The organism is Methylobacter marinus A45, from assembly GCF_000383855.1.
Classification (GTDB): domain Bacteria; phylum Pseudomonadota; class Gammaproteobacteria; order Methylococcales; family Methylomonadaceae; genus Methylobacter; species Methylobacter marinus.
Genome location: NZ_KB912877.1, coordinates 3,966,165 through 4,022,904, shown reverse-complemented (window position 1 = coordinate 4,022,904; position 56,740 = coordinate 3,966,165). Strand labels below are relative to the sequence as shown.

At 49.6% G+C, this 56,740-nt stretch carries 40 protein-coding genes and 1 pseudogene (1 of these 41 running past the window's edge); 20 read left to right on the top strand and 21 right to left on the bottom strand.

Going from position 1 to position 56,740, the window contains the following annotated elements; genetic code table 11:
- From METMA_RS25120 to METMA_RS25110, 10 genes and pseudogenes are all read right to left on the bottom strand, one after another.
- A pseudogene (locus tag METMA_RS25120) lies at positions 1-1,071 on the bottom strand (V-type ATP synthase subunit I); the annotation flags it as partial.
- Entirely contained in the window at positions 1,071-1,664 is a 594-nt protein-coding gene (locus METMA_RS0118950; protein WP_020160688.1) for a V-type ATP synthase subunit D, read from the bottom strand. The pseudogene METMA_RS25120 and the gene METMA_RS0118950, both read right to left, overlap by 1 nt.
- The gene (locus METMA_RS0118945; RefSeq protein WP_020160687.1) at positions 1,642-3,000 is read right to left on the bottom strand and encodes a V-type ATP synthase subunit B; all 1,359 of its coding nucleotides are present in this window, start codon (positions 2,998-3,000) and stop codon (positions 1,642-1,644) included. Before METMA_RS0118945 ends, METMA_RS0118950 begins: the two co-directional genes overlap by 23 nt.
- Positions 3,001-3,355: 355 nt before the next feature.
- Positions 3,356-4,468 carry a sensor domain-containing diguanylate cyclase gene (locus tag METMA_RS25115; protein ID WP_020160685.1) on the bottom strand — a complete coding sequence of 371 codons (1,113 nt, stop codon included), beginning with the start codon at positions 4,466-4,468 and terminating at the stop codon, positions 3,356-3,358.
- A gap of 165 nt (positions 4,469-4,633) precedes the next feature.
- Positions 4,634-13,348: a GH36-type glycosyl hydrolase domain-containing protein gene (locus METMA_RS0118930; RefSeq protein WP_198014545.1), complete on the bottom strand. Its 8,715-nt coding sequence runs from the start codon at positions 13,346-13,348 to the stop codon at positions 4,634-4,636.
- Between the two features lie 522 nt (positions 13,349-13,870).
- Complete coding sequence (locus tag METMA_RS27190) at positions 13,871-14,020, bottom strand: lmo0937 family membrane protein (RefSeq protein WP_152565177.1); 150 nt, start codon at positions 14,018-14,020, stop codon at positions 13,871-13,873.
- A 189-nt stretch (positions 14,021-14,209) separates the two neighbouring features.
- Positions 14,210-15,328 carry a DUF1207 domain-containing protein gene (locus tag METMA_RS0118920; RefSeq protein WP_020160682.1) on the bottom strand — a complete coding sequence of 373 codons (1,119 nt, stop codon included), beginning with the start codon at positions 15,326-15,328 and terminating at the stop codon, positions 14,210-14,212.
- Between the two features lie 13 nt (positions 15,329-15,341).
- A complete protein-coding gene (locus METMA_RS0118915; protein ID WP_020160681.1) occupies positions 15,342-15,809 on the bottom strand; it encodes a BON domain-containing protein in 468 nt (155 codons plus the stop codon).
- A 504-nt stretch (positions 15,810-16,313) separates the two neighbouring features.
- On the bottom strand, positions 16,314-16,514 hold the full coding sequence (locus METMA_RS0118910; protein ID WP_020160680.1) for a CsbD family protein: 201 nt from the start codon (positions 16,512-16,514) through the stop codon (positions 16,314-16,316).
- Between the two features lie 465 nt (positions 16,515-16,979).
- The gene (locus tag METMA_RS25110; protein WP_156830561.1) at positions 16,980-17,594 is read right to left on the bottom strand and encodes a FlgO family outer membrane protein; all 615 of its coding nucleotides are present in this window, start codon (positions 17,592-17,594) and stop codon (positions 16,980-16,982) included.
- A 1,046-nt stretch (positions 17,595-18,640) separates the two neighbouring features.
- Between METMA_RS25110 and METMA_RS0118895 the strand changes: the two genes are divergently transcribed.
- Together METMA_RS0118895 and METMA_RS0118890 are read left to right on the top strand one after the other, a co-directional pair.
- The gene (locus METMA_RS0118895) at positions 18,641-19,390 is read left to right on the top strand and encodes a PEP-CTERM/exosortase system-associated acyltransferase (protein WP_020160677.1); all 750 of its coding nucleotides are present in this window, start codon (positions 18,641-18,643) and stop codon (positions 19,388-19,390) included.
- 139 nt (positions 19,391-19,529) lie between these two features.
- Positions 19,530-21,227, top strand: coding sequence for a tetratricopeptide repeat protein (locus METMA_RS0118890; protein ID WP_020160676.1), 1,698 nt, complete (start codon positions 19,530-19,532; stop codon positions 21,225-21,227).
- Positions 21,228-21,301: 74 nt separating this feature from the next.
- Here METMA_RS0118890 and METMA_RS0118885 read toward each other — a convergent pair whose 3' ends face one another.
- Complete coding sequence (locus tag METMA_RS0118885) at positions 21,302-21,580, bottom strand: hypothetical protein (RefSeq protein ID WP_020160675.1); 279 nt, start codon at positions 21,578-21,580, stop codon at positions 21,302-21,304.
- A gap of 33 nt (positions 21,581-21,613) precedes the next feature.
- A complete protein-coding gene (pepA, locus tag METMA_RS0118880; RefSeq protein ID WP_020160674.1) occupies positions 21,614-22,396 on the bottom strand; it encodes a flocculation-associated PEP-CTERM protein PepA in 783 nt (260 codons plus the stop codon).
- 257 nt (positions 22,397-22,653) lie between these two features.
- Between pepA and METMA_RS0118875 the strand changes: the two genes are divergently transcribed.
- Positions 22,654-23,328 (top strand): class I SAM-dependent methyltransferase, encoded by a 675-nt coding sequence (locus tag METMA_RS0118875; RefSeq protein WP_020160673.1) that lies wholly within the window; start codon positions 22,654-22,656, stop codon positions 23,326-23,328.
- Between the two features lie 461 nt (positions 23,329-23,789).
- On the opposite strand, the gene METMA_RS0118870 is transcribed toward METMA_RS0118875, so the two are convergent.
- Positions 23,790-24,671, bottom strand: coding sequence for a ThiF family adenylyltransferase (locus tag METMA_RS0118870; protein WP_020160672.1), 882 nt, complete (start codon positions 24,669-24,671; stop codon positions 23,790-23,792).
- A 1,242-nt stretch (positions 24,672-25,913) separates the two neighbouring features.
- Positions 25,914-26,657: a PEP-CTERM/exosortase system-associated acyltransferase gene (locus METMA_RS0118865; protein ID WP_020160671.1), complete on the bottom strand. Its 744-nt coding sequence runs from the start codon at positions 26,655-26,657 to the stop codon at positions 25,914-25,916.
- Positions 26,658-27,038: 381 nt separating this feature from the next.
- Between METMA_RS0118865 and prsK the strand changes: the two genes are divergently transcribed.
- Together prsK and prsR are read left to right on the top strand one after the other, a co-directional pair.
- Positions 27,039-29,135 carry an XrtA/PEP-CTERM system histidine kinase PrsK gene (prsK, locus tag METMA_RS0118860; RefSeq protein WP_232216388.1) on the top strand — a complete coding sequence of 699 codons (2,097 nt, stop codon included), beginning with the start codon at positions 27,039-27,041 and terminating at the stop codon, positions 29,133-29,135.
- 371 nt (positions 29,136-29,506) lie between these two features.
- Complete coding sequence (prsR, locus tag METMA_RS0118855) at positions 29,507-30,862, top strand: PEP-CTERM-box response regulator transcription factor (protein ID WP_027147457.1); 1,356 nt, start codon at positions 29,507-29,509, stop codon at positions 30,860-30,862.
- Positions 30,863-30,928: 66 nt separating this feature from the next.
- On the opposite strand, the gene METMA_RS27185 is transcribed toward prsR, so the two are convergent.
- Positions 30,929-31,246 carry a hypothetical protein gene (locus tag METMA_RS27185; protein ID WP_020160668.1) on the bottom strand — a complete coding sequence of 106 codons (318 nt, stop codon included), beginning with the start codon at positions 31,244-31,246 and terminating at the stop codon, positions 30,929-30,931.
- A gap of 75 nt (positions 31,247-31,321) precedes the next feature.
- On the opposite strand from METMA_RS27185, the gene METMA_RS0118845 reads away from it, so the two are divergent.
- The 3 genes from METMA_RS0118845 to METMA_RS0118835 are packed head-to-tail and all read left to right on the top strand — an operon-like array spanning position 31,322 to position 33,994.
- Positions 31,322-32,197, top strand: coding sequence for an exosortase/archaeosortase family protein (locus tag METMA_RS0118845; protein WP_084254156.1), 876 nt, complete (start codon positions 31,322-31,324; stop codon positions 32,195-32,197).
- Positions 32,194-32,829: a hypothetical protein gene (locus tag METMA_RS0118840; RefSeq protein WP_020160666.1), complete on the top strand. Its 636-nt coding sequence runs from the start codon at positions 32,194-32,196 to the stop codon at positions 32,827-32,829. The genes METMA_RS0118845 and METMA_RS0118840 overlap by 4 nt, the downstream gene beginning before the upstream one ends.
- Positions 32,819-33,994: an acyltransferase family protein gene (locus tag METMA_RS0118835; RefSeq protein WP_156830560.1), complete on the top strand. Its 1,176-nt coding sequence runs from the start codon at positions 32,819-32,821 to the stop codon at positions 33,992-33,994. Before METMA_RS0118840 ends, METMA_RS0118835 begins: the two co-directional genes overlap by 11 nt.
- 53 nt (positions 33,995-34,047) lie before the next feature.
- Here METMA_RS0118835 and METMA_RS0118830 read toward each other — a convergent pair whose 3' ends face one another.
- The 5 genes from METMA_RS0118830 to METMA_RS0118810 all read right to left on the bottom strand — a co-directional run bounded on the left by METMA_RS0118830 (position 34,048) and on the right by METMA_RS0118810 (position 41,485).
- Entirely contained in the window at positions 34,048-35,520 is a 1,473-nt protein-coding gene (locus METMA_RS0118830) for a sulfatase-like hydrolase/transferase (RefSeq protein ID WP_232216387.1), read from the bottom strand.
- A 786-nt stretch (positions 35,521-36,306) separates the two neighbouring features.
- Complete coding sequence (locus METMA_RS0118825) at positions 36,307-37,695, bottom strand: TIGR03013 family XrtA/PEP-CTERM system glycosyltransferase (protein ID WP_020160663.1); 1,389 nt, start codon at positions 37,693-37,695, stop codon at positions 36,307-36,309.
- A 553-nt stretch (positions 37,696-38,248) separates the two neighbouring features.
- Positions 38,249-39,043 carry a S1 family peptidase gene (locus METMA_RS0118820; RefSeq protein ID WP_020160662.1) on the bottom strand — a complete coding sequence of 265 codons (795 nt, stop codon included), beginning with the start codon at positions 39,041-39,043 and terminating at the stop codon, positions 38,249-38,251.
- 89 nt (positions 39,044-39,132) lie between these two features.
- Positions 39,133-40,515, bottom strand: coding sequence for a VanZ family protein (locus tag METMA_RS25105; protein ID WP_051114371.1), 1,383 nt, complete (start codon positions 40,513-40,515; stop codon positions 39,133-39,135).
- Between the two features lie 28 nt (positions 40,516-40,543).
- Complete coding sequence (locus METMA_RS0118810; RefSeq protein WP_020160660.1) at positions 40,544-41,485, bottom strand: glycosyltransferase; 942 nt, start codon at positions 41,483-41,485, stop codon at positions 40,544-40,546.
- Positions 41,486-41,752: 267 nt separating this feature from the next.
- On the opposite strand from METMA_RS0118810, the gene METMA_RS0118805 reads away from it, so the two are divergent.
- From METMA_RS0118805 to METMA_RS0118780, 6 genes are all read left to right on the top strand, one after another.
- Complete coding sequence (locus METMA_RS0118805) at positions 41,753-42,973, top strand: glycosyltransferase family 4 protein (RefSeq protein ID WP_020160659.1); 1,221 nt, start codon at positions 41,753-41,755, stop codon at positions 42,971-42,973.
- Positions 42,974-42,983: 10 nt separating this feature from the next.
- Complete coding sequence (locus METMA_RS0118800) at positions 42,984-43,802, top strand: ABC transporter permease (protein ID WP_020160658.1); 819 nt, start codon at positions 42,984-42,986, stop codon at positions 43,800-43,802.
- Positions 43,803-44,121: 319 nt separating this feature from the next.
- Positions 44,122-45,402, top strand: a complete 1,281-nt coding sequence (locus tag METMA_RS0118795) for an ABC transporter ATP-binding protein (protein WP_036249495.1) — start codon at positions 44,122-44,124, stop codon at positions 45,400-45,402.
- Positions 45,359-46,180 (top strand): class I SAM-dependent methyltransferase, encoded by an 822-nt coding sequence (locus tag METMA_RS0118790; protein WP_027147454.1) that lies wholly within the window; start codon positions 45,359-45,361, stop codon positions 46,178-46,180. The genes METMA_RS0118795 and METMA_RS0118790 overlap by 44 nt, the downstream gene beginning before the upstream one ends.
- 6 nt (positions 46,181-46,186) lie before the next feature.
- A complete protein-coding gene (locus METMA_RS0118785; RefSeq protein ID WP_020160655.1) occupies positions 46,187-47,395 on the top strand; it encodes a glycosyltransferase family 4 protein in 1,209 nt (402 codons plus the stop codon).
- An 11-nt stretch (positions 47,396-47,406) separates the two neighbouring features.
- Positions 47,407-48,603: a glycoside hydrolase family 99-like domain-containing protein gene (locus METMA_RS0118780; RefSeq protein WP_020160654.1), complete on the top strand. Its 1,197-nt coding sequence runs from the start codon at positions 47,407-47,409 to the stop codon at positions 48,601-48,603.
- Here METMA_RS0118780 and METMA_RS0118775 read toward each other — a convergent pair.
- A complete protein-coding gene (locus METMA_RS0118775; RefSeq protein ID WP_020160653.1) occupies positions 48,593-48,844 on the bottom strand; it encodes a hypothetical protein in 252 nt (83 codons plus the stop codon). The two genes, METMA_RS0118780 and METMA_RS0118775, sit on opposite strands and share 11 nt — an antisense overlap.
- Before the next feature lie 420 nt (positions 48,845-49,264).
- On the opposite strand from METMA_RS0118775, the gene METMA_RS0118770 reads away from it, so the two are divergent.
- From METMA_RS0118770 to METMA_RS0118745, 6 genes are all read left to right on the top strand, one after another.
- The gene (locus METMA_RS0118770; RefSeq protein WP_020160652.1) at positions 49,265-50,407 is read left to right on the top strand and encodes a glycosyltransferase; all 1,143 of its coding nucleotides are present in this window, start codon (positions 49,265-49,267) and stop codon (positions 50,405-50,407) included.
- Between the two features lie 327 nt (positions 50,408-50,734).
- On the top strand, positions 50,735-51,748 hold the full coding sequence (locus tag METMA_RS25100) for a glycosyltransferase family 2 protein (RefSeq protein WP_020160651.1): 1,014 nt from the start codon (positions 50,735-50,737) through the stop codon (positions 51,746-51,748).
- Between the two features lie 5 nt (positions 51,749-51,753).
- Positions 51,754-53,793, top strand: a complete 2,040-nt coding sequence (locus tag METMA_RS25930) for a glycosyltransferase family 2 protein (RefSeq protein ID WP_156830558.1) — start codon at positions 51,754-51,756, stop codon at positions 53,791-53,793.
- A 360-nt stretch (positions 53,794-54,153) separates the two neighbouring features.
- On the top strand, positions 54,154-55,476 hold the full coding sequence (locus METMA_RS0118755; RefSeq protein WP_020160649.1) for a glycosyltransferase: 1,323 nt from the start codon (positions 54,154-54,156) through the stop codon (positions 55,474-55,476).
- Between the two features lie 209 nt (positions 55,477-55,685).
- Positions 55,686-56,492 (top strand): polysaccharide deacetylase family protein, encoded by an 807-nt coding sequence (locus METMA_RS0118750; protein ID WP_020160648.1) that lies wholly within the window; start codon positions 55,686-55,688, stop codon positions 56,490-56,492.
- Positions 56,489-56,740, top strand: partial view of a glycosyltransferase family 2 protein gene (locus METMA_RS0118745; protein WP_020160647.1) — the 5' portion only. 681 nt of this gene lie beyond the right edge of the window; 252 of the gene's 933 nt are visible here — the first part of the coding sequence; the start codon lies at positions 56,489-56,491; its stop codon lies off the right edge, out of view. Before METMA_RS0118750 ends, METMA_RS0118745 begins: the two co-directional genes overlap by 4 nt.

Here is a 56,740-nt window from a genome sequence, read left to right as displayed (position 1 = left end):
CATGCGCAGGCGCAAGCCCTTTCTCGACTGCCCCAAAGCCCGCCATTTGCCGGCCAGCAACAGCATGAACAACGCCGCGTACCCGGCATCGGACAGGATCATGGCAAAAAACAGCGCGAACGAGAAAAACACGGCCACGGACGGGTCCCAGCCAAAATAGCCCGGCGTTTGGTAAAAATGTACGATGTCCTCGCCGCTTGCCAGTTCTTCGGGATTTTTCAATAGCGTCGGCGGCGTATCGCCCGCCTCGGGGTCTGAGATCATCAACGCCAACCGCTGCTGCTTGGCAAACCGTTCAAAAACGGCGAGCTGCTCCTCGGGAGCCCAGGCCTGAATCATGAAAAGAGCATCACTATCGAGCGTGAGCGAATGGGCCAGCCATAATTCGCACCGGTTCGCGGTCTCGGCAAGATTGGCTTCAAGCAATGCTATCCAGCGCGTCAGGGATTCTCTTTCGGCCTGCAGATCCTGGAGTGTCAGTTCGATCTGGTTGAGTTCGTCTTTTAACCGGGACAACGGCACCTTGCCGGTATGCGTTCTGGCCACGGGCATGCTTGAGGCCGGCGGCTCCTGCCCGGCAATCACGACCACATAGCTGTATAAATTATCCTTGTGCACCACCTGCCAGGTCAGATCAACGGTCCACATCTGTTTCATGAGGCGCTCCGGTACGATATAAAACCAGAGATTCAGCCCTCGCAGTCCGTCTTCAGGCAGCCTGAAATCGCCCCAGGGTTCGATTTCCTTGATCCGTTTCTGCAACGCATCACGCTTATCGGACAGCGTTCGCATACCGCTTTGGATAGTCAGCACCGCATTGATCACGCCATCCAGATCAAAATCCTTTGTATTGTGCACCTGACGGCGTTTATTGGCGCAACGCTTTAAATACTTCAGCGCCTTGCCGGCGTTTTCGGCCTGTCTTGACTGCGCAAGTTCGGCCGGCGTCAAACCGTCCTCCTTGAGCGGGATAAGATGAGTGCCGCCCAGCTGCTGCAGCTTTTCCAGAACAGTCGATTTTTCGCTGATCAATCCGCAGAAAGTCAGTTTTTTTAACTTGACGATGGCCATTAGTGCTGACGTTTTTGCTTGGTGATTTTGGCTCTGACGACGCCGGCCCGTTCCGTATCGGACAAGGAAATCCGTATTCTTTTTATATTTTGCTCCGCCTTGGGAATCAAGACCTTATCAAACAGATTAACGCGTTGAGTGACTTTTTTAACGGCGGTGTCCAGCGTATCCAGACGTCGCCGGCCGATCTGATATTTGACCTTGAGCTCCATCATGCGTTTTAGCTGAATAACCGCCGCATCCACCCAATGCGGCTTGGCATAGGTGGAATAGGGTTGGACATGGATATCGATATGCTCAAGCACCGGCACATGAATGCCGACGATATTCTCCTCGCCGACCTTGATGGAGGAGACCGTGACCAGGCCCTGCAAACCGACCTGGGTCTCGGCGAGCATGGGCAGTTCCCGGAGCACAAACTCACGGCACTGCCGTATCATCCGCTCGGTTTCGGCCAGGCTTGCCGCCGCCCTGTAGCGTTCGGCCAGCAACTGCCGACGCTTTAGATCCAGCGATGGCAGGTACTGCCTATAGCGCTTGAGCTGCGCGCTTTCCTTGTGCAGCGCGGTTTTACTGAGCGACAGCCTGGCCATGCCTATCCTTCGGGAAATATTTATCGATCAACCCCTGCTTCATCAACAGCTGGTCTTCGGTAAAACACTCGGCCAGGGTCTGCCAGCTCAGATCCAGCGCCTCTTCCAGCGTCATGGAGACATTGATATCCATGAACCGCTCGCGGAACAGCTTGCCGAACTTCAGCAACTTCTCATCAAAAGACGACAGATCGAACGCCATGGCCTGTTTCTGCTCGGCTTCGTTGGCGGCCGAATAAAAACGGATCATTGTATTCATGATTTGAGCATGGTCCTCGCGGGTAACTTTGCCGATCACATGCTGTTTCAGCCGCGAAAGCGAACCGAACGGATCAAGCATGGCGTTGTGCAGATAAAACTGGCCCTCGGTAATATAGCCGGTATTGTCCGGCACCGGGTGCGTCACATCGTCGCCCGGCATGGTTGTCACGGTCAGTATCGTCACCGTACCCGCGCCCTTGTAATCGCAGGCTTTTTCATAACGCCGGGCCAGTTGCGAATAGAGATCGCCGGTGTAGCCGCGGTTGGACGGCACATGTTCCATCGACACGCCGACTTCTTTCAGGGCATCGGCATAGGCGGTCATATCGGTCATCAGCACCAGCACGCGTTTGCCCTCTTCCACCGCGAAGCGTTCGGCGACGGCCAAGGCCATGTCCGGCACCAGCAGGCGCTCGACGATAGGATCGGAAGCCATGTTGCAATACATGACCGTGCGGGCGAAAACACCGGCCTGTTCAAACCGGGTCTTGAAAAAATGGTAATCGTCGAAAATCAGCCCCAACCCCGCGAACACAACGATATCGGCATCGGCCTGTATGCCGATGCGCGCCAGAAACGGGTTGAAAGGTTCGCCCGAGATGGAAAAAATAGGGATTTTCTGGCTTTCAACCAGACAATTGAATAAATCGATCATCGGCACGTTGGTGCGCATCATTTTGGAAGCCAGCACGCGCTTCATCGGATTGACCGAAGGCCCGCCGATGCCGACTTTAGGGTCCGGCTCCAGCTGGGAGCCGCCGTCCATGGGTTTGCCCGTGCCGGTAAAAATACGCCCCAGAATGTTCGGTGAATATGTCACCCGCATCGCATGTCCCAGAAAACGCACGGAAGCCGCCGTGGAAATGCCCTGTGTGCCTGAAAATACCTGCAAGGATACCCGATTGCCGTCGATCTTGATGACCTGGGCCAGGGATTGGGTGCCGTTATTATCCTCAATCAGGGCCAGATCGCCAAAGCGTGTACTGATATCTTGTTTTTCCGTAGCGGCATGCACGGTAATAATATTGCCGACAATGGCAATAATATTATGATGTCTGACCATGCGTTCAATCACGGGTAACTCCAAAGCTAAGGGCAATGACAGGATTATACCGCAAGCGCGAACGGCTTGGTTTACTGTTAAGGAACGTGAATTTTATAATTCCCGCAAATGACTTGTCTTTCCGTCCCTCTTCGGCGTTGCCTACAGGGATGTAGGCAAGGGGCGTGAGCAGGAGCGGAAGCTTTGCGCAAACAGTTACATGGCTTGCCATGCGCCTGTTTGCGCGCCTCGGCAACTGCTCCATGCGTCGCCTAAAGCGCCTACTGTTGGTGCTCTACCTCCTGCATCCATGCAGTCGTTGAACAGGAACAGAAATCCTGCCTCATTTGCGGGTCTTATTTCATTCCCATTCCTAAGCGGCGTTAGGTCAGGTATTGGAACCGACGGCCATGAACTTGCCTTTCCGCACGCGGTTCCTGCCCTGGCGCTTGGCCTTGTACAGGGCCGAATCGGCCGATTTGATCAGGCGGCCGGCGATATCGCCGGCCGCGGCGGGCACATCCGGCACATAGGTAGACAAGCCGATGGAGACGGTGGCGGGAATTGACAGGTCATTAAATTCAATCACCAGCGCCTGGATCGCTTTACGGATGCGCTCGGCGATGTCCATAGCCCTGGCCTCAGTGGTCTCCGACAATAACACGACAAATTCCTCGCCTCCGTAACGGACCAGTACGTCATTATTGCGCAATTGATTTTTTATCGTATTGGCGACCAGATATAAAACCAGATCGCCGGCCTGATGCCCATGCTGGTCATTAACCATTTTAAAGAAATCGATATCCAGAAACAGGCAGGATATCGAGCTTTTGTTGCGCTGGCAGCGATCTATTTCCTCGATGATTCGCAGTTCAAGAAAGCGTCTGTTATTGACACCGGTCAACGTATCGATGTAGCTGGTGCGCTTTATTGTTTCGAAGTTCAGATTGTTTTCCAGGCAGACGCCGACGACTGAAACCAGATGCTCGACAAAATCCGTCGCCATGGTATCGGCAAACCGGTCCGCATGGTAACTGCCCAGATTCAGCGTCCCGAGATATTTCCCCCGGCGCTTTAACGGCGTGATGGCGACACTGGCCGGCTCTTTCTGGCCATGGCTAAACAAACCGGCGCAAATTTTCCGGTCATAGAGGCCAATATAGGGGCGAATGACAAAACCGAACAGTTTTGTCAGCAGTTCTTTGTTATCGAGCAGGATCAGGCCTTTTTTTGACCGGCTGGCGTAACCATCCTCGTCCAGAATAGCGGCGATTTCGCCTTTCTCGTCGATCAGGCACAGGCTGACCGCGTCAAGATCAAAATAAACCCTGGCGTCCTCAAGCAAGTGGTCGATCACATCCGCCAGCGTATTCAGGTTCAACAAGCCCATTTCGAAGGCCTGAAACTTGCGCAAAGTGGCGCTGTTTTGTTGAACACGTCCAATCATGCCGTCCAGATGGCTCTGCAGCACTAATAAATCGGTTGCTAAATCTTGTTCCAATCTTATTGCTCTACTATTCCCCAAATCCAAAGTCTGGCAGGATCCCGCGATAATCCATGCCTCGACGCAGGCGAGTTTACCCGTCTTTATAATCGGACGCTATATTTTAGCTGAATGAAAGCGCCCGTTGCACTGGCCTGGGCGAAAATGAGCGGTTGCCGCGGCTTAATCGGCGCCCACCTCAACGTCAACCTGGTGGGACCGGCGATCATCCGCTACGGGTATGATGCCGGGCTCTTTGACCTCAATGCCATCGACCAGGATACGAACCACACGCCCAGGCTTTTCACCGACGCGCTTGATGATGATGTGATATAGCGTTTCGCCGTAGCGGTAGTGAATCTTGTACGACTGCCAGTGGTCAGGCATGCACGGGGCAATATACAGTTTATCCACTTGCAGTTGCAAACCCAGCAGGGTTTCCAGAGACAGCCGGTACAGCCATCCGGCGGCGCCTGTGTACCAGGTCCAGCCGCCGCGGCCGGTATGCGGCGGCGCACCGTAAATATCGGCCGCGATAACGTACGGCTCGACCTTGTACAGTTCTCTTTGTTGCGCCTCGCTGGTGCGATTAATGGGATTGAGCATGTCAAATAACTCCCAGGCCCGCTCTTTGTCACCCATCAGCGCGAAAGCCGTTGCCGTCCAGATCGCCGCATGCGTGTATTGGCCGCCGTTCTCGCGCACGCCGGGTACATAGCCTTTGATATAACCGGGCTCAAGAGCGGATTTGTCGAAAGGCGGCGTCAGCAGCTGGACTATCCGCCTATCCCTCCGGACCAGCCGCTGATCAACCGCCTCCATCGCCTGACGGGCGCGTTCCGGGTTGCCGCCGCCCGAGATAATGGCCCAGCTCTGGCTGATCGAATCGATTTGGCACTCATCATTGCCGGCCGAACCCAGCGGCGTGCCGTCATCAAAATAAGCTCTGCGGTACCAGCCGCCGTCCCAGGCATTGGCTTCAATGTTCAAGAGCAGTTGCTGCGCCTGCGCTGTGCAAATGTCGGCAAAGGCCTCATCAGACCGGTTACGGGCCAGATCGGCGAAGAGCCTGAGATTGTCATACAGGAACCAGGCCAGCCAGACGCTCTCGCCCTTGCCTTCGCGTCCGATCAGATTCATACCGTCGTTCCAGTCGCCGCAACCGATCAGCGGCAGGTCATGCGCGCCGAAGCGCAAGCCGTATTTAATGGACCGCACGCAATGTTCGTAAAGACTGACTCCTTCGGACGAATACAACGGCTGATCATAATAAGCTTCTTCTTCCGGCCCCAGTTCCCGGCCCTCCAGAAAATGCACGATTTCGTCGAGCACGCCCGTATCGCCGGTCACGGCGACATACCGGCATGTCGCATAAGGCAGCCATAAATAATCATCGGAGAAATGCGTCCGCACGCCCTGGCCGCACGGCGGATGCCACCAGTGCTGCACGTCGCCCTTGCTGAACTGGCGCCCTGCGCAACGGATCAACTGCTCGCGCGCCAGCCACGGCGTCGCATGGATCAAGGCCATCGTATCCTGTAACTGATCGCGAAAACCATAAGCGCCGCCCGACTGGTAATAGCCGCTGCGCCCCCAGAGCCGGCAGGACAGCACCTGGTAGATCAGCCAGCCGTTGGTCATCACATCCAGCGCGCGGTCCGGCGTTTCGATATAGACCGAGCCCAGCGTCCGGTTCCAATAAGCCCACACGGCTTCCAGCGCCTGCCGCGCGCCGGCCGGCGCGGCGAAACGCTGAATCAGATGCTGCGCTTCCTCGACATCGCGGCCGGCCCCCACCACAAACACGATGTCACGCTCCTGCCCGTCTTCCAGTTCGATATGGGACTGAATGGCGGCGCAAGGATCAAGCCCCGCTCCGGTCTTGCCTGACAGATGCGTGCGGTACAACGCCGCCGGCCTGGCCAGCGAACCGTTACGACCGATGAATTCCATGCGATTGCCGGTTATCGTGCGCACCGGCTCGCTGATCTGCACGAACATAATCCGGTTTGCGCATTCGCGGCCATAGGCATTGCGCGCGAACAGCGCACCGGTTTGCAGGTCGGGTTCGGTGACAATATGCATCTGATTGGCGTGCCGCCATTCGCCCATGACCAGCTCCCAATAACCGGTCAATGACAGGCGGCGGGCACGCCCCGAAGCATTGCGCAACTTGACGGCAACAAATTTCACCGGCGCATCCATCGCCACATAGGTTGACAGTTCCGAGTAAATGCCCGTCTCAAAGTGTTCGAATACGCTGTAGCCGAAACCATGCCGGCAAATGTAGCCTGATCGGCCGCGCGCCGGCAACGGTGTCGGCGACCAGAATTCGCCGGTTTCCTCGTCGCGAACATACACCGTTTCGCCGCTGATATCGCTGAGCGGATCATTGTGAAACGGCGTCAGCCGGAATTCATGGGCGTTTTCAACCCAGGTATAGGCGCCCCCGCTTTCGCTGACCACGGTCCCGATATGAGGGCTCGCGATCACGTTAGTCCATGGCGCCGGCGTATTCTGCCCTGGCTCCAGGGTAATGACATACTCGTGCCCATCCTGTGTAAATCCGCCCAAGCCGTTGAAGAAAATAAGCTCGCGCGCGGGCAAGGGCGTGACAAACTCGGCTACCGGCGCCCGCACAGGCTCCAGCGCTTCCGGGAAATGCTCGGTGAGCATGCGCCGCTGAACCGAGCCCTGGCGCCAGCGTTTCCTGCGTTCCGTGACCCGCTTCGAAGCGACGCGCCGTTCCACCTGTTCGGCCAGTGACTCGGCGGTATCGGTCAACACGACGCGGGCAACGGCCTGAAACAAGACCCGGTCCTCTTCGGCCAGGTCTTCGGCGCGCCGCACGAAAACTCCGCCCGGCTTGTCCAGCATTTGCGCTTCGTTGCCGATAATGTTGATCAAGCCCATGATCTGATCATGCAGCACGGCGCGATAGCCCGAAAAGTCTTCATTCATGATCACCAGGTCGGTGATCAGGCCCTTCATGCGCCAGTAGGCATGCGCCTGCAATGCCTGCTTGACCAGGTCGATGCGCTTGATGTCGCCTATGCGCACCAGGACGATGGGCCAGTCGCCGGACACGGCGAACGGCCAAAGGCCCGGCTGACCCAACTGGTTGCGTGCGATAATGCTGGGCGCCGCGCGACGCAAGGCATTACTGTAAATGACCGAGGTCGCCAGCCGGCCGTAAATTTGCGCATCCGCTTCGGTGGCGTTAAGGCGGCGCAATACCTCCTGACTCTGAAACCAGGACATCTCGAACGCACGCTCGATAAAATGCCGGTCACGGTATTTGTCGATCAGCTCCAGCACCGCTTCGCGCGTATCGGCAGTGCCGGTAATGATCTTCACGACCGCAGAGTCATCGGGCGCTATGGTCAGCGCCTGGCGAATCGCGACGATAGGATCAAGCACCGGACCATCCGTGTTGGATAATGCCTCGGGACGGTTGCTGTCGTCGAATACGACCGGATTGGCGGGTGTTCGGCCCCGGCCGATAAACCGGGCGCGATCGGTCTCGTAGGACGGCTCGTCGGCGGCAGTGCCGGTGACGGTGATCAGATGGAACATCCAGGGAACCCGCTCCTCCGGCGTGCGGCGGCGGCGCGTGCAGAGTATCGCTTGTTGCCCGGGCAGGATTTCGGTCTGTACGAACAGATTGCTGAACACGCGGTGCGCCAGGTCGGCATTCTGCGGCGCCAGCACCACCTCGGCATAACTTGTGACTTCCATATGCCGCAAGTGAGTGGACAGATTGGTCAGCGTCACGCGGCGGATCTCGACATCGTCCTCGGGTGAAACGCTGATCTCGGTATGCGCATCAATGTCCAGATCGCGGCGGCGGTACTCGGCGCGCGACTGCACGAAAATCGCCTCGTAATATTCGGCCTTGCGCAATGTCGGATGGTAGGTGCAGGACCAATATTCACGGGTCTCGCTGTCACGCAGGTAAATAAATGAACCCCAGTTGTCGCTCGTGGTGTCCTCGCGCCAGCGCGTGACGGCCAGATCGTTCCAGCGACTGTAACCGCCGCCGGCCTGGGTCGCCATGACATGATAACGGCCGTTGGACAACAGATGAACTTCGGGTATCGGCGTGTTCGGATCGGTGAACACGCGCATGATCTCGCCCTCCTCGGCGACGGGAGGTCGTGCGGACGCGCTGACTTCGGCCGCATGCGGATGCAGCGTATAGCCTTTTTTCGGCACGCGCTCCTGCAACAGCAAGTCGGTCGCGCGCACCAGCGGGTCGGACATGAACCGGCGCTGCATCGGCCGGTCCAGCAGTACATGCTCAAACGCCAGCAGGCTCATGCCCTGATGATGCGCCATGAAATTGCGCACGATTGCATGGGTCTTGCCGCGCACGACACGCGCCGGCGTGTAATCGATGGCCTCGTAAAGCCCGTAGCTGCCGAGAAAGCCGTTAGTCACCAAGGTCTGCAAGTTGCGGCAGGCCAGATTGGGGGTAACGGTCAATGCCAGCGCCGTGGCATACGGCGCTATGACCAGATCATCCCCCAGGCCGCGCTTGAAGCCCAGTCCGGGCACGCCGAATGCACGATATTGGTAAATCTGGCGCATGTCGGTCAGGTTGTAGCAGGATTCGGAAATGCCCCACGGTACGCCGCGCTGCCGGCCATATTCTATCTGCCTGGATACGGCGGCCCGGCAAGTTTGCTCCAGCAGCGTGTTCTGATAACTGGGCATGATCAGTTGCGGCATCAGGTATTCGAACATCGAGCCGCTCCAGGAAATCAGGCTGACATCGCTGCCGTGACTGGTCAGCAAACGGCCGAGCGTAAACCAGTGCTTCTGCGGCAACTGCCCTTGCGCGATCAGTAGGAAACTGACCAGGCGCGCTTCCGATGCCAGCAGGTCGTAACAGGCCGGATCGCGGCGGCGCTCACCGACATCGTAGCCTATGACCAGCAGATCCGAGGTGTTATCGTAGAGGAACTTGAAATCCATATCGGCCACCCTGTCGCAGCGCGCGATCAGCTCATCAATGAAGCGGATGCGCTCCCGGGCCTGTTTATGATGAATGCCTGTAGTCTCAGTCTCCGCCGCGCCTGATTCGGCCAGCGCCTCCAGGGTCGGGATGGTATTGAACTGATGCGGATCGGGCACCAGGGTCTGAAGATCCTCTCGCAATGAACTGACCTGGTAATCCAGAGCCTGCGTCCAGTAGTGCTGTTCGCTTTCGGTATCGGCCGGCAAGGCGGCAAGCAGTTCCGTGCCAGCCTGCTGAATTTTCTCCAGCAGTGCGTCGACCTCAGTCAAGGTCTGAAATTCGCTGTCCGGTTTACGCGAAGCGAACAGATGCTGCAGCGTTTTCATGGATCGAGTCAGTGCCGGTGCCGATGACAACGGGAGGTATTCGGCCAATACCATAAAGGTATCTTCCAAACCTTGAAAGGCATTGGCCGAGAAGATCGGCTGGGCCTTCAGCTCAACCAGCCCCGCTTTCAGCGTCAGCAGGCTGCCGACCAGATTGCCGCTATCGACCGACGATACATACTGCGGATGCAGCGGCTGCAGCGTGCGCGTGTCGTACCAGTTATAAAAGTGGCCGCATTTATAGTTACAGCCCTTGCCGTGCTGGTAGCGTTCCAGTTTTTCCATGGTGGCCACGGTGTTCTCGGTACGGTACAGCAGTTCACCGGCGGAAATGTAACCGAAATCGTAGGCGGCCAGATTGGCCGTCAGGGCCATGCCCATGTTCGTTGGCGACGTGCGCGAGGCAATAACCGGTGTCGGGTATTCCTGAAAGTTATCGGGCGGCAGCCAGTTATCGAGCGGCGCGACGAATTGCGCGAAGTAGCGCCAGGTCCGCCGCGCCAGCGTACGCAAAAAAGCCCGGTCATCGGCGGTCAAGTCCGCGGCAGGCGGCGCCAGCGGCTTACTGATCCACCAGCCTATGACCGGCGAAACCAGCCAAACCAGTAACACAGGGGCCGAAACAAGCCAGTCCATCCATCGGGCGCTGTCCCATGCCATATATAGCGCCACGGCCGACCCTGCCGCGACGACAGGCGCTATCCACATTTCCAGAAAAAAATCGGCCAGTGTTTTGCGGGCATTGCGGCGCGCATAGGCCTTCGTATGCCAGAGCATTAGTCCGCGCCGCGTAAACGGCATGCGCGCCGCCGAAGCCCGGATCGCATCCAGGCAAATCAGGGTATCGTAAGGCAAAAGAACCAGCGCCAGCAAAGCAAGCAAGACCGGGCGGGTGGCGGTTTTATTGGCCAAAATAACATGCTCAAGCCATTCGCGGTCGACCGGCTTGCGAATCAATTCGATCACGCCCTCCAGCAAAGGCTGAAACAACAGGATGGCCATCACCAGCACGGTCCAGAACCATGCGGGCGCCGGGCCGAACAGCCAGCCGCCGGCCAGCAGGACAAGCAGCGCGGGCGGCACCAGGCTGCGCCGCAGGTTGTCGAAAATTTTCCAGATCGATAAGGGCGAGAGCGGGTTCGGTCGCCGCTTGCCGTCCGGCCCGGGCACATTCGGCAACAGCCATCCGGCCAGTTGCCAGTCGCCGCGTATCCAGCGGTGCCTTCTGCTGGCTTCGATCGCGTAACTGGCCGGATGCTCCTCAATCAGATCGACATCGCTGATCAGACCGGAACGCGCATGCCCGCTCTCCAGCAAGTCATGGCTGAGAATCAGGTTTTCCGGAAAGCGCCCGTCGACCGCCTGACGGAAGGCGTCCACATCATAGATGCCTTTGCCGATAAACGAACCTTCGCCGAAAATATCCTGGTAGACATCCGACACTTCGCGCGTATAGGGATCGATGCCGGCCTCGCCGGCGAACAAGCGCGTAAAACGGGATTGGCTGGCGCTGAACAGGCTGATGGATGCGCGCGGCTGCAGGATGGCATAACCGTCGGTGATGCGCCGCTTGTCGGCATCGTAGATTGGCCGGTTTAAGGGATGGGCGATGTTGCCGACCAGCGCCCGCGCCGCGTCCCGGGGCAGTTGCGTATCGGTATCCAGGGTAATGACATATTTGATCGAGACGAAGATGGACGGGTCGCCGACCCGCTCGGAAAACGCCGTTCCGCTATCGCCTCTCAGCAGCGCATTGAACTGTTCCAGTTTGCCGCGCTTGCGCTCATAGCCCATCCACACGCGTTCATACGGATTCCATATCCGCGAGCGGTGAAACAAATAAAAAATGCACGGTCTGTCATCCCGATAAGCCGCGTTAAGTCCTTCGATGGCCGTACGGGCAAGCGAGAGCAAGTCCTCGTCGCCCGGCTGCGTTTGCTCGGGCGCGTCGTTAAAATCCGTCAGCAAGGCAAAAAACAGGTTGGCGTCCCGATTGCCGAGATAGCGTATTTCCAGGGCCTCCGCCAGATCGGCAATGTCTTGCGGCTTGCTCAGCAAGGTCGGCACTACAACCATCGTCCGATGATCGGACGGAATGCCCTCTGAAAAATCCAGGCGCGGCAATACCCGGGGCGGAACGACCATGGTCACGAACTGATTGACCAGCGGCACAGCCAGCGCCATGCCGCCTATCAGGCTGCTGACGGCAAAAAACCAGAACCGCCAGTTATCGGGGCCCGTGCCCTCCAGTGACAGCAGCACATTCGCTGCCACCAGGGCGGTAAGCAGAAAAATGGAACCCAGGTAAATACTCAGGCGATACGGCCGGCATGACCGGATAGCACGCGCAATCCGGGGCATGTGATAATCGACCTTGCGCTCAAGCTCTTGCCGGCCTTTATCGATCAGATAATAGCCGACATGGGCGGCGCGGTCCGCCGCCGACATGCGCTCGGCCGCGGCCCGCGCGCAGGCCACCGCCTCGCGGGCCACGTCCGGTTCGCCATGCGCGCTGCCCTTGGCTATTTTTTCAATGATATGTCGATACCGGTCACGCGTGGCGAAATCCTGATTACCGTATACACCGGCCGGATCTGCCCGCAGGGTTTGTTCCACGGCGCTGAGAGCTTCGACAAAATCCCGCCAGTCCATGGCACTGATAAACCGCAGGCTGCCCACACTGTTGGCGATGGAGATCTGGTTAGCCGCCGCCATGTGGCTGGCATCCTGCATTAATTGCGACGCATTGAGGCCTTGCTCGAGCAACTGGTTGTCGATCCAGGTCTGCACGAAGGCCAGCGCTGAACCCTGAACCTGAAGCCTTGAATTGAATTCTTCCACAAACGATGCCGTTAATGGCACATCGGCACTCGCAAACTCGGCGAGCAATTGGACCAGCTGTTTCGGGTTCCTTTCGGCCGTCTCCAGCATGCGGTCCGACCACATGACGGCCGCGTTGTATTCCTCGCGCCCGCGCGCTATGCGCAGCCCGACACGGCGGAGATTCTCCAGCAATGCCAGACGCAGCATAATCGGAAATGCCCACAATTCACCCAGCTTCAGCGGCTCGACCGTCTGGTAGGCGGCGATGAAATTGGTAGCGTTTTCGCTGTCAACCCGACCGTCCTGATGAGAAATCAACTCCAGGGCTAGTTCGTAAATGCGGGGAAAACCGGCGGCTTGACCATTCGCCAGCTGCGGCAGTTCTCGGCTATATCGCCGGGGCAAGTGGCGGCGCGCCAGGTTGATCTGCTGTTCGATAAGATAGAAATTATCGAGCAGCCAGGCCTCTGCCGCTGAAATATGCTGTTCCTGATTGACGGCCGCGGTGACCACATCATAGGCTTCCAGCAGCACGCGCTCATTATCGTCCAACCTCGGCAACAAGCGGTCCGGCCCGGGGCGCGGATTTATCCGATGCTGGCCGGCCAGCGTGACGGCATAACGCTTCAGTTGCTCGATGCTGAACAGTTCCGAACGCAGCAGATCGGTATCCCGGCCGGTATGATGACCATGCCGTGTATGTATGAAAAACCCAAACCTTCTGATCACGCTGCTGTTCTCCTCGCCCGAGTTCGACACCGATTGATTCTGTCACCCTACAGTCCCTTAAAACGATACCGCGCACGATTTTGATATCATTATTGATTCTCTGGCAGCCTCCTGACTCTTGCGCAGCGGTAAGACAAACTAGTACTCAGTCAGCCTTGTTCTGACGAGTAAAATTTGCAGAGCATTCATAGCTTGCGAATAGTGCGAATACCCTGAAGGGCATAAATGAATTCGCACCTACAATTTACCCGCCATAATTAAATTGACTGACTACTAGAGCTGTTTCATAGGATATGACATACCCTGTAATGCTTTATTCTGAGTCGAGGAATATCCAAGTCGCTTCGAGATTGTTTCTTACCTGGGTGTTTCGCCGATTTATCTTCTGAGACTCATTAACTTTAATATTTTCTCCAACTCCTTGAACTTAAATACCGGGGAATGTGGTGAGCGCACTAAAATATCAGCGGAATCGAAGCAAGATTAAAACTTATCCGGCAAAGCTAAAAAATATTGCCGTATCTAAATCGGTCTTCGACCTTGAATAATACGAACCACGATCACTATCAGTGCGATAACCAAAAGGATATGAATAAATCCGCCCAGTGTGTATGAAGACACCAGGCCAAGCAACCAAAGGATAATCAAGACAACCGCTAAAGTTTCAAGCATTTCCATTTCTCCTAAAAGGCCGTCAATTGATGACGATTACATTATGGATGAGCAGGATGATTGCCATCCATGAAGAAACCGGCCAGGCATATTGGAATTCGGATCCGAATAAATTCCTTGGTATAACCAATAATACATTTTAAGGACAAAGCGCACTGCATCAGGCGCAATTCTTTGAACGCTTATCGTTTAAAAGTGAAAATGGGCACCCAGTCCGATGTATTCGATTTTATCGTTGTAGAACTGGCCACTCGGAGAGTGTCCGTTGAAATACTCCACAAGCACCTGAAAATGCCGTCCCATCACTTGCAAGTTTTCAAATTGAACGCCGGCACGTGCCGATACATCGGTTTGCCAATCGTTCTCTTCGTAGTTTTTAAGATCCACCGCCGCAATCGGCCGCAAGGCGGCAAAATCCATGTGCCATGGACTCCTGAACTCAATCCCGTATTGCACCGACCAGGGCTTGAGCGAGCGTGGCTCCTTATGAACCAAGCCGCCGCCTCCGCCATACAGGCGAATACCGTAAGGAAATTCATAAGAGAGTTTCAAGTCTATCCCTTCGAAACTCAAATTTACCCGTTGTATGCGGGTCCGTAGCAAAAACTCGTCGCCGAGATGGGAACTTTGATGAAAGAGCCGGCTGAAAGCCGAGAAATTGCCGATACGCAGGCTTGAATACAAAGCTCCGTAAAAATCGCTATTGATTAAATCCGATGAAGGCGCATCGAGGTTGAAATCACTGAAGACGCCCCCTTGAAGTCCGACCTCCCACTGTCCCGCGAATCGCCGTCCGAAGCTTAAGTTTCCGCGATAAAACGGTATGGTTTCACCGAAGCTGACTGATCCTATATTGACAGTGTCCTCAAAATCGCCGCTGACACTCGTATAACGATATGACGCTGAAAAGTGGGGCCAGCGGGGGTCGGCCAGTAACCGCTCAAACAGATGGCCTGTCGGCAAGAATCCGGTCTGCAACGCTAGCTCCCCGCCCGTCCGTACCGTACCATGAACGCCTGTTTCGGCAGGAGTTGACGCCAGCCGCTCGCCTCCTTCAACCATCTCAACTCCGGCTACGCCCGGAATACTCGACAAGGCATCCATGACTTTGCCCCGGCCGGTATTTTTTAAATCATCCGCATGAATCGTGATGATGCCGTTCTTGACGCTTAATGACTGGCTGCCCAGCTTGAACTCCCGCTGAAGTATGCTGGCGGCATATCCGGCAATATAGGCATCCTCTACCGGCGCCGCGCCAGCGCCGGAAAGGCAAAGCAAGGTAATAAAAACACTGATCAGACAGCGCATGAAATACCTCGTTTTATTCCGGAACCGGTGTAACCACCAGATTGTTTTCCACCGATTGCACACCGTTAATCCCACGGGTAATTTCCAGCGCCCTGTCAACACTTTGCTGTGAATCAACGACGCCGCTCAGTTTGACCACGCCTTTCTCGGTGATGACATCGATCTTGGTGGCGCTGAGTATGGGATCGGCTACCATTTCCGCTTTAACCTTGGCGGTAATGGCTGAATCGTCCAGGTATTGTTCAACCGACCCGGATTCGCTCCCCATGGATTCTTCCCTCTCCTCAATCGCTTCCTGTCTTTGTTCAGTCATTTCCTCAAGTCTTTCGTTGGTTCTTTCAGCGGCTTCATCAGTCCTTCTGCCGGCCTCTTCAGCAGGCCCCTCTTCCTTGCAGCCGGTTAAACTGATGAAGGCAGATAATAAGAGAGCAACAAATACGCTATGTGAAAGGATCGTTCGTTGGTCGTTTTTTATATTCATGGGGTATTCCTTAAATAAGTGGTGGTTAAAAGTCTTGGCTATTTGCAACTGATGAATTGCCAATTGGTCAAGGTCACTCCTAATTCCCAAGTTCCTAATCATGGCTGGATTCTGCTGACAAAGATCAGGATCAATGCAATGATCGGTCTCAACCCGCGGCAACCGAACAGGTCCGAACATAATCCGGCAGCCGGCTATACATGCAGGCAGGGATTCTTGAAAATTGTGCAGCCATGCGCGGGCTTTCTTGTTTCTGCGCAAGCCATTGCCGACCCTAGCTTCCAGCCTCTATTGCGACGAGACATTAAAAAAACGCCAAACTTAAACTCACCCTGTTAGCTTCGGGCGAGACTGCGCTTCTGCTACAGGATGAGTTTGACCATAATGTCCCTGAAAAGGGGGCTCTTTTTGATAAAACGCTAGACCTGGATCAGCATTATTATCAAAGTGTCTAATTCATTTCGACGAGCCGCGCCTTTTCTCCTGAGAAAACAAATGCAACGATTAATGGATGCGATCTTCAAAATCCCGGAGTCGCCGTTCCGCTTCGTCTTTTTCAATGCCATAGCGCTCCTGGATCTTTCCTAGCAATACATCCCGCTTGCCTGCGACTTGATCGAGTTCGTCATCGGTCAATTCACCCCAGGTTTCTTTCACCTTTCCTTTAAACTGTTTCCAGTTGCCTTCTATTTGATCCCAAGCCATCTCTATTCTCCTGATAGTTAATAAAAAGAATGAAATTCCCCGTAACAGGGACTCAGCTTAGAGGCGAACAATACCGCTTTCGCCGTAAACTTAAAAATACTGTAGCTACAGGACCGGAATTGGTCTGTACGGTGACACACATATGAATCCATGTCCTTGTGTCATCTGATAAGAGTCGTTACATAATCTATAAAAACTGAAACACGTCCATGTTCCTTAGATATTGATGCTTCGAAAAGTTTCCTTGTTTTTTGAAATCAGGCACATAGTCGACAATTTCTGGCTAAAATCGCCATGGTCATAAACTGCGTATAAACCCTGAATAAGCTGGTCCGCCGATATGGGTATTGGCCAATCCACGCTTTACCGGGGCGATTTTACTATTGTGACAGCCTCACACCCGCCGCCCCGATTACTGGCCGACATCCAGGCTATTTAACCTGGACTTATTAATCCCTTATGACTCTAGAATCCTCCCTGCGGATCAATATCGGTTTCATTTACCGATCCCGCTTCTCCTGATTGCTTGGTCTTTATGTCATTGGAACCGACTTCCTTGGACTCCAGTAGAAGCTTGGCATCCGGACCCATCGGTATAGACAGATCCGTGGACGATATAATGGTTCTGTCGTTCAGGTCGACTATGCGCAGGGAAACATAGCCGGTTCTCTTGCCTGGGGCGTATACCCCTCCCACTAAGGCAGCTGGATTATATTGTCTCAGCATGGCTTTGACTTCATCGGTAAGATGTAATGCACCGCCTTCCTCCATGGTGAAAAGGTCTATCGGCATTTCCATACCGATAATTCGATAGCCGGCGTTATGAAAAGCTGAAGCAATCTGATTGGCGACAATCCGGCCGAAGGAAGAAGTCTGTTTCAAGTCATCTACATTAAGCAATGTGCTGACAACAATCAAAGAGTTCTTCGGTAAGGGTCTGCTCATTTGTTGCTGCAGCGTATTTGCCGCATCATAACTGACCCCAACCCAATCGGTATCCTTGACTTCCTTATAGCGATTCAGGGAGCAACCATTAAAAGTAAGCATGATGATGATAAAAAGTGACATATTTTTTAGCATAGTTATATCCTTAAAATTATATTGACTATAACAATCCGCCTTCACTTCCCCCCTTTTTTCCATTGGCTTTTTTGTCGCGACATGGATAAGGAGTCAAGTTATCAATTAACTTACAGAAAGGGATACTAGTTGATTGATGATCTAGAGACAAGGATCAGCGTCAAATATGCGGATTAATTTTTCAAAAAACCTGAAACTTTCTATTTATAGGGTCTGCTTCGCATTGGCACGGATGCCATTGAATTAATTTCCTGACATTTAATATCGGCAATTTCCGGCTAATAACAGACTGATGGACAGCCTGGCAATAAGCGTATGGAACAATTCATGCCATAAAAACGCTATAACAACTACAACATCCACAGTTACATCAAGCCAGACAAAGCGGATATTAAATCCTACATTCCGCGGCAAAATTTGATCCATTCAGAATTATTTCCGTATCGATTGTTAATCGGCCTGTTCATTTTCCTTGATTCCCAGGCGTTTTAATCTGGCAATTCCTACGGATTGCTGCCCTGATACCGTAATACGCAGGGGCGAACCTGTGTGTCCGCTCTTGCTCAACGGTTCGCCTTTGACCTGCGGTTCCCCGATAGCCTGTTGTGCACCCGAAACAGGGCGGACACGTAGGTCCGCCCCTACAATGCATCCGCACGATACAGGCGCCCCCTTTGATTTGTATGAGCCGCCTCGCAAATTATTAGGTGATTTCCATGTTTCATATTATTCCGGTAGTGGCTGAATTGGCTGCGGAATGTCGGTTAAATATAAGAAAAAGGATATTTTTTTATTGCCGCTTGTCTGTATGAACTACAGATAAATTATTTCCGCTCTGCTACCGCGGACATAATCCTGATATTTGAGAAAAAACCAATCAGACTTTGATTGAATAAGTGCTAATAAGCTTTTGTTTTAAAAAAATAATCGAAATCGTGATTGGTTTGGGCAAACTAGCAGGCGCTTGGCATGAAGACCAAGATCCATGGTACTGAAACACATCGGGGGGGCACTAAAAAAACATAACTTGAGATATAGGCGGTGTTATGTCGGAAAAAAATCAAACACTGGTTGAAAGCTTTAAAAAATACTTTACTGTGGATTTTGCTCATACGCCTCTAATAAAAAGTAAAGTTTACGCGATAAGATACCATGTTTATTGTGATGAATTTCACTACGAGTCCCCTGACCGGTTTCCGGATAAACAGGAATACGATGAATTTGACGATCTGTCTCTGCACTGTTTAATCACCCATAAAATGACCGGACTCCCTGCCGGTTGCGTGCGCTTGGTTCCGACTACCGGCAATAAAGGCGAAGCCTTGCTGCCATTTGAAAAATATTGTTCTGAAAGCCTCGATCATGAATTTATTAAAAGCTTAAATTTAGATCGCGAAACAATTTGCGAAATATCGCGTCTGGCAGTTGACAGCACTTTCCGCAGACGTTCGGGAGAAGCGTTGACCCGTTTCGGTGATGCTATGAATTTTTCTGATCATGAGAAACGGACATTTTCGCTGATCGCGGTTTCCTGCTTTCTGGCAGCAACGGCACTGACGGATATGACCGGGCGCTCTAACATATTTGCAATGATGGAGCCGTTCCTTCCGAGATTGCTGAAAAGATCAGGCATCATTTTTCAGCAGGCAGGAAAAACCATTGACTACCATGGGATTCGAGCCCCCTATTACATTAAAAAAACACAGTCCGCCATGAATAAGATGGATCCTGAATTGAAAATTTTATACCAATGGATCTATGAGCAAATCGAAGAGACGTATTGGACCTCAATATAAAATCAAAATGTAATTAATGCTTTAGGCAGACAATATTTGACGTTAGTATTGTATTGCTTAACAAATCGCATATAGGCCGGATTATGCTCTGGCAAATCCACACGTTGATAATATTATTTACAATGAATAAGGTTATCCCATGAAAAATAATACCCTGAGAGTAAAACGCCGTCTTATTGCAATAGCCATTAGCATTTTGACTTCGAGTTCCACCATGGCTGCAATCTATGATCTTCCGGAAAATCAGCAAAGCAATTTTAATGATTTAGATCAAATTGGAGTGCAGCCGGATGAATTGGAAAGTTCTTCTTCATTTCTGGAAACTTTGCAACAGAATGAAAACAGCAACAAGAAAAAAAGCTATCTTGAGATCTTTGATCTGCTCAAACAAAATAAGCTTGCGGATGCCAGGACTGAAATCACCGCGCTGTTAGCACAAAACCCGCGCGAACCGGAGTTCTATAATTTACAAGCCCTGCTGGAAATCCTGGAAAAAGACACCACTTCAGCCCGACAGAGCTTTCAAAAAGCAATCCAACTGGATCCAGACAATCTGACCGCTTATCTTGGGTTGGCCAAACTGACTTTAGATGCGGACGATCTGAACAAAGCCAAAGAGTATTCAAACAAAGCTTTAGCTATTAATAATAAATCAATCAAGGCTTATCTGGTGCTGGCTGATATCGCCCATAAGGAGAAAAATCCCCGGGAAGTAGAAAATATATTATTGACCGCACTTAACAAGACCAAAGGAAATGTCGCGGCCGAAATAGAAGTAATCAAGCATTTAAGTAAATTTTATGCAGCCAATAAACAACCCGATAAAATTTTATCGTTAGGTCAGGAGATAGCGGGACGTTATCCAAATAACAGTATGGCGCTTTCCACACTGGCCGGCGCGCAGCTTATTAATGGACAGAGACAGTCGGCCGAACAGACACTGCTTCAACTCGTTAACCTGGATAAACAGGATATTAACCACCGGCTGTTGCTTGCACGGTTATTTATCGAGCATCCTGATAAAGAAAAGGAAGTCTTTAAATTATTGGACGAGGCATCAGAGATAGATCCCAGCAAGCCGCAGGCCCTTATTTTTAGAACCGCTTATTTAACCAAACTCAAACGCTACCGGGAAGCTTTGGAAAATGTGGACAGAATAAACAGACAGTTCCCAGCCATGGCCATTGGTAAAATGTTGCAGGGTGATGTGTATCTGGCGGAGAAAAAACTTGATAAAGCCCTTGCCGCCTATCAGCAAGTCTATCAAGTCGCACCGAACAATAAGATTTTATTTATCATAGCCGATCTGATGAATGTCCAGGATAATCCGGCCGGAGCTCTCCAATTTCTCAACAGCGAATTGGAAAAAAATCCTGAGAATAATGCAATCCATTTTAAGCTGGCCGCTATCCATTTACAGCGGCAAAACTATGAACAAGCTGAAACGCATTATCAAGCGATACTGCTTGATCAACCCGATAATGCCCTTGCGTTAAACAATCTGGCCGGTATCTATTCCCTGCAACATAAGCCCCAAGCCCTGGAATTAGCCAAAAGCGCTTACAACAAGGCGCCCGGTTCAGCGATGGTTGCCGATACTTATGGCTATATCTTGATTAAACAGGGACAGCACCAGGAAGGACTAGCCCTGCTTGAAAAAGCGGCCGCATCAGCGCCTCAGGCTAATGATATCCAATTTCATCTGGCTGAAGCATATTCTGTTAACGGCAATAATAAACAGGCCATTGAAATACTGGAAAACATTAAAAAGTCCGAGCAACCATTTCCGGAGAAAGAAGCCGCTGTTAATTTGTTGAATCAATTAAAAACCAATTGAAAAAAAACCGGTTACGGAAAACTGCTGATGTGCGCCCGCCATAGCACTGGAGCGCTTAAAACCAGGCAAAGCTGTTAAAAGTGATTATCGGATAGGCTATACAGCCAGAAACAGGAAGCATTAAAGAACAGGCCTGAGGACTTGATCATGGCGTGGCAGGAACAATTGCCGTCGCAGGATGAGGCGATATCAAAGCCTGTTAAAAACACATGATCCGCGACTTCTACTGATACGACGGTATAGATAGAGGGACCTTCAACATGCGCTGAAGGTGCGGATACTTCAAAGAGTCGTTTTTCTTCGATTTCAATATCAAAAAACCTTGCTTGAATGCGTCCAAGCAAGGTTTCCATACACTATAAAATCAGCTTGTCAAACAACGGTGTTCAGGCCCGTACAGCCCGGCGACGAGTTGCTCTAAAGCCCAGCAGGCCTAATCCAAGCATCGCCATGGAAGCAGGTTCAGGTATAGGTTCAACATCAAACACGGCACTGACATCGCCGGTTACTTCGAAAGTGCCCGGTCCGAAATTGTCCACATCAAAATCGCCATTTGCCTGTAACTGTACATAGAAAGGATCAGGAGAAATGAAATAATTTTGACCATCGGCAGTCAGCGTGAAATCGTCCCATATAAAGTTAAACGCGCCTGGTACGCCGGGAATCCCTTCCAGGGTGATAGCATTCGTTGCGAAGCCTATACCATAATTGTCGCCTGTATTACTTATAGAGAAAGCATCAGCGGCTGTCGCGCCAAACGTGATATCCGAATCCTGATTGGGATCAGCGAATAAATTAAAAGTGGCTTCACCACCTGTAAATGTACCGGCGACGGGATCGAAGCTTCCAGTCGATTCGAAAGATGCACGGAGTAAATACCCGGCAGGTTCAAGATTATTAATTTGTGAAGGCACGACAAGTGAACCTTCGTTACTCAGGAACGCCGAAAAAGTAGCATATCCCACGGCGGAAAAAGTGCTATCAGCATTAATCGTCAACTGTTCCAGATAAGAACCGTTTACTTTATCAGCAGTGAACGTGTTAGGTGACGTATCAGGCACACTGCCTTCATCGACAACAAAGTCACCAAACTGAGCGTTTGCTAAACCAGGAGCAATAGCCACACCCAGTGAAAAAGCTGCGCCAAGCATATTTTTGTAAAGTTTCATTGTAATCTCCTAAAAAGTTTATAACGCATTAGGTTGCATGAACCATAAAGCAACTCATGTGCCACAATAATTTCCTTTTTAATTTCAAAGCATTACAAATCAACACATGACGCCAAAGCGTTTCAGTGTAAAAAACACTGACAGAGCAATGGATTGATAGCGTTGTAAATCGATAGCGTTGTAAAATAGAGCCAACCTACCTAGAATGGCGCTAATAATTTCAGCCCAAAATCTTATGCATCTGTCCGGGAGTTTTCATGACACAGCAGCAACAATCCTCGGGTAAAACACGCGATGAAATCGCGACGGCTTACTCATCCGAACCCTGGTGGTACGATCTCCGCGGTTTTTTTATTCTTACCTTCGCTTATAACAGTACACTGGGCTCTCAATTACGATTTTTTGGACCTAACTTTGGCGCCCGACATCTTGAAGTCGCATGCGGCACCGGCACATTACTTGAACTTTTGCTGCGCTGGCGAAAATGGAAGCGTATGCCCGCTTCCGATATTACGGGTATCGACTATGCCGAATCCATGCTCGCGGGAGCCAGAAAAAGATTCTCCGGTAATCCATCAATTAACCTGGAGCACGCGGATGCCGCGGAACTTCCCTTCCCCGACAATTCATTTGATACGGCCAATATCGCCAATGCCGTACATTGCTTTCCCAATGTCGATGGCGCACTGCGCGATATACATCGAACACTTAAGCCCAAAGGCACGCTGGCGGCAAACGTATTGCTTTATCCGCGCACACCATGGCCATTGAACCGTATCGCGGAACGCATCAATGCCTGGGGTATCCGCAAGGGAATTCTGTATACGCCTTATGAGCAAGAAAATATTCGTCAGAAAATTGTTGATGCGGGTTTTGAGATTCTGTCCGAATCGGTTTCCGGCAATTGTTATCTTGTTCTGTGTCAAAAATAAAGCAGGAAAACAGACGACAACGGCAAGAGCGGCGAACCTTATTGATTCAAACCATGAGGTTCCTGCCGTCTCGGATCTATATGACTCTGGAGGGTTGCATGACCGCTTAATGCCCTGCCCTGTGCGGATATGGGGAATTACAGAGAGCGCTTATCGGCAAATATGACGCAGCCGCCCGGATTAAAGCCTAGGAGACTGTCGGATTATGATTCATCAGGATTAGTAAGACATTGAAATAATTTGAAAAATATTTTCCTAACAAAAAGCTGTTAAAAAATTTATTTTTCAAAATCAATGTCTTACGTTTTTTTGCTTTTTAAATCCGACAGGTTCCTAGTAATCAGTCAATGTATTTATGACGAGTAAAATTCGTACAGCATTCATGCCATGCGAATAGTACGAATACCTCAAAGGGCACAAGAGAATTCGCACCTGCAATTTACTCGTCATAACAAGACTGACTAAGCACTAGTCTCTTTCGATATTTTCATAAGCTGTTGCCTAGCTATCATTAAACCCAGGCGTTGCAGCGGGTTTCGATTTCCCCAGGGACGCCAGGTTTTCGCCAGCTTGTTCCGGTAGGCATCAAAATGCAATCCCCATGGCGCCGCCACAATTTTACCCCGTTGCAATAAAATCCTTAGCGCCTGAGTTGCGGCAAAACCGGCACAGATCTCGCAAGCCATTGGTGTGGAAGGACCTTTATGATTAATCAAATCCACGCCGCTCCGATCGGCAAGATAGCCGACTTGCAGCATGGCGGGCGACAAACCGAGCAGAAAATGTAAAATTTTATCCGCTTCCGATTTGCCCTCTAGTTGAAAGTATTCTTCAAAAGTCATATCTCCGGGCATAAAGTTTAATAAAGCGGCCCCCATGCCCAACGGCGCGGCAGTGACCGCCGGCACACCCAGTTCCGCGCAGGCTGCAAAAAGCCTTTCACGAGCGGCAAAGGCAAAAAAATCCAGGCCATCCACATACACATCAGCATCCGTTAAAAACTCTGACACATTATCCTGATTGACGCCCTCGGAGAATTTTTTGATATCGAGCGTAGGATTGATGTCCAGCGCCATTTCTGCCAGCACATCAACTTTAGGCTGCCCCAGATGAGACAGGGTCGCGCCTGCCTGCCGGTTGAAATTGGCCAATTCAAAGCGATCGAAATCCGCAATGTTAAATTTTCCAACACCCAAGCGCGTCAAGGTGAGCAGATGACTGCCGCCAACGCCGCCGAGGCCCGCGATAGCGATCCTCTTGGCGCGAAGAATCGCCTGCTCGGCTTCCGTGACCCAACCGATGTTTCTAGAGAATGCCAAATTGTAATCGAATGGTTTATTCATAGAGTTAAGTAAACATCATCAATGGTTAGAAATAGCGCCATGATTCAAAGAAACCTCAGCCATCCAGTTCGATGTCCGCCAATCTCACAAGAGACTGCGGTAAACGCTATTTAATTCACCACAGTGATCGCGTTTTTAGCGTTTATTTAGATTGAGAATATGAAATCGTGCGGTTTTTGAAATGATCATTGATGAAGTGTTTCCGTATAAAGCCTGTGATGGCGGAGCAACAGATGAGGGATAATTTATCGAAGCCGTATTGCAAATCACTCGGCATGAATTGCTGAAAGCCAGCCTTAGCTTATTCGGGGCTCATTGCCGGGAAAATGTTCGAATGCTTTCGATAACACATTGATTAAAATAGATTACGCGGAAACTGATTGATACTTAGGTTCGGCTCTTTATCGCCATCATTGCAAAAAATCATGCAAGACCGCGTGCTTAAAAAATCTCAAAGAATACCCAAAAATATTGACGGGATATTTATCAGAATTCACATTCAACTCGATAATTTCTTCAAAAATTTAAGCATTCTTTCGGATTCCTGACCCATATAAGCGGATTAGACAGGCACGGCCTCACGTTGACAGCAAACTCTAGTAAAAATAATGAGCGGACAAGGGAAAAGATCAGTAGATTTGCAATATCTCTCGGGGACTATAACAGCAATGCTGTCAAAATCGCCGGAAAGGCACAAACTTGTTCACAAAGTGTCTGGAATTTCACTTTGTATTAAAAAAACCCTAAAAATTATAGTGTTAGAGTCACTGACAATATGCCTTTCCGAAAACTTTCAATCATTCCGACATGGACTTCCTGGTCCGACATATCAGTACAATTTTCGTAAAAAGTGAACCTGTCACTGATTTTAATAGATGATTGGCTATGGCCTGTTTTCAGATTGCAAAAAATACCCTTTGTTAATTTTGGCTACGCAGCATTATGGTATTGCCTGCTCCAACTTAACGAAATATGTGGTTGATCAAGTACAACAGTATCATTTTTAACTCTGAAAAAAATCCGGATTTGTAAAAAGCAAATCAGTCTTTCTTGCAATAAATAGCTGACTCTCTGCTTAGTGCCCCATGCAAAGAAAACTTTCGGCGAGCTGAAAGTTATGATGAGCTATCCGGTTCAGCCTCCAATAGAATGCTATCCGACACGTCTATATTCATGCTTGCATATAAACCATGCGCGTAGCCAAAAGAATTAGATAAATAATAACGTCAATTTATTATTTATCTAAACCTGATATCTGACTCGTTTATTGTTGGTTTTTGATATTTCCATATCCGAATAAAGGCTGTAGCCTTTCTTGAAATCATTGAGCCAGATTGAGTTTGAAAGTATTTCGCTTAAACCTATTTCAAACGGTATGCGCTCTCCATTAAGACTGCAGGGTTCGCCTATACGCTCCATGCTGAAACCTTCTTTGGCAATAACCCGTGCTAGCGCGTTAGTGCATAAAAAATACCATTTCTTGATATTATTTTCAGCGCTGTACTCTGCCGCTGCACGAAATAATCCCCAAATTATGCGACGTTCGATATTTTTACGACTTTGAAACGGAATGACATTATCGGCTCTTTTAATGCCGTTATGCTCATCTTCCAAGCCTATTGGCGGATCATAGTCGGTATTGCGTCTTCTAATTTCCTTAATCAGACATAATCTGGATATTTCAACCGAATGATTAAAGACGTTATGGTGGATCGGTTTGTTAATAAGACAATGCTCTTCCAAGGGCAATGGTTGTTCGTTCTTGAAAACCATCCTCATGGCGGCAATCCATTGACCCGTATGTTTAGCTCGGACGATAAAATGAGCGGAATGCCCGTCCCATTTATCATACTCTTGCTCTGCGACAAAATTATCCTTGCTTTCAAAGCCCATTTCCTCGCAATAAACCTGGTATCGGATTCCGTAATGCTTTTCCTTGCTTTTCTGGGTATCGGCCAAAAAAACTTCAAAATGTTCATCAAACATGATTTATCTCTCTCTTGAGGTAGTTTATGTTTTAAATCAAATAAACCCAACCGTTAAGCGCTGGGTAAAACCGGATAATTGTTCAATGCATTTAACGGATAGCCAAGCAGTTAGATTTTGATTTATAGTGTTCATGCGGACTGAAGCTTATTCGACTAATGTTAAGTAGAACTTAAAAACGCCGATTTCAATAGTCAGGTCAATAGGTAAAAACGCTTAGTGATGAAGATGGAACAGCCTCAACGGCAGCGCCTGACGGGATAAAGCGGGGCTTGTTTCCTGTTTTTCTCATCGGTGTTATCTATGGTATCCGGCGGCAAAGTCGATCCGAAAGGCACAAGACATAGCCAATGCGCCAGCTCAATTAAAGAAGACAACTCTATGAATCTAATTGAGAATTTCAGTTTCTACAGTTACTTGACGGCGACAGCGGCTTATTTTCTTTTATTGCTTTTAACGCTTGTTAGAATTAAAAAAATTCCTTTTGCCCTGCCTTTTCTCATCGCTGTTTTCTGCTCATTGGTATGGAGCGGTTATACCGTGATCAGCATTCAAGACGATCAATTATTTATTTCGGATACGTTGTCATTTGAAACCGTGCGCAATGTATCCTGGTTCATTTTTTTAACAATCCTTATTTTGAATCAAAGAGTTAATGCAAATTACTTAATGTTTGCCAAGTCCAGGCCGGTCTATGCGATATTGTTTCTGATTGTATTTATTTTTATTCATGAAACATCCGCGGATTTTCGCTATCAGGTTAACGCGGTGCTGGACATGGACCCCCGTCTTTTAGCGCATGTCGTATTTGCGATTATTGGCCTGATCCTGATTGAACAGCTTTATCGAAATGCCACTCAGGATCAGCGCTGGACTGTTAAATTTCTATGTCTGGGCCTGGGTTCGTTATTTACTATCGATTTTTTCATTTACAGCAAGTCTTTGTTGTTCGCAAGACTGGATGCTTCGCTCTGGGATGCCAGAGGCATGCTTAACGCCATGGTAATCCCTCTGCTGGCTGTTTCGACTTCCCGGCTGAGCCGGAATGTCAGCCCTATTACCGCGCCCAGGAAAGTCGTGTTTCATACCACCGTGCTGTTCGGGACGGGAATCTATTTAATATTAATGGCCCAGGCAGGCTTTTATATCCGCGATTACGGTAGTAGCTGGGGAGAACTCGCCCAGATTGTTTTCATTTTTTTAGCCGTGCTGCTGCTATTGATTTTATTCGTTTCGGGGAAAACCCGTGCCCTGGCCAAAATTTATTTTAATAAACATTTTTTTCACTATCGCTACGACTATCGGGATGAATGGATCAAAATGAGTAAGTCGATTGCTCGATTGACGTCTATCGAGGAATTCTCGGGATTTGTTATCCATACCATGTCCAATCTGGTGGAAAGTTCCGGCGGCGGCTTATGGCTTAAAAACCAGCAGGGCGATTTTTATCTGGCGGAAAACAGAAACCTGGGGTTTGAACCCCAACAACAACTGGCTGGGGACGATTCGTTAATCCAATTCCTGATTAACAAGCAATGGGTCATCGACTTTGTTGAGTTTGACAATGATCCTGAAATGTATGACCAAGTCGATCTGTCTCAATGGTATGCCGAAGAAAAAAATGTCTGGTTGATCATCCCGCTATTTCACCAAAATGAAATGATGGCTTTTGTGGTGCTCACTCAGGCCAGAGTACCCAGGCAGCTTAATTGGGAGGATCACGATTTATTAAAAACGGTAGGCATGCAATTAACCAATGCCTTGGCGCTAAACCGTGCCAGCGACGAATTGTCCCGCTCCAGGCAATTTGAAGCTTATAACCGGCTTTCGGCCTATATCGTTCACGACCTTAAGAACTTGGTGGCGCAAATTTCCCTGATTGTCAAAAATGCTGAAAAGCATAAGCACAATCCGGAGTTTATCGACGATTCCATAGAAACGCTGGAAAACGTCGTCAATAAAATGCAGCATTTGGTTGGGCAATTCAGGAAAGGACCTATAACGCCCTCTCAGGAAACCATAATTAATCTGTCGGAAGTCATGGAAGATGTCGCCTTGCAGCAGGCCGGCAATAAACCGGCCCTGGAAATATTGACCGATGTGCATGACTGTCGTATCTTCGGAGAAAGAGAAAAAATGACCGCGATTCTCGGGCATTTGGTGCAAAATGCACAGGAAGCGACCGATGACGAAGGACACGTCAAAATGCATTTATCCAGCGACGAGCGGCATGCTATTGTGCAAGTGATCGACAATGGCATCGGAATGGACAAAAAGTTTATTGCCGAACGATTGTTTAAACCTTTCGACACTACAAAAGGCAATGCCGGCATGGGAATCGGCGTCTATGAAGCGCGGGATTATATTTTAAAGTACTTCGGCCAAATCCTGGTTGACAGTACCCCCGGCAAGGGGACAACCTTCACCATAAAGCTGCCCCTTGCGAACTCAAAAGCTGATGCGGAGGAGCATGCATGAAATAACCCGAGCATTGTAGGAGCGGGAATGCAATAAAACCCGCGATTGGGGCAGGATTTATGTTCATGCTCACGACGCATGGAAGGTGAGGTAACTGTTTGCGCAACACATAGGACGGAAAGCCAGGCCGGTTGCGGGAACTGTAAAATTCACGTTCCTCTCCCCGGCCCTGTCGGCGATCACTGCGTTAATCAATGCAGAACATGCATTGCGTCTGGAGGGCGCGCACCAGGCATGGCTTACCGCTCCTGCATTGCCTGCTTCCTGCTCGGCATCCGGGCTGGAAAAGGAGCAAGAGGCGGAAATTATTTTTTGATTATTCCTGGATCTGCATTTCGCGATTGCTTAATACCAATAGAGAGGGTGATAAGTTGGACAACAATAACGTTTTACTCATTGTAGAAGATGATCCCGGATTGCAAAAACAGCTGAAATGGTGCTTTGAAAACTACCAGACTGTTATCGCCAGTGACCAGAACGAAGCGATTGCAGCCATCCGGCGGTATAACCCGGGTGTAGTAACGCTTGACCTGGGTCTGCCCCCTGATCCGGCCAACGCCAGCGCGGGGCTTGCCACGCTTGACGAAATACTGAGCATCGCGCCCGCCACCAAGGTCATCGTCGTCACCGGCAACGACGACCGGGAGAATGCTGTTCGCGCGGTCGCAATGGGGGCTTATGATTTTTACCAAAAACCGATCGATATTGACGTGCTGCGCATGATCATCGACAGGGCCTGCCATCTAAATCAACTGGAGCAGGAATACATAAAACTGCGGCAAAAAACACAAGAACCTTTGGCCGGCATCATCGCCTCCAGCCGCAAAATGCAGGAACTTTCCCGGGTAGTAGAAAAGACCGCGCCTACCAGTGCCAGTATTTTATTACTGGGCGAAAGCGGTACGGGCAAGGAAATACTGGCCAAGGCCATCCATGGCTTAAGCAGCCGCGCCGATCAGCCTTTTATTGCGATAAACTGCGCGGCCATTCCCGAAAACCTGCTTGAAAGCGAACTTTTTGGCTACGAAAAAGGCGCGTTCACCGGCGCGGTCACGCAAACAAAAGGCAAAATCGAATATGCCGATAAGGGCACTTTCCTGCTTGATGAGATAGGCGATTTGCCTTTTTCATTACAGGCCAAGTTATTGCGCTTCCTGCAGGAAAGAACTATAGAGCGCATTGGAGGAAGGAAAGAGATTCCGGTCGATGTGCGCATTATCTGCGCGACGCATCAGAACCTGCAAGCATTGATAGATGAAGGCAGATTCCGCAGTGATTTATATTATCGAATCAGTGAAATATCAATCAATATCCCGCCCCTGCGAGAACGTGAGGGCGATGCCATCACAATCGCCACCGCATTATTGAACCGTTACAGCCAATTAAACGGCAAGAAATTAAAAGGCTTCAGCAAGGAAGCTGTCCATGCGATTGAATCTTACCCATGGCCGGGAAATATCCGCGAACTTGAAAACAAGGTCAAACGGGCCGTCATCATGGCGGATGGACCAGCGGTAACGCTTGAAGATCTCGAAATGGAGCAGGATAGCGACAATTTAATACCGCTTAATTTAAGAGAGGTGCGGGAAACCGCGGAAACGACAGCGATCAAAAGAGCGCTAACCTATGCCAATAACAATATCTCAAATGCCGCCAAATTGCTCGGCGTAACGCGCCCGACACTGTACACGTTATTCGATAAATACGACATTCAGATTAATGAATAAGCCAGGGGTAAACGTATCCGAACTCTTCTTGATCCAAGTCAGTAAACGAGCATTTCTCGATACTTTTTATTTAAAAGCTAATGTCATGATTTTACACTGATAACCAACATTCAAAGGGATACGCGGCAGCGAAGGCTGAACCTGGGAATTATCGAATGCTGATTTTTTGCTCAAAATACTGGTCAAATCAGGCGACATAAAATAAAAAAGAAAAGGGAATGAAACAGGACCCGCGATTGAGGCTGGCTTTCTGCTCCTGTCCATGCAGTCGTGTTCACGCCCCTTGCCTATATTCCTGTAGGCAACGCCGAAGAGGGACGGAAAGGCAAGCCGGTTACGGGAATCATAAAATTTACGTTCCTGAATACCTGCCAAATAAAGCATTAAGACTTGCCAACGCTATGCGCCATACGGATGGTTTCCGGTTTTAGATAACTCTTTAAAGCAGGTAGAATAGCAATGAACAGTCACACTCTAAACACCCACCGCGCCAATTGTGATATCGCTTTGGAATCCAGGCACTCATGGATACTCTGGCTGGTCTCCCTACAATTGATTGTTTTATACGCCCCGACACTGGCATGGCTTTGGGAACGCTGGACAATGGGCGTCTGGCATAATGGCCATAGCCTTCTTATTGCGGCGGTTGTGCTTTATCTCGTCCATAGGGAACTGCAGAAATGCAGCCATCTGCCACGTAGTTCAAACCCGTGGGGATTCGCTGTTCTATTCCCCACGCTGACCCTGCATATGCTGGATACAGGCATTCATTCACAACTGCTGTCGGCGGTTGCCTTTTTTTTGTCGCTGCCCGGCTTCTCCTTGTTATTTTTAGGCACCAAAAGAACAGCCGCCATATTATTCCCTTTGGGAATGCTGTTCCTGACTTTGCCCATTCCCCTGGTTTTCACCGAATCCTTGCACCTGATACTCCGTTATATCGCCACTGACAGCGCCACCTGGCTGTTGCATATACTCGGAATACCGGCTTATTCCAGGGAAACCTTAATCGAATTGGAGCATGGCACGCTGCAGGTTGCGGATGCATGCAGCGGGTTTTCCACGCTCTACGCCACCGTTACGGTTGCCATAATGACCGCTTATTATTGTCATGACATGCTCAGAAAAATACTGGTGCTGCTGATTGCCGTTCCGCTCGCCATTGGCGTCAATGTCGTTAGAGTTCTGGCGCTGACCCTGCTCGTTAACGCGTTTGGCCTTGATATTCTGGAAACATCGGCGCACGAAATGTCAGGATTATTGACATTTGCCATAGCGCTCCCCGTTATTTTCTGGCTGGGACAGCCCCCGATTTCTGCCGAGGCTCCGCAATGATTTCCTCACGCTATGCCCCGATTGTCGCGCTGCTTCTGGTGCTGCCGCTTATTCCAACCATTATTCACAGCTATCTGGAATTGAAAACGGACGATGGCAAGTCGGTAGCTCAAATAGACCTTGTCCTTAATGACTTTACCTCGCAACCAACTACTCGCAATCCCGGCTGGGGGATGGATGTTTTTGGCACCGAGGACTGGATTGAGCGTGTTTATACCGATAAACAAGGGCATAAAGTCCAGCTATTCGCGGCGCGTTCTTACGATCATAAACGTCTTTATCACCATCCTGAGCTTGCGGTGTCATATGGCCGCGATCTCAGAAGGGAAAAAAGCGTTGTGTTGACAGGCACACGAGACATACCTGTCAACCTGCTACGAAACAGCAATGGTTATGGTTTTGTTGCCTATGCTTTTTTATACGATGGCAAGTTTATTGACGATCCCATTGCTCATCAGCTCATGGATTCACTTAACCTGCTCGTTAGCGCCAGAAACCCCATCACGCTGTTTTATGTATCGGACACCGATACCGCTCCGAGCGCCTCATTCAACAGCACCAACGCGGCAATGATCCTCTCGGAGGCGATCGATAGCTTCGAAAACAATTCTTCATCGAAGCTTGAAGACTGAACCAGTACATGACATAGAGCTGGCATTGTTTTTTACTTCGGACATTAAAACCGGTATGAAAGCCCTATTGGAAGATAAATGGACAATACAATCGCCCCACTTTACCAAGGAACAGACGCTGATACTCAAGGGCGTGGGCATTCTTTTAATCGTCTTGCATAATTTTTTTCATAATCTGACGCCCATTATCGGAGAAAATGAATTCAGCTTTCAGGCTCAGACTTCCTGGAGATTTTATCAAACCGTTCAGAGCCATCCGGCTGAGTTATTGCGGGCGACATTCACTTATTTTGGCCATTATGGCGTCCAGATATTCATTTTTTTCAGCGCTTACGGCTTGACCAGGAAATACAATAAAGAACCGCTGGTTTTTGGCGATTTCTTCAAAGGCAGGCTGTTCAAGATTTACCTGTCTTTTTTGCTCTGCCTCAGTATTTATATACTCCTGGGCCTGGTGAAGGCGGCATTCATGTCGGATGAAAAAGTGTTTTACTGGAACAGTCTGCTCTGGAAAGCGTTATTGATATCGAATTTCATACCCAGGCAGGCCTTGATGCCTGTCGGTCCCTGGTGGTTTTTACCTTTTATTTTCCAGTTTTATCTGTTTTATCCGCTTTTTTTAAAACTGTTTCAAAAATTCCGCGTTAAATTTCTTATTCTTACCGGTATCGCCTTCATCTGTCTGGAGCGGCTTCTCAATCCGTTCCTTATTGCCAACGACATGAATATAAACTATATGATATTCGGCCATGTCCCCGTCATATGCCTGGGGGTGTACGTAGGCGCGCGGGAAAGCATAAAGATCCCCGCCATATACGTCGTGCTGTCTTTTGCTCTGTTTGCGATGGCCATGGTCAATAGCTATGCCTGGCTGATTTCCGACCTGACTTTCACCGTTTTAATCCTGATAGTCTTCATAGCCGCATTCAACTCCCGGTTACAACAGTCGGCCATGGTTGCCCTGCTGATTTTCTTTGGCGATCTTTCCTTCCATTTATTCATGGTCAATGGCTTTTTGAGAACGCCCTTTCATAGCTTTGCCGAAACGTATAACGTCTGGTGGATAGATAATCTGACCGCCCTGGCCAGTCTGTTCTTTTCCACGCTCTTTGCCTTTATTCTCAGCCGGATCGATCGAAGACTGCGCCTGATTTTTCACTCATGAAAAATTCGCGAATAATTAACCTCATTTTCGCGCGCTATTCACCAGGCCGAGGTTTATAAACTTTCCGCCTCCTGCCAGCGCAACGCCTCCCACTCCCTGATCAGAGACTCCACTCTTGACTTATGGACAGGCTCCAACAAGGCTTCCTTATATGGTTTCCATAATTGTAAATCGCTCAGGAAAACCTGCTCGGAACGGAAATCAAATACCGTGCGCACTCCGCCCTGTTTTATATGCGCGATCAACAAAGGCTGGGATAACGTTCCGACTATTTGAAAGACCGGCTTGCCGTTATCGGCCCATGCATTCGTTAACCCGAGCGCGGAGCGGATTACGATTTCCGCGACATCCACTTGTCCTATTGCCTGATCGGCGAAAACATGGGAATCATTGATTATTAATGGTATTTTTGTCTGCGAATCATTGATCGCATGGCCGTGCCCGAGAAACTCATCCTCAAACAAGGATTCGCCATGATCGCCCAGGATCATGAAAGTGACATTATCAAGCAGCTTTCTGTCCTTAAACGCATCCAGGACCTGTTTGACCGCCCAATCGGCACTGGCTATCGCATTCCAGTAAGTGATTGCAAGCCAGTCCCTGTTTTCTATATTGATTTCAGATCGTGGGATTAACTTGTCGGTAAGCCGTTTTTTCATTTTGGGATGCGTATAAGGGAAATGCGCCGCCTGTATATTCAGATAGATGAATTGGGGCTGGCTAAAATCCAGCTCATTCATGTGTGACTGAAACTGTTCTATAACGCGCTCCTCGCTAAGACGCAAACTCCCCTGTTCCTTGCTGGGGAAAACCCGATCATCGATTGCGGTCCGGGCATCAAAGTAATAAATCCCTTCGTTTTTCATGCCCACGTCTGACGCTACATTGCCAAAAGACTCATCCTGTCCGGATATAATCGAGAGCTGGTAGCCTGCGGACTGAAGAAAATCAATCAATGTTATTCTGGCGTGATCCCTAACCAAGCTTCTGTTAAAAATCGCTCTTATGGAAGTCGTGGTATAGCCTGTATGGCTATAGGCGTATTTTATGGCCGAGCCACGGTCGGCTATAGTCCTTAACGTGGGGGCTATGTAATCACCGTCAATTTTCTTTTCCAGCAAATCGGCCCGCGCGCTCTCCAATACGATCAGAACAATGTGCTTGCCTTTTTGCGGTGCTATTTCGGCTAATCCATCCTGCTGCCGGACAGCCTGCACCGCATCCCCCAGAAAACCGTCTTCATCAATCCCATTGCCCGGAATATCCAGCGCCCCGGGATAAATATCGGCATTAAACACCGCATTGTCCTTCGGATAGGAAAAAATACCGAAGCCGTCGAAATCGATATCCGATAGTTTATCCAACCCTTGGCTAATGAGCGCATAAGAGGTTTTTTTGCTCAATCCATACCTTAACGCATCGGCATTGGACACAATGAAAGTCAGCAGAGGGGTCAGCACGGCAATCAAAGCCAGCAGTGCGCGATTATCAGCTTGCGAGGTATGTTGGCTGGGCAATTCGATCATAAAACTGCTTTTATTTAGCATTTTCATGCTAAAAATAAACGCGGCTATGACAACGGTGATTATTCCTATATACAAGGCCAGTTCATCACTGGCATAAAACACCGCCTTCGTTATGCTGCCTCCGCCCAAATGCCTGATTAAGGTGAGGTTTAAAGTATCGTTAAAATAGGAAAGAACCTTAAACTTAAAATTAAGCCAGATTCCCATCAGTAATAAACTGGTAATAATAAAATTATAGGCGATCAGTAATTTATTTTTTTTTAGCTTATTGGCTATATAAAACCATAATCCCGCCGCGAGCCCAAACAAGGCAAAATCAAACCACAGAGCGGTGGTAATAAATACTAAACGGTCGGAAAACGTTTTATATGAATAAGGTTGTAGAAAGCCCCCTGTAAACAAATCATATTTATAATTCAGCAGCGTTAACTCGAAAAAATTAATAATGATGATAACTACAAATATCGCTATTAACTGGCTATATCTCATTATATTTTTTCTTGTTTCAAGCATGATATCTGCCTTTCCAATTACTTTGTCAATGCTCGGCATCGGTGTCATCCGGTTAAATGAAACTAACCTATCATCTAAGCGGCTTTATTTTCCATAAAAGACAGATTGCGAACTGTCCTAATTCAATAAAATGCTCCCGCACGGATAAAAAATCCATGAATGATCCATGCCTTAAATCGGCATTATTAATAGCGGTAATAGCTTTCGATGAGCGCAATAATTAAAGGGCTGGCCAAGGGGGCGGCAGGTTTTGCCAGTTTCTGTTGTATCGGCCTATCTTGCGCCTTTGCCCCATAAAACCACTTCGACTGTGTTTATCATAATGGATATATCCAAAAACAAGCTGTAGTTTTTAACGTAGTACAGGTCGTATTGCAGTTTCTGAATTGTATCGTATTCATCCGCGCCATAGGGATAGCACAATTGCGCCCAACCGGTGATTCCGGGCTTTACGCGGTGTCGCTCCCGGTAATAAGGGATCCTTTCGTTAAAATCCTTAACGAACTCTGGCCGTTCGGGCCTTGGACCGACAAAACTCATCTGGCCTTTTAGTACGTTGAATATCTGCGGTAATTCATCTATCCGGTATTTTCTGATGAAACCACCGACCCGCGTTACCCGACTATCCTGTTGCCGCGCCCATTGCGCGCCGTTTTTTTCCGCGTCAACGCTCATGCTCCTGAATTTGAGCACATTGAAATTTTTGTTTTTTTCCCCGACCCGAACCTGTCGATAAAGCACGGGCGCCCGAAAGCCGCTCTCCAGCATTATCGCCAAAGCCGTCAGCACCATAATAGGCCAGGACACCACCAATAATAACAAGCTTGCCGACAGGTCAAAGCACCTCTTCCCTAACGCCCTTAAACCGCTTTTTGCAAAGCCGTCTGAAAACACCAGCCAACTTGGGTAGACGTCCTCCAGGGAAATTATGCCTTTCTCACGTTCATAAAAAGCCATCATATCCATAATGGTCAAACCGGACATTTTACAATCCAGAAGATCGTCAACCGGCATGACCCGGCGTTTGTCATCCAATGCGATGACAATTTCATCCACTCTAAACTCCTCGGCCACCTGATTAATGCCTTTGTCCGGAGAGATTATCATCGACTGATCCACGGCCGGCACTTCGTCATCCAGTGCGATAAATCCGACGATAATAAAACCTTTATGGATAAAGGATTCATTAAGCGATATCAAGCTATGGGCTTTTTTACCGCTGCCGATAACCAGCACCCTTTTTTGAAGCCGTTCAATATTTGCGAACCGGTAAAATAAAAACCGCGTAATCATCATGCCGGTAAAGGCAAAAACCAAGGCATATATCAGTATATTTCGTGACGTCAAAATCTCAGGCACCAAAAAATAAAGCGTAACCACTGCAAAAATCGCAATAATAAAACTGATGCATGTACGAGCCATCAAATTGTAGTCATCCCAGCTTAAGCTTCTTCTATATAAGCCAAGGCCCGAGCAAGACAGGGTCAACAAGCCCGAAAAGATAATACTGGCCTCGGTAAGATCCTGTTCCGTATCCCAGGATTCAGTATTTAAAAAATGAACATTACTTCCGAAATACATTGAGGTAAAAAATACACATACTTCAATCACAAGCAGCGAGAGATACGCTCTGGATATATGATGATGAAAAATGCGAATCATATTGTCCCCTTGTTTTTTCTATTTAAAGTTTGTTTCACTGTTACATGTTGCAAGTTACCTATCAATGTTAAGCAAGTTCTGGTGGAAATTTGGCGACAATGTCCTGGAAGTATTTCAATCATAATTAATCGGCTGTGATAAACACTGATGTTTCGCACAATCCCAATGCCTTATGATGAATTGTCGTTTTTTATTGATGTTAACCACTTCGCGAACCATCTGCTCAGCGTTATAAAAAGTGCTGCATGAAAAAGCGCCGCCTCCAGCCCATCGCGCATCCGGATCGACTGTCGGCTTAACCGGATGGCTGGCACAGCCTGGCGCAAATTCATTAATCCTGAGAAATCGTTTTCATGATTATCTAAAGCCAAGCGAGCGGCTAACGGTATTTAGCGGTTTCCACAGGCTTGCATCATGAAAATTAGCATAAGCTTTTAAAGTAAAACTTTTACTCTGCAAAAATTTAGATGGAAGAACTTTTAAAAGATTCCGCTTTTGAGGACGTGAAAGAAAATTTAAATATTTCAATCACATACACAAAGCCAGCCATAACTCAATTCATTACTTTGCTTTTCATAAGAATTTCAACATAATTCACGGGAATGGCGTACGTAATGCCGCTAGGCTTCGACAAGACATTTTCTTTGCTCTCCTGGACAAAGACTTTATTGATGACGCCGATAACCTCTCCCGTATCAATATCGTATAGCGGGCTGCCGCTGTTTCCGGGATAAGCCGTCGCATCCAATTGAAATACATCATACGGCTCCTTTAACCGCTTGAGCAGCTTGGCATTCAACTGTTCCGACTTCAGCATCGGAATAACGACCGGACTGATGGCGGAAATGATGCCGCGATGCGTCACGGGATAAAGCCCCAGGATCATACCGATGGGATAGCCGGTAAACGCATAAAGCTGCCCTTCCCGCACCGATGAAACGTCACCTAATTTGACCGGCGGCAGCTGACCTTCGGATAATTTTAAAATGGCCAGGTCATGGTCCTTATCTAACGCCAGTTCTCTGGCAAGCACCGCTTTACTGGCACCGCCCCGGCGGAAAAAAACCGCTAACTGTTCCAGGTGCTCGGCATCCAGTTTCGGCGGTATCACATGGGCATTAGTCACAATCACGCTACCGTCGCCCACGGCGAACCCTGTCCCAAAAAAAACCGCCCTGGGATTGCGTTTGGGCATGTATGTGCCCACTGCCACGATTCCCGGTTTTATCTTTTCCAGGGTATTGGCCAATACCTGATCGGCACGGCCGATATCCGCCATGAAAGGCAGTAGCACTAAAAGCCATTTAAAATTTAAATTTCTCAATAAACCATGCATTAATACTTTCATAACAACGGCTCCATGGTTAATACATAACAATCGATTATTCGGCGTTTTCCGCAACCATCACACAAGTCATCATGAAAAATGCCGATAAACTACCTGAACGACCTGCCCGGCGCTTGCCAGCCAGCGGGCCGCCTGATACGGCCGCGGACGAATTCCCAAAGCCGATAACCCAACAAAGCGCCAATGATTTCTATGACAATATCGGTATTGTTCGGCGACCTGCCCGGCAACGCTATTTGTCCCAGTTCGATTCCGGTCGCAACAGCCGCAATCGACACAAACCCCACCCATTTAAGCAATAGCCCCACCCGCTCATGGCGTGCCGCCTGAGCGATAACCGAAACCATCCCGCCCAACGGCATAAAAAAAACAATTTTTTTACACAGTTCGGTAAGGGCTCGAAACTCGGTGCTGTAATAATAGGCGGTAAAAGGAACGTCCCAAAAACGCGCCAGGCGCACAGACACATAATCACGCTCGATCCGAAAATCAAACGGATACCAGAACATGACGGTCAATAAAATGCTCCAGACTATAAATCCGGCGCAGCCATAGAACAGATACGGCACCGGCTGCGCGTAAACCCGTGTATGCGCCATCTTTTCAGGTTTGAACATTTTATTCAGCCGTGTGCCCAGCCATATGCCCGCGCCCGCTCCGACCGAGGCGGTAATCAGATCCGTGATGTCGGTGATCCGGCTGTAGACGAACAGCTGCGCCAATTCGATCAGCAAGGCGCACAGCAGCGTCCAGACGAACGCCTGCAGCCTGCGATTGGGCTCGTCCAATACGAACAACAGGGCGACAGGCACCCAGATCAGCACATCGGTCAACAGGTTGTATGTCAGCTGAAAGGCGTCGGCGACCTGAAACCCGAACGGAATCAACACAACCCGACCTTCACGCCATTTATGATAAAGCTCTACGGGACTGATGGTCAGGTCCAGGGGCATGACGTTATAAATGAAAAGCAGCACGACATAGGCCTGAAGAATACGCTTAAGCCGGCTGCTTTCATCCCGGGCCAGATGCCATTGGTTCAACCAGTTCATCAGGCGCTCTCCGGCCATCCACCACAGCATTATGCCTATCACGCCCCCTAAGCTTTCGGCCAGAATATCATTGACCGAGACTGTGCGCGGGGGAAAGTACAACTGGGTGAATTCGATGGCCAGGCACAACGCAACACTGACCAGCCAGACAATCGCAGAGCCGATGATTTTCAGGATCAGGTTGGACCGGTGCCATACAATACCCGTCCAGCAAAATGTCAGCGGAATAAAAAGCAGAATATTGGCCACCCAATCGGCACGGGAGGCAATGCCGAGCGGCAGGTAACGGATCTGACGGATTCGCGCCCAGGCCACATCGCTGGGAATCGGCCTGTAATCAAGCGGCACCAGGCTGCCATAAATTACAAAAGCCAGATAAACCATGCCGGAAACAAGCAGGATTTTTTTAGAATACATCATGATGAATGCGATAGCCGAATCATCGTCCCTAACCTTTCATGACCGACAGCAGCATTCTGAAGCTGTGCAAGGAAGCATTATCGGCCAGGGCCGGCAAAAAAGACGCAATTGCTCTCAAGCGCTTCCTGTTTCGTATCAAAGCCACCGCCAGATCAAACCTCGCATTCATCAACGCCTTTAAAAACCCCCGTTTCACCGGCGCGGGCGCCTGCTCCAACTCATGCTTCAGCGATAACAAGGTTTCCACGTTCCTGATCTGGGCGGAAACGGTATCTGAACGCATCAGGCCCGCATCATGCACGCAATAAAACGCCATCGGTTTGCAAACGATACCGACTGACCGGCTGCGGGCACAGGCGCGAATCAGCAGGTGCAGATCCTCGCCGATGCTAAACGATTCCGCATAACCGCCCAACCGCAGGAACGTCCGGCGCGGCACGGAGAAGGTCGATGTATGGCCAAAATAAGACGGAATGAATTGCGCCATGTCATCAAGATCGACGATAGCCGTGTCATGCTCATCGGCCGATGCCAAAACCATGGCGCCAAAACCGCTGCTATCGATCGCGCGGCGCATCACCTCGCCATTGGCCCGCCCGTAATCATAATCGCCAATCAGAAAGTCCAGATCGGGCTGTCTTTGCAGCAACCGTGCGTGCCAGGCCAAACGGTGCGGATAGTACCAGTCATCGACATCAAGAAAAGCCAGCCACTCGCCCCGCGCCAGTTTTGCTCCTGTATTGCGGGCATTTGAAACGCCCGAGTTAGACTGATGGTGATAGCGCACTTTAGCGCCGTACCGACGGATAACGGCCGGCGTATCATCGGTTGAGCCATCGTCGACAACAATGATTTCGAAATTTTTATAGGACTGCGCCAGCACCGAGTCAACGGCGCGAGAAAGCGTAGCCGCGCCATTATAGGTGGCGATAATGACTGAAAATGTCGGATGAGTTGAGGACATCGGCATACTTTTTCTCCAGTCAGAATAAAAACCCGGCGCCCGGTCAGGCGGATGCCGGCAGATCAAGCGTGCTGGTAAAGAAACAGATCTTATACGCAACTCCGTCGCAACCCACTTTTTTTAAGGGAATTTTTATGTTTCACAAGCGGATAACTCTCTATAATCCTAGCCGACTGGTTATTAAAAGAGTCGGAACGCTTGGACGGATTGCCGCTGATTTTTAGCGGAGCAACGTTTCCAGACGCACAAAACCTCACGCCGGGACGCCTGATCATGAGCTTAAACGCTAGAAAACGTATTCTCTTCGTTGAAAACGGCATAGGCTATGGCGGCGCTATTATCTGTTTGCGGCATCTGGTCAGAAACCTGGACCGCGGCCGGTTCGTACCCATGGTAATCACGGGCCGCACGGGGCTTCAGTACCAGGAAATCGCCGCTGAAGCGGAATGGCGACATTTACCCGACCGGCACATTGACATTGCCGGCGCGCATCTGAAGCTGGACTCGCAAGACTGGCCCGACAAAATCCCCGGCCTGCGCTTTGTCATCAACCAGCTATTAGCCAGAACCGATGATATTGCCAACTTTCTGCCCTTCTTTGTGCAACTGCTCTGGACAGCCTGGCGCTTTAAAGCCGATTTGATTCATGCCAACAACGAACCTTTATGCAACAGAGCCGCATTACTGGTCGGAAAAGTGCTAAAGCGGCCCGTGGTTTGCCATGTGCGCGGCAATCAGACAGGCTCCCGTTTAATGAACTGGGCGTTCAGCCTGCCGGATTACTTCATCCCCGTCTCGCATTGGGTCGCCGATAACATGCAAAACCAACTCGGTGTTCCCGCCGAAAAAATGCGCGTTGTTTACGACGGCATCGAACTCGAAAAATTAAACGCGCAGGCGAACGGCCGGCAATTCCGGGCACAGTACAAGATACCCGCGGACAGTTTCGCCGTCGGATTGGTGGGCTTGCTGATTCCCTGGAAAGGTCAGGAACTCTTCCTTGACGCCGCCCATCTACTAAAAGACAAAATCCCCAATCTGAAAATGCTGATAGTGGGCGGCACACCGGATGATTGCCTGGCTTACGAGAAGATGTTGCGTCAGCGCGTCGACAGGGAAAACTTGCAGGACCTGGTGACCTTCACCGGCCATATAGCCGACATGGCGACCGCCTATAATGGTCTGGATATCGCCGTCTCGGCCTCCACCAGTCCTGAGCCGCTGGGCACGATGGTGATCGAATCGATGGCCATGGGCCGTCCGCTGATCGGCCCCGATCATGGCGGCGCGGCGGAAATGATCGACGATAACGAAACCGGGCTGCTGTTCGCCCGGAAAGACGCGCACAGTCTTGCTCAGGCTATTTGCAAATTTTACGGCAATCCGCAGTTAAGGATTCAACTTGGCACGGCCGCCAGACAGAAAGCGCTCGATACTTTCGCCGTGGAGCGACACGTTGAGCTTATCCAGAACCTATACGATACGCTGATTTGAGCCCATACCTATGATTACGATCGCCAGAAACCTCTACCAATACCGGGAACTCATTACCGCCCTGGCCTGGAAAAATATAGCGATCCGCTATAAGCAGGCCTATCTGGGCATTTTATGGGCGGTGCTGAAACCGGTCATGCTGATGCTGATTTTCACCCTGGTCAGAAGTTTTGTCGGCATAGAGACCGGGGACATACCCTACCCCATACTCACTTTTGCAGCCCTGCTGCCTTGGGTATTCTTTCAGGAATCAGCCTCGGAAGGGGTAAACAGCGTTACTTCCAATGCCGCACTGATCAAAAAAATATACTTTCCGCGCGAGGTATTTCCGCTGACTGCCATGGTCACCAAACTGGTGGAACTGACCATCAGCTTTTTCATACTCGCCGGCATGATGATGTACTATCAGGTGATGCCAACGATCCATGCATTGTGGACGCCGGTCATTGTCCTCTACACCATGGTCGTCGCGCTCACCATCAGTTTCTTCGGGGCCGCCATCAATGTCTATTACCGCGATATGTCCCAAGCCCTGCCGGTCGCCCTGTCCCTGCTAATGTACGGCTCGCCGGTCATATACCCGCTGAGCCTGGTACAGAAAAAACTACTCGAGGAACAGGCTGCGGGCGAATGGTCGGAAAGACTTTACACGCTATATACGCTCAATCCCCTGGCGGGTATTATCGACAGCTGCCAGCGGGTGCTGCTGAAAGGACTGCCGCCGGACTTTGATTCACTCCTGCCCGGATTAATCCTGACAATGCTTATCCTGCCGCTCAGTTACCTTTATTTTAAGCGTGCCGAAAACTGGTTTGCGGATATCATATGAACGCCTGACTGGACCTGAAACCGGTGACTATGTGTAAAATAGCCCTGTTTACAGCGATATACGGTGTTGGACGGGCTATCCTCGTAGAAAATCAAACCGTACCGTATCTACAAAAATCTTCAAAAAATACCGGCCTTTCATCAACGACGGCCAAAATGAATCTAACTTGGGAACCAAGCGTCATCAGATTTGACAAAGAAAGGCGTAACTCAGGAACTAGGAAATGCGCGGAGTGCCGCTCCACTTGAATTAGGTGCTGTCATAAACATTGAATATTTGATACTCAACTGGCTGAACATAACGAGACTTGAAAAACATCATGCCTATTATAGAAGTCAATCACCTAACCAAAGAATACCAGCTCGGTCATATCACCAGTCTGAAGGAAAATGCGCTTAACGTCTTAAGGCGGCTGAGCCGGAGGCCTATCCATGAACGGGAAAAATTCAAGGCGCTGGACGATGTCACCTTCCATGTCGAGGAAGGCGAAGTGGTCGGCATCATCGGCCATAACGGCGCCGGCAAGAGCACGTTGCTTAAACACCTGGCGAACATCTCCAAGCCTACCAAAGGCAACGTCATCGTACGCGGCAGCGTTGCCCCGTTAATCGAAGTGGGCGCCGGCGTCAATCCGGAACTGACGGGACGGGAAAATATTTTTCTCAACGGCTCCATACTCGGCATGCCTAAAAAAGTCATTCAGCAGAAACTGGACGAGATTATTGCCTTTTCCGAGCTGGAACAGTTTATCGACACCCCGGTTAAACGTTATAGCTCGGGGATGGCCGTTAAACTCGGATTTTCCATTGCCACCAGCATCGAAGCCGACATCCTGATTGTGGACGAGGTTCTGGCGGTAGGCGACATTGCCTTCCAGCGCAAGTGCATAAACCGGATGGAAACGCTCATCAAGAATGAAGGCCGAACTGTTTTGATTGTCGGGCACAATGTCAGGCAACTGGAGCGCATGTGCTCCAGGATGATATTGCTCCGGCAGGGTCAGGTGGAACTGGATGGCACGCCGGGACAGGTGTCCAAACTGTTTTTCGATGAAAGCACCGCTAAAAGTCAATCTCAGCTTCAGCAACAAGCCCAAACCAAATCCCGCAAGGGCCCCGAGGAAGTTGAAGTGCGCGAGATCGAATTGGCCTCCTGCCAAGAAATCAATGGCGTCAAGAGCGTTCCCTTGTTTTCCGATCTCAATTTCCGCATCAAGCTCTATTGCCGCCATGCCATCAAAAATGCCGAGATCAATATCGGCCTGCACAACGCCGAAATGATCTTTGTCGCCAAGGCCAGCTCTCTCATGCAGGCTGATCCCGTCGATCTTGCCGCTGGCGAGAATATCATTGAAGTAACCATCCCCGGCATCTCGCTTTCGCCCGGCCCCTATGGCCTGGGTATCGGAGTTTATGACTGGTCGCGCCGCCCCTTGGGCGGGGGCACCAATTTAATTACCCTTTCCATCGACGTCAAACCTGAACATCTTCCACAGTTACCGGAAGGCACACTGACCTATCTGCCCGTAACCTGGAATTTCGCCACTAGGGAAAAGCATGAACAATACCGTAGTTTCCACAATACTTATAATTGGGTTTAGTCTCGTTCTGCTCATTATTGCATTGCTGGCCTTCAAATTGCGGCAGTCTTTGTGGGATATGCATGAACAAATGCAAAAAGCATATATAAAGCTCAGCCAGGCAGAGACACAAATGGAACATATGCTTCAGCAGACTAAAAATTCGATCAACATCGCAAAAGAAGAAGCCGTGAATGCAACAGGCTTATCCGCCCTTGGATTTCAATTTCCGGTGTTTTTAGGCGGCCCCAGCATAGACGCATGGCATGCCAGGCACCTGCTTTTCATACTGCAAGAATATAAACCGCGTACAATCCTCGAACTCGGGTCCGGCAGCTCCACTATCATCATTGCCCGCGCTCTTCAGCTAATGGACGCCCCGCCCAAGTTGCATATCTCCGTGGATCACGAGTCCAGATTCTTAAAAAACACACAAGATTTAGCTCGTCAAAATGGAGTCGAGCAACTGGTAACTTTTAAGCATTGCCCCTTGCAGCCACTGGCAGGCTTTGATTTACCCTGGTATTCGGGTATTCCTGAAATTGTGGCCGATACGAAGCTGGATTTAGTAGTGATAGATGGACCGCCTGCTTTTGCTGAAAATATGGACTATGCACGAGAGCCGGCGCTGCCCGTACTGCGGTCTTTCCTTAGCGATAATGCTGTTGTTGTGCTTGATGATGCCAATCGCCCCGGCGAACAAACTATCGTGACCAACTGGCTTAAACAATATCCGGAATTGCGTCGTCTCCATATACCGCAGGGAAAAGGCATAGCCGTTTTAACACTGCAGCCTTGACTGTCCATGAAAAAGCCGGTTCATGTTTTATTTATCTCACATGATTCCAGTCTGTACGGCGCCCAACTTTCATTGCTCGGCTTACTGCAAAAATTAGATCGCAACCGTTTTAAACCATGGGTGGTTGCGCATCATGAAGGCCCATTAACGGTGGCGATACGGAATTTAAATATCCCTGTGATCCTGCTCCCAATAGTTCATTGGATAGCGGCGGGAAAAGCCATTGAAAAACCATGGTTTCATCGAGCCAAAACGTTCACGCGAGGACTACGAGGCCGTGCCTGGGCGCTTGCCCATCTGATTGAACGGCATAACATTGATATTGTTTACACGAATACGATCACTTGTATCGAAGGCGCTATAGCCGCGAAAATGACCCATCGCCCTCATGTATGGCACCTGCGCGAGCAGGTCAAAGGAAACAGTCAGTTACGCGCCCTTTTGCCATCATTTATGATTTTGGGGCTTATACATGCCCTATCATGGCGGGTACTGGTCAATTCTCGTCACCTTTACCGAGCCTATGCGTATTATCCCTTGCGCAATAAACTTGCCATTATATATAACGGCATCGACACCGAGAAATTCGACATTGATCGCGAGAGCGCCTCTTACGCATTGCGATCTGAACTTGATATCCCAAAGGACCACAAAATCGTCGCCATCATCGGTTCGATCATTCCGAGAAAGGGCCTGTTTTTGTTTGCTGACGCGGCCTCATACTTGGTCGTCTCCCTATCCGATGTCACTTTTCTTGTGGTCGGCGATGGCCCTTCCGACTATGTTCGGCTTGTTCAAAATCGCGTGCGAGAGCATGGGTTGGAAAGGAATTTTCGTTTTGTCGGTTGTCGCTCCGATATTCCCCGAATTCTGGCGGGCGTGAACTTAGCCGTCACTGCAGCGGATGAGGAACCTTTCGGTCGCACCGTTATAGAAGCAATGGCAGCCGGCGTTCCAGTCGTATCGACAAAATGCGGAGGACCCGAAGAAATCATTATTGACGGGGTAACCGGTTTGCTCGTCCCCTTAGGCGGCCCTTCTCAAATGGCGCAAGCCATTAAGCGCATACTAAGCGACCCAGAGCATTCCACAAGCTTGGCTGCCGCGGGCAGAGACCGCGTTAATCAAAAATTCACACTACAAGCATATGCCGACAATGTGCAGTCTCAGTTGGAATCCGTGAACCGTTACTACGGCTCAGCAGACAAGATTTAGAGAGAGAAATAATGCCAGATATTCGCGCTATTGCTTTCTACCTGCCTCAATTCCATCCAATACCTGAAAACGATGAATGGTGGGGGCCCGGTTTTACCGAATGGCACAATGTCACCAAAGCCAGACCTGCTTTTCCCGGGCACTATCAGCCGCACTTGCCCGCCGATCTCGGTTTTTACGACCTAAGGTTGCCCGAAGCGCGTGAAGCACAAGCCGAGCTCGCGCGTCAATATGGTATCCATGGTTTTTGTTATTACCACTATTGGTTCAATGGTCGAAGAATTCTTGAACAGCCATTCAATAAGGTATTGGAAAGCCGCAAGCCTGATTTTCCGTTCTGCCTTTGCTGGGCCAATGAAAACTGGACTCGTGCCTGGAATGGTGGCGAAAACCATGTTCTGCTTCGACAACAATATAGCCATGAAGACGACCTGATCCATATCAGGAACTTGTTGCCAGCCTTTCAAGATGACCGTTACATCAGGATTAATAACAGACCTCTGTTTCTGGTTTACCGCACCGGATTATTACCCGATCCTCAACATACGGCTGAAATATGGCGGGAAGTGGCTTTAAAAGAAGGCATTGGTGATATTTACCTCGCCCGCGTAGAATCATTTAGCGATGAAACTGCCCCCAATTCTATCGGATTCGATGCTTCCGTTGAATTTGTACCCAATCGAAGTTACGCTGGAATAGAACCATTTGATACCCAAATATATCAATTTTTCGGCCGGTTAAATCTATTTCCAAAAGGCTTAATCAATAGAAAAGTTTTTGACTATGACGAAGTTGTAAAAGCCATGATCAGACGTCCAAATCCTGATTATAAAAAGTTCCGTTGTGTAACCCCGAATTGGGACAACAGCGCCAGACGTAAGGAAGGCGGAGTAACATTCATTAATTCCACTCCGGAAAAATATGGTTACTGGCTTAATGAAGCAGTGGAAAATACCAACAGGATATTCAGCGGGGATGAAAAAATAATTTTTATCAATGCATGGAACGAATGGGCAGAAGGCAATCATCTGGAGCCTGATAATCGCTGGGGACGTGCCTATCTGGAGGAAACAGTTAATGTGCTTAAAACATCTGAAAGAAACACAACTCATTTGTCCATTATAAGGGAATCGCCGCCTTACACGCGGCCGCTGCTATTTCTGAAATATTATATGGATCGTTATATTAATTGGCGTTTTAAGCGCTAACTGTTTTACCCATGGATTTCGTTGGTTCAGTTATATTGCCCGACCCTGCCACTTGTGCCATGAAAATAAATACAACGAACCATTTGTTGTTTAAAGAATCAAATAGCCGGAGTTTATTAAACAGTTGCCTGGACATAGCCTGCGAGGCAATCGCCGCATTAAATGGCGAAGTACAGTTTCTTTGCGCCGGACCGCCGCATTCCAGTTTTGATTTGATGCCTTTCGGCATCAAATCAATCAAGGCCTTATGCCGTTTTACTGTTGCGTTTCCTGTCCGGACAAGAGTTCGCGGATCATGTTCCAATAAGCGATGCGCTGCTGCCCTACCTCAAAATTATCGACAAGAGAAAAAGCGGAGACAGGGAGCGTCGTCGGTAAATGTATCGGCATTCGCTGAAAATATTCGGGAATGCCTATCGATTTCGGCAGAGGCTAGAAATCGGGCTGCCAGATGTCCGGCGGAACAATATAACTGAGCAACAGAGTTGCCCCCATTGTAGAGATAACTAACGACTGGCATGAAAATGCCGCATAAGCATGACATTTTTTCAACCTGTAGGTGTTAGTAAGAGGTCTATTGGCCTGCTATTGACAAGGAAGCCTGAAAAAGTTGGTTTTTTGTAGTTATCCGCATAAACACAGATTAACTTTGGGCAAAAAAATGACGGCGAAAAAAAATATTGTTCTGTTCTGGTTCATGAATGACTGGGGCAAATATGGAAGAGCCTACGAAGAAATTGCCTTAGCGCTTTCCAGGCATCCCAATACCTGCCAAGTTACCTGCGTGCTCCCGCCTGTCAAAACCGACAACCAACAATTCATGGCGGCCATTCACAAACATACTGAAAACCTGACGGTTATTACGCCATTTTGGCAGTCCATTAACAGAATCGGCATCGGATACCGTTTGAGGACATGGTTTAACAATAAATATCCGCCGCTCAGGCTGATACGTTTGTACCTTTATTTCAAGGGATACCGTAAAGATAATACCGTGTTATGGCTCTACCCTCCGCACCCGTTTATTCCCGAATTAATCAATAGTATTCCTCATAAAACACTGGTAACCCAGATAGTTGATAATAAAAGTTTTAGAGATGAGTCCAGCCAGACGATAGCGTTCGCCAAATTGCAATATAGCGAATTGAGCCAATCGGCTAATTTGGTTATTACTTCCTCGGCGGTTAACTATTCTATATTCTCTAAGCTTAGTAATAATTGTTTGTTTATTGAAAATGGCGTCAGTGAAAGGTTTATATCCGCTCCCTCCGATTTTCCGTTTAGAAAAAACAACGTCCAGCCCAGGCTGGGCTATTTAGGGTTTATTTCTCAACGTACCGATATCGAACTAATACGACATGTTGCTCTTATGAGGCCCGATTGTTTGTTGCTTATCGCGGGACCTGACGAGGGACTAGTTGAACCTTCAGGCATCACTGAGCTATCGAATGTAAAATACATCGGCCCTGTTCCTCATATACAGGCGCCTTGCTTTCTCCGGAATCTGGATATTTGCCTGATACCCCACAAGGATAACGAATACAGCCGCTCCATGAGTCCGTTAAAGCTGTTTCAATATTTGGCCTCTGGAAGGCCTATCGTTTCAACCAGGGTTGCCGGCACTGAAAGATGGGGAGAGCTTGTCATGCTGTCAGAATCTTACGATACCTTTGTCCGCAATATTGATATGACATTTGAAACAGATAACCTGGAAAAAAGCGCTATGAGAATTGAAGCCGTAAAAGCCGAAAATTGGAACAATCGAGTTGATCACATGGTAAACAAGTTAATGGAACTGGACTGAAATCAGCAACGCAGAAGCTATTGCCGAGGACGCGAACGCCTTACAGGGTGGAGGCGATGAAATTGCGCCTGGAACTGCAATTAAAAGCACGAAGTTTAAGCCATGGATTAACTTAATTTTCATCTTCGTGATGAATAAGGTTTTTATAATGTTTTCACTAATTCTTTCACAGTCTCTTTAGGCTAAACATTACAGCGCTGCCTGTCAGCGATAGAAACATATATTAAATGTTAGTGCTTTTACCTATTCGAGATTACTCGAAATAATTCTGTCCAGGCTTAATTTCTGCTCTGGTTGAGATAAATATGTCAACAGGACAACAAAACCATGAAAAAAAAATCACAGCCTCATATTTCAATTATCGTTTTAAACTGGAACGGCAAGGAAGATACACTGGAATGCCTGACTTCTCTCCAGGCTGTCACTTATCCTTCTTTCAATATCATTGTCGCCGATAACGGCTCGACCGACGATTCTGTCGAAGTTATACGACAAGCCTATCCTGACATTCATATTTTAGAAAATGGCGCTAATCTGGGCTTTGCGGAAGGCAATAACCGCGCCATGCTATATGCTTTGGCTCATGGTGCGGATGCGGTCATTATTTTGAATAACGATACGATAGTTGATCCCAATCTTTTGCAAGCTTTTAATGATGCGTATGCTTCTTTACCTGATGCTGGTATTTTAGGCGCAACCATTTTTTATTATGACCAGCCTGATGTGATTTGGGCAGCGGGCGCTAATTGGGATTTTAAAAATCACCGGCAAAAGTTTGTGTGTCTTGGACTCCGTGAATCAAGCTTACCTGATACCAAATCTTATGAAGTGGAATATGTTTTGGGATGCGCGCTATTTGTCCATAAAGAGTTAATTAACAGGATAGGAGGCATGGACCCTTTATTTTTTTTAAATTGTGAAGAAAATGATTGGTGCCGGAGGGCAAGGAAAAATGGGTACAAAATTTACTCTGTTCCTGATGCTAAAATTTGGCACAAAATTTCATCTTCATTTGGAGGCCAATCCCCTCTGTGGAAGTATTTTATAACCAGAAATCAGCTTTTGTGGGCCAAGCGCCATTTATCACTAAAGGAATATTCTTTTGTTCTAAAAAGATTTATTAAAGAATTCTTTCCCCTTCTATCCATATCTAAAGAAACCGGAGAAATCAACTTAAAAACTATCTATTGGGGAATTAACACATGGCAAAGACAATTCTTTAACCGGTTTGAACAGCCCTATTATCTCGCTTTGCTGTATGGTTTACTTCATTATTTCTCAGGAACTTATGGTGATTGTCCGCCCAAATTAAAAGCGCGGTTAACTCAAAAAACAAATTGATTTTTATGCCGACCGTTTCCGCACCTGATATCAGCGTCAACCTTACGGTTTTTAATACGGAACCGTTCCTGGCTGAGTCAATTAACAGTATTTTGTCCCAATCTTTTCAGAATTTTGAATTGATTGTCGTTGATGATGGCAGCACCGACGGCGGTCTGGAAATTCTGGACAAGTTCGCCCAGCAAGACCCCCGAATTAAATTATTCAGACAGGCCAACAGCGGAGTCGGCGCGGCCCGGAATCTGGCGTTAAAAAACAGCCGGGGACGATACATTGCCGTTATGGATGCGGACGATATATCACTGCCGGGGCGATTCGCCCTGCAAAAGGATTTTCTCGACACGCATGCCGAAATCGATGCGGTAGGCAGCCAATGGTTAATGATCAAACCGAACGGGGACGAAGCGGGCATTGACACCCATGCAACCGAACCCGCCATGATTCAGGCGCTAATGTATGGTTACTATGCCTTGCATCATCCAACTACCATGATCCGGCGCAGATCGATGGAGGCGGTCGGCGGATACGGTGAGGAGGCAGGCCGTCTTTGCGTCGATTATGATTTGTTTATGCGCATGCAAATGCAGGGCGGCAAATTCTCAAACCTGCCTTTTGTCCTTTTCAAGTGGCGGCTGAACCCTGACGGAATTACTCATGGCAAGGCCAGGCGTCAAACCGAATTTGTGGTAAAAACACGTACTGAAGGTTTTACGCGGCTATCGCACACTGATCCGGACCAGGCCTTGCAATCGGCCCGCAATCTGCTGATGAGCTTTCCCGAAGGCACCTGGTTCGACGAAAAACTGCGGCAGACCTTGCCGGGTGAAGACCGTTCGTATTTGCTTCAGGCACTCAAATCGACACCCCAGCCGGAGGCTTATTTTTCAGCGCTTGAATATCGGATTCTGGAGTGGTTCGAGGGCCGGTTACCGGCTGCCGACGCATTGGCGGCGGAACTGCGAAACAGCGGCCTGCCCTGGTTCGCCCATCAGCTTGAAGCCCGATACGGATTAGCCTCCGCCGACGATTCGCCGCCCGCGGATTTCAAGCCGGCCAAAGCCCGATCCAATCAACTCAGCGTATTGCTCCCCTATTCAACGGCCGACAGCGATCTGCTTGAGCGCATCGCCAATATCCATGAATGCATCCCCGGTGCTGAAATCGTGGTTTTTCCGACCGAACCGGGCGCCGTGGACGATAATATTCCAGCGCCTCGCGGCGTAATCCTGATATCAACAAAAGCGATCCTCAAAACCTCGCCCTGGGAAGCCGCTTTGAAAGCCGCATCGGGCCGTTATATCGCCTATCTGGAACCCAACTGCCGCTTTGATGCTGTCAGTGCCCTGAACGCCCTGAAAAAACTGCAGCTGGGATTCCCCCTGGTTTACGTCCCGTCGAACAGATATTATCTGGAGGCGCTGGATGAACACGGCCTGCCTTATAAGGACCCTGCGCCGCATCCGAAATGGACGCAAGAGACACTGTTAGGCCAAAATCGGATTATTTTAAGCGGCTTCTGCCATCAGCGCAGCCTGCTTGAAAAACTACAGCTTCCGGCAAGCGAATGCGGCAGCGCTTTTTCAACCGCCCTGGCCATGGGACTCGCGCATCGCAACGAACTGGTTCTGGCCGATGGCTACTATCGGCAATACATACCCTGCCTCTCCCTGAAAAACCGTGTGACGCACCATTTCAAACAGCATATGCTCATCTGGTATTTCGATTCGGCGCTAGGCACGCTTCCGGATAAAGCCGTTTGGGGAAAACTGAATGCGTCCGAGGCCGAAGTGATTGCGAGAAAGCTGGATGCCATCGCGCGCGCCGGCGCTTTTTACCCTCACTGGAAAAACAGAACGGATTTCCGGGATTTTTTCGTGAAAAAAGTGCCTTCACCCATTCGTTTTGCATTATTCAGGCAGCTGATTGAGCGCTATGGACCAGAGATAAACGACGCGCTGGCCAGAGCAGGGCGAAGCGGAGAACCATTGCTTTGCTCGGCCTATTCTGTGATAATCAGGCTCACGCATCAATTCCGGCTCAAATAATCAAGCCGCTTCAACAAGTTAGCCGTTTCACTCTTTAAGAATATTGATCTGACGAGGAGAAATACCGTGCGAACTGGTTTCATTGCCCTTCCTTTTTCTTCCTTTAAACAGCGACGCCTCACTTTATTGCCTGGAATCGGAAACAGCGGCCTGCGCTCGAGGGCTCATGCCTGTGTATCGCTGGAAGCATGGAACAGACGGTTCCTCTGCGTCATCCCCGTTCGATCGTTATTTCCAACAGCGCCCTTATCGGTCATTTTGCAGTTCCGAACATAGGCAGGATATGGCGCATAATGACTCACGAATGGCTGTCGTTCAGGCCATTTGCCCACCGTGAACTTGAGAAAACCGGTTTGGCCTATGAAAACACTGCATATTTTTCATCACAGCAATTTAAAAAACGGTGTCGATAAAACCACTTGTACTTTATTATCCACCCTAAAAAAAATCGGCGGCGATCCTATTGCCGTTATTCCTGAAACGGGCGATGTCTCGGACTTTCTTGCGGAAAACCGGATTCCGTACCGGATAATCCCGTTTTCCTGTTGTTCCAGCGAAGCCTGGCGGGCCGGATTCAGGTTTTTTGCCGAGTCTTTCAGCCAAAGCGAAGAATTACTGAAACTCATCAGGCAAGAAGCGCCTGATGTCGTTCATATCAATACCGGACATTTGCTGCATGCCGGATTAGCCGCCGCCCGATGCAAAGTGCCGGCTATTTGGCATATCCACAGCCCTTTCGATTTCGATCTCAAGCGATATGCCGACTCAATCGGTTCCAGCGGCTACGCCGGACTGCTTGAGCAATTAAGCACGCTGCTTATCGGCGTTTCAGACGATGTCAATCGCTCGCTGCTGGAAAACCTGCCCAATGCCCGCATTACCACTTTATACAACGGCATAGATGTAGACGGTCTCAGATCCCTTGCGCGGCTTTCCTCAACGGATATCCGTTCGGACCTGGGGCTGCCGGACAAGGCGACGCTGGTCATGGGCATAGGCCGGATTTCCGCGCAAAAAGACTTTGCCGGTTTTGCACGTGTTGCTCATCGTGTTTGCCAGCATCGCCCCGATACGTTTTTCATTATCGTCGGCCCCAAGGAAGAGTCCGATGCGGTAAAGCAGCTCGAACTTGAAGTTGAACGTTTAAATCTGGCGGACCGGTTAGTTGTACTGGGACCTAGAAGTGATGTGCCCGGTCTGATCGCGCAAAGCGATATTTTTCTGTCAACCGCTGTATTCGAAGGCCAGGGTCTTGCCGCGCTGGAGGCCATGGCCCTGGAAAAACCGGTCGTAGCCATGGCGTGCCAGGGACTGCGGGAGTGCATCATGCATGAGCATGACGGACTGCTGGTTCCTCCGGCCGATGAAAATGCCGCGGCGGATGCCGTCGTTCGCCTATTGAATGACCCCGTTTTTTCCGCGAAACTCGGCGCCATGGGAAAAAAATCAGTGTTAACCAAATTCTCCAGCCTTGAATATGCCCAGCAGTTTCTCATGATCGCCGAAACCGCCAGACAGTTAGGACCGCCGCCCATTTCCGGACACGAGCTGGAAATGCTCAGAGGACTGCTGGGCGAAATCAACACCGCTCACCATAAATTACTGGAATTTGAACAACAATCGATAAAGCAGCGGTTCAAGCTGTTGATATGGTATAGCTTACAACCCTTTAAAACTCGTTAGGCGACTGCGCGGGCAGCCGGCATGAAATAATTTGAACGCTTGGCCAGTCCCAGGGTCAACTGGTCAATTGCTTTTGTACGACACCGATGCCTTTAAGGCGACGGGCCGGATGCGGCTTTAAGTTGCCTGCTTGTTTTTTTTAGTAAAAAACGGCCCCATTCGATATGGGTGCATTCCTTACGATTTGATATACGGCAAAGTGACCTGTTATGTATATTGATCCCTTGTCAACAAAGCTATTAAGCGGCGCCGGGCGAAACGGCATCATATCGCTGATGTACCATTCGATCACGCCGGGCAAGACCCGGCCGGACTGGCAGTGGGCCTTGTCTTTTCAAAGCTTTTGCGAGCAACTCGATGTATTGCAGGACAACGGCTGGACAACGGTCAGCGCCAGGCAGCTGGCAGCCGGTAACGGGAAACTGCCCGCCAAAACGGTTCTGCTAACTTTTGACGACGGTTACGCCGATAACTTTCCCGCCTTTGAGGAACTGGCCAGACGCCGCATGACCGCCACCTGGTTTGTGGTCACTAAAGACTTGGGGCAGATGTCTTCCTGGATTGACGACGACGCTCCCTCCTGTCAGTTACTCACTGCCTCGCAACTGGCGGAAATGCATGCGTCCGGCATGGAAATAGGCTCGCACACGCATACTCACTGCCGGCTTCCCGAACTGGCTGCCAAGCAAATCGATGAGGAATTAAACCGCTCGAAAGACTATCTGTCCCAACTGTTGAATGGGCCCGTCACTAGCTTTGCTTATCCCTATGGCTTGTATGACCGGCAGGTTTTATCCGCGACAAAATCCGCCGGTTATCAGACTGCCTTCGCCACGCGCTCCGGTTTCGGCGTGGTCAATGACAACCTGTTGGAAATCCGGCGCGTTGCCGTCATGGCCGGCGATTCCTTGTCGGTTTTCGCCCGCAAGCTGACCTTTGCCGATAATGATGTGAGCTGGCCCAAAATGAAGTCCTACGTTGCCGATCGCCTCAAGGCGCGCCTGGGAGGGGCATGATGGACGCCAGACCACTGATTTCCGTCGTTATGCCCTGCTTCAACGCAGAAAAGCATCTGGCCGCCAGTCTCGCGAGCGTGTTTCGCCAGTCTTACGACAATCTGGAATTGATCGTTGTCAACGACGGCTCCACGGATGGCAGTTGGAGCCTGCTTCAAAGCATTGGCGATCCCCGGCTTCGTGTTCTGGATCAAGCCAACGCGGGCGTCTGCAGGGCGCGCAATCAGGGCATCAAGGCGGCGAAAGGC

Coding starts and splice junctions, on each gene's coding strand:
- METMA_RS0118750 (WP_020160648.1), top strand. CDS start 55,686: ATGTATATTGATCCCTTGTCAACAAAGCTATTAAGCGGCGCCGGGCGA.
- pepA (WP_020160674.1), bottom strand. CDS start 22,396: ATGAAACTTTACAAAAATATGCTTGGCGCAGCTTTTTCACTGGGTGTG.
- METMA_RS0118785 (WP_020160655.1), top strand. CDS start 46,187: ATGAAAAAGCCGGTTCATGTTTTATTTATCTCACATGATTCCAGTCTG.
- METMA_RS0118845 (WP_084254156.1), top strand. CDS start 31,322: ATGAACAGTCACACTCTAAACACCCACCGCGCCAATTGTGATATCGCT.
- METMA_RS0118805 (WP_020160659.1), top strand. CDS start 41,753: ATGAGCTTAAACGCTAGAAAACGTATTCTCTTCGTTGAAAACGGCATA.
- METMA_RS0118890 (WP_020160676.1), top strand. CDS start 19,530: ATGAAAAATAATACCCTGAGAGTAAAACGCCGTCTTATTGCAATAGCC.
- METMA_RS0118910 (WP_020160680.1), bottom strand. CDS start 16,514: ATGGCTTGGGATCAAATAGAAGGCAACTGGAAACAGTTTAAAGGAAAG.
- METMA_RS0118825 (WP_020160663.1), bottom strand. CDS start 37,695: ATGATTCGCATTTTTCATCATCATATATCCAGAGCGTATCTCTCGCTG.
- METMA_RS27190 (WP_152565177.1), bottom strand. CDS start 14,020: ATGCTTGAAACTTTAGCGGTTGTCTTGATTATCCTTTGGTTGCTTGGC.
- METMA_RS0118790 (WP_027147454.1), top strand. CDS start 45,359: ATGAACAATACCGTAGTTTCCACAATACTTATAATTGGGTTTAGTCTC.
- METMA_RS0118895 (WP_020160677.1), top strand. CDS start 18,641: ATGTCGGAAAAAAATCAAACACTGGTTGAAAGCTTTAAAAAATACTTT.
- METMA_RS0118865 (WP_020160671.1), bottom strand. CDS start 26,657: ATGTTTGATGAACATTTTGAAGTTTTTTTGGCCGATACCCAGAAAAGC.
- METMA_RS0118780 (WP_020160654.1), top strand. CDS start 47,407: ATGCCAGATATTCGCGCTATTGCTTTCTACCTGCCTCAATTCCATCCA.
- METMA_RS0118920 (WP_020160682.1), bottom strand. CDS start 15,328: ATGCGCTGTCTGATCAGTGTTTTTATTACCTTGCTTTGCCTTTCCGGC.
- METMA_RS0118810 (WP_020160660.1), bottom strand. CDS start 41,485: ATGCCGATGTCCTCAACTCATCCGACATTTTCAGTCATTATCGCCACC.
- METMA_RS25110 (WP_156830561.1), bottom strand. CDS start 17,594: ATGCTAAAAAATATGTCACTTTTTATCATCATCATGCTTACTTTTAAT.
- METMA_RS25930 (WP_156830558.1), top strand. CDS start 51,754: ATGCCGACCGTTTCCGCACCTGATATCAGCGTCAACCTTACGGTTTTT.
- METMA_RS0118875 (WP_020160673.1), top strand. CDS start 22,654: ATGACACAGCAGCAACAATCCTCGGGTAAAACACGCGATGAAATCGCG.
- METMA_RS0118885 (WP_020160675.1), bottom strand. CDS start 21,580: ATGGAAACCTTGCTTGGACGCATTCAAGCAAGGTTTTTTGATATTGAA.
- METMA_RS0118915 (WP_020160681.1), bottom strand. CDS start 15,809: ATGAATATAAAAAACGACCAACGAACGATCCTTTCACATAGCGTATTT.
- METMA_RS0118840 (WP_020160666.1), top strand. CDS start 32,194: ATGATTTCCTCACGCTATGCCCCGATTGTCGCGCTGCTTCTGGTGCTG.
- METMA_RS0118870 (WP_020160672.1), bottom strand. CDS start 24,671: ATGAATAAACCATTCGATTACAATTTGGCATTCTCTAGAAACATCGGT.
- METMA_RS0118950 (WP_020160688.1), bottom strand. CDS start 1,664: ATGGCCAGGCTGTCGCTCAGTAAAACCGCGCTGCACAAGGAAAGCGCG.
- METMA_RS0118800 (WP_020160658.1), top strand. CDS start 42,984: ATGATTACGATCGCCAGAAACCTCTACCAATACCGGGAACTCATTACC.
- METMA_RS27185 (WP_020160668.1), bottom strand. CDS start 31,246: ATGCTTTATTTGGCAGGTATTCAGGAACGTAAATTTTATGATTCCCGT.
- METMA_RS0118770 (WP_020160652.1), top strand. CDS start 49,265: ATGACGGCGAAAAAAAATATTGTTCTGTTCTGGTTCATGAATGACTGG.
- METMA_RS0118795 (WP_036249495.1), top strand. CDS start 44,122: ATGCCTATTATAGAAGTCAATCACCTAACCAAAGAATACCAGCTCGGT.
- METMA_RS25100 (WP_020160651.1), top strand. CDS start 50,735: ATGAAAAAAAAATCACAGCCTCATATTTCAATTATCGTTTTAAACTGG.
- METMA_RS0118820 (WP_020160662.1), bottom strand. CDS start 39,043: ATGAAAGTATTAATGCATGGTTTATTGAGAAATTTAAATTTTAAATGG.
- prsK (WP_232216388.1), top strand. CDS start 27,039: ATGAATCTAATTGAGAATTTCAGTTTCTACAGTTACTTGACGGCGACA.
- METMA_RS25105 (WP_051114371.1), bottom strand. CDS start 40,515: ATGATGTATTCTAAAAAAATCCTGCTTGTTTCCGGCATGGTTTATCTG.
- METMA_RS0118830 (WP_232216387.1), bottom strand. CDS start 35,520: ATGATCGAATTGCCCAGCCAACATACCTCGCAAGCTGATAATCGCGCA.
- METMA_RS0118755 (WP_020160649.1), top strand. CDS start 54,154: ATGAAAACACTGCATATTTTTCATCACAGCAATTTAAAAAACGGTGTC.